The organism is Flavobacterium undicola (genome assembly GCF_009909155.2).
GTDB classification, from domain to species: Bacteria; Bacteroidota; Bacteroidia; order Flavobacteriales; family Flavobacteriaceae; genus Flavobacterium; species Flavobacterium undicola.
On the sequence record NZ_JAAAPM020000005.1, the window covers coordinates 115,344 to 170,518 of the forward strand.

Genomic DNA, 55,175 nt, shown 5'->3' on the forward strand with positions numbered 1-55,175 from the left:
GGCTTGACGAATGATGCTTAAACTCTCCCAAACTTCGGCATTACGAACACAAAAACGATCGTAAGTATCTCCTGATTTTCCTACTGGAATTTTGAAATCAAAATCTTCGTAAGAGCTGTAAGGTTGAGCCACACGTACATCATAATCAACACCGGCAGCACGTAAATTAGGGCCAGTAAAACCGTAAGACATTGCTTTTTCGGCAGTAATTGGACCTACATTAACCGTTCTGTCTATAAAAATTCTGTTTCTTTCGAATAAGTTTTCAAATTCTTTCCATGCCGGTGGAAATTCTTCAAGAAAAGTGTCTAATAATTCAAATGCTTTTGGAGTCCAGTCTCTTTCAAAACCACCAATTCTACCCATGTTTGTTGTCAAACGGGCACCACAAATTTCTTCGTAGATTTCGTATACTTTTTCTCTAAATTGGAAGACATAAAGGAAACCAGTATATGCGCCGGTATCAACTCCTAAAATGGAATTACAAATCAAGTGATCGGTAATTCTTGCCAATTCCATTACAATAACTCTCAAATATTGAGCTCTTTTAGGAACTTCAACACCTAGTAATTTTTCTAAAGTCATCCACCATCCCATGTTGTTGATAGGAGAGGAGCAATAGTTCATACGATCGGTAAGAGGAGTAATTTGGTAAAACGGACGATTTTCGGCAATTTTTTCAAAAGCACGATGGATATAACCAATAGTTGGTTCAGCATCTAAAATGCGTTCTCCATCCATCAACAGAATATTTTGGAAAATTCCGTGAGTAGCTGGGTGAGTAGGCCCTAAATTCAGGATAGAAAGCTCGTTTCCATCTTCATTTAGTTGCTCTTTTATTATTTTAGCATAGCGATGCTCTGGTGGTAATAATAGTTCTGACATTTATAGAATGTGAAAAATTATATATTGTTTTTTTAGCAATTGTCTATTGTTCTACCGAAGAAACGGTCGTCTTTATCGGTTCTTCCTCCGTCTTCCAATGGGAATTCTTTACGCATAGGAAAAGAAGTCATTTCATCCATATTCAAAATACGTTTCAACTGTGGGTGACCAATAAAATTAAAACCATAGAAGTCATAGGTTTCTCTTTCCATCCAATTAGACGATAAGAAAATATTTGATAGTGTTTTTATTTCTGGATTTTCTCCGTTAATAAAAGTTTTGATTTTAATACGTTTGTTTTCGTACCAATTGTGTAGAAGATATACAACCGCAAATTGTTTTTCTACCGGATTTTCAGGATAATGAATACCACATAAATCAGTTAAGAAATGAAAACGTAAATCGGGATCGTTTTTTAAGAATAAAATGATAGCGGTATTTTTGTGAGCATTTATTTCAAAGGAGAAAATATCTCTTTCCTGTTGGAAATTAAAAACATCTTCTGCAAAAGTTGCTACTAATTTTTCTTGAATAGCTGTGTTTTCTAATGCCATTTTATTTGATATTATAAGAAGCTAATAATTCTTGATACTCCGGCGAACTTCTTCTTCTTACAGATTCTGATTTTACTAGTTCCTGTAATTTCATCACGCCATCAACAATTTGTTCAGGTCTTGGAGGGCAACCCGGAACATAAACGTCAACAGGGATTACTTTGTCAATTCCCTGAAGAACAGAGTAAGTATCGAATATTCCACCTGAACAGGCGCAGGCGCCAACAGAGATTACCCATCTAGGTTCAGCCATTTGTTCGTAAACCTGACGTAAAATAGGAGCCATTTTTTTAGAAATAGTTCCCATAACCATCAACATGTCAGCCTGACGTGGAGAGAAACTCACACGTTCAGAACCAAAACGTGCCAAGTCATAATGAGATGCCATAGTGGCCATAAATTCAATACCGCAACAAGAAGTTGCAAAAGGCAATGGCCAAAGCGAATTGGCACGAGCCAAACCTACAACGTCATTTAGTTTTGTGGCAAAAAATCCTTCGCCTACAACACCTTCAGGAGGGGCAACCATTTTTATTTTTGAATCGCTCATTTTAATCTTAGATTGCTGATTTTAGATTTTAGATTTTGAAAAATTCTAAAAAGTAAAATCAATTTTTAAATCAATTTTTATAGTTTGAAGAGTTTATATTTTAATTCTAAACGAGGCTGGATGACAACCAAATCCTAAGTCTAAAATCACGAATCTAAAATCTACAATCTTTCTATTCCCATTGTAAAGCTTTCTTTTTGATGATATAGAAAAAACCAACTAAAAGCAAAGCCATGAACACCACCATTTTTATCATTCCTTCTATTCCAAGTTCTTTGAAGTTAATAGCCCATGGATAAAGGAAGATCACTTCAATGTCAAACAGCACAAATAAAATAGCAACAAGGAAGTATTTTACAGAGAAAGGAATACGTGCATTACCTACAGATTCAATTCCGCACTCAAAGTTTTTATCCTTAATTGCAGATTTTCTTTTAGGTCCTAATTTCCCAGAAATAATGATGGTAGCTACTACAAAACCTATGGCAAGTAAAGCTTGCATTAGTATTGGGAAGTAATTGAATTGTCCTGATTGCATAATAATAAATTTTGTGCTAAAATAAGTCACAAAGATATGCTTCAATGTTATAAAACACAAGCGGACTATGAAAATTAGTGCTTGATTTTAAGGAGTTTTTTTCTAATTTTTAACGATTATAAATAAGCTTTTTTTAGTTTTCTTAAAAAAAACTAAAAATTTAAGATTTAATTAAAAAAAAAACGTTCCGAAATAAATCGAAACGTTTTTTTTAGCATTCGTAACAAAAAAATATTTTGTTTAGATAACTGCAACTTTAGCAGCAACTTTTCCTTTTCTTCCTTCTTCTTCTTCGTAGCTAACTCTGTCACCTTCGCGTAATTCTTCCGCGTTGATTCCTGAAGCGTGAACAAAAATGTCTTTTCCTGTTTCTTCGTCTGTAATGAATCCGTAACCTTTAGACTCATTGAAAAATTTAACTGTACCTGTACGCATTGTAATAGTAATAATAATTTATAATGAAGCAAATGTAATGTTTAATATAATACGAAAATCATTAATATCAATTTTTTTCATAAAATAATTGATATTCAGTGTATTCAGGCCTTTTCGAAAGATATTTATTATAAATCTAATTGGATGTGTAATTCGTTTAATTGCGCGCTGTCAATGGCCGAAGGAGCATCAATCATCACGTCTCTTCCTGAGTTATTTTTAGGGAAAGCAATGAAGTCACGAATGGTTTCCTGACCACCTAAAATAGCTACTAATCGATCCAATCCAAAAGCCAAACCTCCATGTGGTGGCGCTCCAAATTGGAAGGCATCCATTAAGAATCCGAATTGTGCTTTTGCTTCTTCTTCAGAGAAGCCTAAATATTTAAACATCAATTGTTGGGTTGCTTTATCGTGAATACGGATAGAACCTCCTCCAATTTCATTTCCGTTTAAAACCATGTCGTAAGCATTAGCACGAACTTTTCCGGGTTCGGTTTCTAATAATTGCATGTCTTCTGGTTTTGGAGATGTAAATGGATGGTGCATCGCGTGGTAACGATCACTTTCTTCGTCTAATTCTAATAAAGGGAAATCAACTACCCAAAGAGGTGCAAAAACTGCTGGATTACGCAATCCTAAACGAGTTGCTACTTCCATTCTTAAAGCACTCAATTGTGCTCTGGTTTTATTAGCCGGACCTGAAAGCACAAAAATCATATCGCCTGCTTTAGCTCCGGTTGCTTTAGCCCAATTAGTTAAATCGTCCTGGTCGTAGAATTTATCTACCGACGATTTGAAAGTACCGTCTTCGTTGCATTTTGCATACACCATTCCTGATGCACCCACTTGTGGACGTTTTACCCAGTCAATTAAGGCATCAATTTCTTTACGGGTATAATTTCCAACGCCTGGAACAGCAATTCCCACTACTAATTCAGCAGCGTTGAATACCGGAAATTCTTTATGTTGAGCAAATTCGTTTAATTCTCCAAATTCCATCCCAAAACGAATGTCTGGTTTGTCATTTCCGTAGGTTTTTATCGCATGCTCATAAGTCATACGAGGAAATTTGTCTACTTCAATTCCTTTGATTTCTTTTAGCAAATGACGCGTTAAACCTTCAAATATGTTCAAAATATCTTCTTGTTCCACAAATGCCATTTCGCAATCGATTTGTGTGAATTCAGGTTGACGGTCGGCACGTAAATCTTCGTCACGGAAACATTTCACAATTTGGAAATATTTGTCCATTCCACCTACCATCAATAATTGTTTGAACGTTTGTGGTGATTGTGGCAAAGCATAAAATTGTCCTTCGTTCATACGGGAAGGAACAACAAAATCTCTTGCTCCTTCAGGAGTTGATTTGATTAAATAAGGAGTTTCTACTTCGCAAAAATCCAAATCAGACAAATATTTACGTACTTCCATTGCCACTTTGTGACGGAAAAGCAAACTGTTTTTTACCGGATTTCTTCTGATATCTAAATATCGGTATTTCATTCTGATATCTTCACCACCATCGGTTTCATCTTCAATCGTGAATGGAGGAGTCAGCGCTGCATTTAAAATGTTTAGTTCAGTAACTAAAATTTCGATTTCACCTGTTGGGATGTTTTTGTTTTTAGCTTCTCTTTCGATAACAGTTCCCTTAACTTGAATTACAAATTCTCTTCCAAGGGTTTTTGCTAATTCGAATACTGTTTTTTCTGTACGACTTTCGTCGAAAATTAATTGTGTTATTCCATAACGGTCTCTTAAATCGACCCAATTCATGAATCCTTTATCACGTGATTTTTGAACCCAACCCGCAAGTGTAACTTCGGTATTGATATGTGAGGCGTTCAACTCGCCACAGTTATGACTTCTATACATGGTATAAATTTTAGTTTTTTTGCTCTTTTTAGCGCGAGTGCAAATTTAGGACTAATTATGAATTTTAGATTGTGAAAGACGATTTTTTGCATTTTCCCTTTTTTAATTTTTCATTAAAAGTGATTCTTTGATTTAAAATGCTTCTAATTTGCTCTTTTTGGAGAGAATTTTCTTGTTTTTTAGTTTCCAATGTTAAGCTTTTGTCTATGTTATGAAATTGTTACCAAAATGTTTTTTTAATGTAAATTTTGTTTCTAATTTTGGTGAAAAGGATGTAAACAATTAATAATTAACGATATGAAAAAGTTTGTAATTTTAGTAGCAGTATTATTCTCAGGGGTTATTTTTGCTCAAGATGTGAAGCCAGTTTTAGAGCCATTTGGGAAAAAAGTAAAAGCCACTTATTTTCATGAAAATGGTCAAGTACTACAAGAAGGTTTCTTTGTTAAAGGAAAATTAGAAGGAACTTGGGTTTCTTATGATGAGAATGGAAACAAAACAGCATTGGGTGAATATAAAAATGGGAAAAAAGTAGGTAAATGGTTTTTCTGGTCTGAAATCAGCGAAAAAGGATTTACTAATTTAAATGAAGTGGATTATTCAAACAATAAAATAGCATCAGTTAAAAACTGGAAAAAAGAAGCTATTGCTAATGTGGATTAAATACAATTTGTTAATTAAAAAAAGGCTTTTCCAGATTTTTGGAAAAGCCTTTTTTGATGCAATTATTTTACCTTTTACAGTTTTTAGGCTGTGAATCAGTCTCGAATCTGCTAAATTTTTAGGATACGGATTCGTTTTTTAAATCAATTATTTCTGAAATAATTTAAAACCTATTCCAATTTCTAATCCTCGCAATTCAGCTAATCCTTTTAATCGTCCTATTATAGAATAACCAGGATATTTGTCCTTTCCGTCTTCCATTGAATGGAGAAATCCGTGGTCAGGTCGCATGGGTAAACTAACTTTTTTATTATTCATAAGAACTATTAATTTCTCCATAACAGCTTCCATAGGATTATCTCCATTAAGATGTTCTGATTCTCTGAAAATATTTTCATCCTCTCGAACCACATTTCGCAGATGTAAAAAATGGATTCTATCGCCAAATTCTTCAATTATTTGAACCAAATCATTTTTAGGATCAGCGCCTAGAGAACCAGTGCAGTAGCATAATCCATTGGCATTTAAAGGAACCGCATCAAATATTTTTCTAATATCGGCTTCGGTACAAACAATACGCGGTAATCCCATAACTGAGAAAGGAGGATCGTCAGGATGGATAGCTAGTTTCAAACCTAATTCTTCTGCTAAAGGAGCTACCTCAGACAGGAAATAAATAAGATTCTCTCTTAATTTGTTATCGTCAATATCTTTGTAATTGTCTAATAATGATAAAATTTGTTCAGCAGTAAAATGGATTTTGCTTCCGGGTAACCCTAAAAGTACATTTTTAAACAACAGCTCTTTTTCTTCGGTAGAAAGTGAAGCGCCAAAAGCAATTGCTTGTTCTTTTTGTTCAGCTGTATATTCATTTTCGGCATTGGGTCTTTTTAATAAATGAATGTCAAAATAAACAAAAGCAATGTGATTGTAAAGTAATGCTTTGCTGCCATCTGAATTAATAAAATTATGGTCTGTTCGAACCCAGTCCAGAATAGGCATAAAATTATAAGTAATGACCTTAATTCCGCACTGAGCAATGTTTCTTAGACTGGTTTTGTAATTCTCGATGTATTGTTTGAAATCGCCGCAAGCTCTTTTTATTTCTTCGTGAACAGGCAAACTTTCGATTACTGTCCAGTCCATTCCTGCTGCTTTAATTAAGTTTTGTCTTTCTTGAATGGCTTCAATAGTCCAAATTTCTCCAACAGGAATCTGATGTAAAGCGGTTACAATTCCAGTTGCGCCAGCTTGTTTAATATCTTCTAGATTTACAGCGTCTTGGGGGCCAAACCAACGCATGGTGTGTTGCATTTTTATCATTGGAGAAAAATTAAAATCCGATACTATTTCCACCATCTACTGGTAAAATTGTTCCTGTTACATATTTTGATTCGGCGGTAGCATAAAAATAAGCCGCATCAGCTATATCATCTGGTTCACCTAAATATCCCATTGGTGTTCTTCCTAAAACTTTGTTTTTTCTTTCAGGATCACTGTCTAAAGCTGTGGCTGACATTTTAGTTTTGATGAATCCCGGAGCAATACAGTTAACACGAATTCCAAAAGTTGCCAGTTCCACTGCCATAGCACGAGTCATGGCTTCAATAGCTCCTTTACTTGCCGAATAAGCAATTACTTTTGGGATTCCGTATTGAGAAGCCATAGAACTTACGTTAACAATACTTCCATTTTTGTGTTCTTTCATGTTTTTTACAACTTCTCGGCTTACAGCAAAAACACTTAAAAGGTTAGTATGAATGATAGATAGAAAATCTTCATCGGTAACATCGGTAAATTCTTTTTTTAAGTTAATCCCAGCATTATTAACTAAAATGTCAATTGGTGCATCTTTGGTAAGTTCAGCAATCATAGCCGGAATTCCATCTAAATTGCTCAAATCAAAAATTACGGGAATAGCATTGGTGCCAATTTCAGCACAAGCTTCTTCCGTTTTTTCTTTTGAACGTCCTATTATGTAGGTTTTAATGCCGTTGTCGCATAATTTTTTTGCTGTAGCAAAACCTAAACCGGAATTTCCTCCGGTAACAATTGCTGTTTTTGAATTCATTGTGCTTATTGTTTTCTTTTTATAATTAATTTCCGGCTGCAAAAGGGAATTTTAAATCTTCAAAATATTCCAGATATTTTGTTGGTTTCTCAACTGCTTTAGGAGTTTTTTTATTCGTACACAAATTTATACATTTTGTTTTATGTAGGTGTCCTGCATTGAAACCCCTCAACATCTTCGGGCTATTTTAAAGCCATTTCTTCCCAAAGTGAATGACCATTGTTTAATTTATATTCTTATGATATATAATTACCATAACAAATTTTTTCAGGACTAGACAGATTTAAAAAAGAGGAAGCTGTCTTTTCGGACAGCCTCTTATTTTGTCTTGAATGGATAAAATTACATACTGAGTTTTGGGTTAAAACCGTCTTTGCTTAGTTCTTTGTGTGTGTTTATTGTAATTTATAAGGGGCTAATAAGAACTCTTCATAATTTTCTGGAGAAACTATTTTTGATATTACATTGGTGTAGTTTACCGAAAAAGTGACTGGAATCTTATACTTGGTTTTAGCGTTCCATTTTATTTCGCAAGCTAAGATTGAGTTGTCGTTTTTTTCAATATAATCTATTTCCTGTTGCTGCGTGGTTCTCCAAAAATAAGAGTTGGCTTCGTCTTGTTGAATATTCAGTTGTTTTATGCGTTCGCTTATAATGTAGTTTTCCCAAAGACTGCCTGTATCAGTTCTTAGAGCTAACGGATTGAAATTAGCTGTAACCGCATTGATAATTCCATTGTCATAAAAATAGATTTTTTTACCTTTTTTTATTTCGTTTCTAACATTGTTCGATAAAGCGGGAAGTTTAAAAATTACAAATGCTTTTTCGAGCAGATCGATGTATTTTTCGACGGTTTTGTTGTCTATTTGAATGAGTTTGCCCAATTCGTTATAATTAACTTCGCTGCCCACTTGCAGTGCCAAAGCTTTCACAATTTTTTGGAGTAATACCGGCTTTGAGATTTGCTCCAGCAGGAACAAGTCTTTATATAAATAACTGTTGGCAATCAATTTTATATGTTCTTTGGCGTCTATAGGATTGGTAACTATTTCTGGATAGCTGCCATAGATAAGGCGTTGTTCTAAAGATCTTTTTTCTTCCAATAATCCACTATGGGTGACCATTTCTGAAAAGGCAATTGGGAACAAAAACATTTCATATTTTCTTCCTGTTAAGGGTTCGTTCAGTTTGTTGGCCAGTTCAAAACTCGAGGAACCTGTGGCGATAACCTGAACGGTTTTAATTTGATCTACAATAATTTTAAGTACAATCCCGATGTTTGTAATGCGTTGCGCTTCATCAATGACTAGAATTTCGTTGTCGCCAATGATATTTTTTAGTTTACTGACGTTTGGATTTTCGAATAAAACAAGTACATCCGATTCATCTCCATTCAGGAAAAGTGTTTTTTTGTTTAAGTCGGCAATTAAGTTTTGGACAAAAGTTGTTTTTCCCACTTGTCTTGGTCCAAAAACCAGCAGTGCTTTTCCTTTGAATAAGCGTGCTTTGGCGTAGGCTGTTTGTTCTCTTCTTATCATAAAGAATTGATTTTGAGAAAACAAAAGTACTTAATTTAGTTTTTATTCCAAAATAATTATGTTTTTTTTGGATTCAATTCCAAAATTATTATGTTTTTTTTGGATTCAATTCCAAAATTATTATGTTTTTTACTATTTGCTCGTGAATAGGGGGACCGTTTCCAAGTATCGTTTTAGATGGGAATAGGACGAAATCAGGAGGCATTTGCTTAGTATCCAGTTTTTTTAAGAAGATTTTTTAAAGCGGTTTTAGTTATCTCTTTATTTCGTTTAATATGTATTCCATTACTCGATTATTACCATTTAATAGGTCTTGAAAAGTATTGTGTATTTCAATATCAGGGACTAATGATTTTTCTTGATTTTTCGTTTTGTCCGGTCGTTCAATATAGACATATGAAATCGAGATAAATTTTTTTGTATTTGGTAATTTAAATGCCGAGCTTCCTGTTTGTGTTGTTGGTTTATTGCCTAATGGTTTACCAATGACTGTTGCCAAATGGTTATCTGCGATTGTTGTTGCTAGAACTTGCGCTGCACTAAAAGTTTGATTTCCAATAATTAAATAAACTTTTCCTTTGAATTTTGGTATTGTTTTGTCTAACAAAAAAGGACTGTTTTCTTTGGTTATATTTTCAAAATAAGGTTCGTTGAATAGTTTTTCGGTAATATTTACTTCTCCTTTGGGCAAATCTGTTTGATATTTTACTTTGTATAAGGCATTATACTTTCTATAATCTTTTTTAATTTGGGTTTTAAAATATTCAGAATTATTTATGTATTCTTTGAAACCATTGGGTTCTTTTTCTGTTAAATACCAAATAAGTTGCTTTCCAAGTCGTTCGTCTCCTCCTGTATTGTAGCTCAAATCAATTATGAGATTTTCAATTTTTTGTTCTTGTATTTTTTTAAAAAATGATTGAAGATATTTGCCGAAATTAGCTTCTCTAACTTCTTTTTTTATAAAAAAATGTGTCGCAATTGGTCTTGTTATAAAATTAGTGTAATTTCTTATTTCTGAGTTTATTGCGACATAATCTAAGCATTTGTTCATTTGTAAATAGGCAATATTTTCACTCTTGAAAATAGTGTCATAGAACCCATTATTTTGTTTAAATGTGAATCGATATTTTGGTTTTTTGGGCTTAACATTATATCCCTTTATTTTTGTTTTTTCTTTGTCTTTTAAAATAAAGCTGGAAATTCCTTCTGGATTTTCAACTACAAAGTTTAATTCTTTATTTTCAGGTTTATTAACTCCAATAGCTTCCCAATAGGAAGGAAAAGAATAATGAGAAAGAAATTGAAAGTATTTCCAATGTTCATTTTCACCACTTTCAAATTCAATTATTTTTTGTTCTATTTCTTTAATTGGAATATTGTTGATTGAAACTATTTTTTTTCCAATTATGGTACTGTCAACTTCCTTATCGATGTTTCCAATAACCCAATTTTCTTTTTCCTTATAAATCCCCAGACCATATCTGGTTTTGTCATATTTATTAAAATCTATAGAATAATTTGAATGTCCATCATTGAGGATAGAAATAAATTTTTTGAGTATTATATCAAATTTTTTTTCAGTTACTGTTTGAGACGCTTTTTCTATGAATTGATTCGATTTTTCATCAAAATTCGGTATTTTTTCATAAAGTCTGGGATACGTTTCTTTTATGATTTCTACAGTATAGATAGCGTCTTTATGAAAGTCTGAAAAAGATTTAAATCCAACTGAATTTTTATAATCAATTTTGGGAGTTTTAATTACCATTTTCATCAGACTTTGTTTGCTGCACGAATTCAACAAGATAGAAAGCAATGCTGAAACTAAAAGAAATTTTTTATTCATAATGGGGTTTTAATTGTACCTAATTTGTATTTATTTCCGCTAATATAATAAATCCATTCCTACAAAAAACAAGAAACCACCCAGAATCAAATTTTCGGATGGTTTCTTTAAAGTATATTAAATTAGGGGAATTACATAGTGTGTTTCGGGTTGAAACCGTCTTCACTTAATTCTTTGTGCACATAATCGGCAACCATTTCAGTTTCGTAATCCACTTTTTCTCCTTTAGAAAATTTAGCAATTATTTTTTCCATGATTTCATAAATCACCGGTACAATAATCAGGGTTAAGAATAGTGAGGAAATCAATCCACCAATAATTACCCATGCCAAACCGTTTTTCCATTCTGCTCCAGCTCCAGAAGCTAATGCAATTGGGAACATACCAAATACCATCGCAATAGTCGTCATCAAAATCGGACGCAAACGAGCGTGATTGGCTTGGATTAAAGCTGTTCTAATAGATTCGCCAGCTGCTCTTCGTTGATTGGTATAATCGACCAACATAATCGCATTTTTACATACTAATCCAATCAACATGATGATTCCTAAAATGGTAAAGATGTTTAATGAATTGTTAGTTAATGCTAAGGCTAACATGGCTCCAATGAATGAAAGCGGAATCGCAAACAATACCACAAAAGGGTGAACAAAGCTGTCGTAAAGTCCAACCATTACCAGATAAACTAAGATGATAGCTGCTAATAAAGAAATCCCTAAAGTACCAAAACCTTCACTTTGGTTCTCTTGATCACCACCCCAAATATAGGCTACACCTGTAGGTTTTTCTAATTTGTCCAGTTTTTCCTGCCATTGGGTTACAATTGTTCCAGCAGGAACTCCAATGTTTTGACCTTGTACAGTAACCGAAGCTGTTTTGTCTCTTCGTTCCAGTTTACTTGGTCCAGAACCTTCGGTGATGCTGGCAAATTGAGATAGTTTAATTTGTTGTCCTGCGTCATTAACAAAGATAAGGTTGCTTACGTCATTGATATTTTTTCTGTCAAAAGCATTGTATTTAATGTTAATGTCATATTCATATTCTCCGGCTCTAAACTTACCATCAGTGTTACCGCTATAAGCAGTTTGCATCGTCATACCTACAGTTTGTAAAGTCAATCCCAGTGCCGACATTTTATCGCGATCTACCTTAACATTAATCTCAGGATTTCCATCTTCAACTGTTAATTTAATCTCTGTAGTTCCAGGAATTGTTCTTAATTCAGTTTCAGCTAATTTGGCAAATTTCATGGCACTTTCTACGGTTGGTCCTGTTACAATTAATCCTAATGTAGCATCTTCAGCTGTACCAAGAATACCTACTGGAACGGTTTTTACTTTGGCACCAACCAATATTTTCTCTAATTGACGTTTCATTTTTGCAGCATAAACTGAAGCGTCATCAGTACGTTCTGATTGCTCAATCATTTTTACATCAATCTCCGCTTTGTAAGCGGTAGCTTGAGAAGCACCCAATCCTTCTGACGTTTGACCTACAGTAGTAATTTGGCTGTGGACATATTCTTGGGACTTCAAATAGGCTTCCGCTTTTTGAGTCATAAAGTTGGTTTGTTCTAATGAAGCATCTTTTGGTAATTCTATTTGAACTAAAAACTCCCCACTATCTGATGCAGCAAAGAACTCTCCACCAATGAAACCACCACCTAATAATCCGACAGTTGAAGAAAAGAACAATACTAATACCACTAAGATAGTTTTGATATAGTGATCTAAACACCATTCTAAAATTTCAGTTACCCAATTTGTAAAACGGCTTAATAATTTTTCGAAACCAAGAATGATTCTTCCAAAAAGATTTTTTCCTTCAATGTGTTCTAATTTTCCAAAACGAGAAGACAACCAAGGAATAATAGTAAACGATGCTAAAAGGGATAATAAAGTAGAGATCACTACAGTCATACAAAACTGTGTAATAATGTTAGATACTAATCCCGTACTCATAGCAATTGGCAAAAATACCACCACAATTACTAAGGTAATTGAAGTTACAGTTCCGCCAATTTCGGCTGTACCATCATAAGAGGCACGAATACGGCTTTTACCCATTTCCATGTGCCTATAAATATTTTCCAGTACCACAATTGCATCATCGACCAGAATACCTACCACAAGAGATAGACCTAATAAACTCATTAAGTTTAATGTATATCCTAACAGATAAATACCAATAAAAGTAGCAATTAACGATGCCGGAATAGAAATCATTACAATCAATGAGTTTCTAATACTGTGCAAGAAGAACAACATTACTAATGCTACCAAGATTACCGCAATTAATAAATCGTGTAATACAGAGTCAGCAGCCTCCAGTGTAAAAACGGTACTGTCTTTTGCTATGGCTAATTTTAGTTCGTTTACTTTGTAATCTTTTTCTAAAGCAGCAATTGTTTGTACTAATTGCTCACTTACCGCAACCGCATTAGCATCCGATTGTTTTACAATTTGTAATACGATGGCGCTTTTTTCGTCTACACGAGCTACTTTTTCAGCAATTTTTTGTGCATCCTGTACATCAGCAATGTCTTGTAAACGAATTTGGATTCCGTTTTTGGAAGAGACTACTAAGTTTCTTAATTCGTTAACATTTTTGTATTTACCAGCTAAACGAATTAATATTTTTTGTTCGCGAGTTTGGATATTTCCAGTAGGGAAATCCAGGTTTGAGCTTAAAATTATTTGTTGAACTTGTGGTACTGATAATCCATAACCTTGCATTTTTGTAGCATCAAGGTTCACCTGAATTTCACGTTCCTGACCACCAATAATATTTACTTGTGCTACCCCTTGAACACGGGATAAAACAGGGGCGATTTTTTTGTCAATTAAGTCATAAAAAGCCGCTTCGTCCATTTTCCCATTGGCAGCAATAGTCATAATTGGTAAATCACTCAAAGAGAATTTAGTCAATGAAGGCGGATCGGCATCATCTGGTAAATCACTCAAAACAGCATTAATTTTTCGTTGTGCGTCGTTCATTGAGTTGTCAACATTGGCGTTTGATGTCAATGTTATCGATACAATCGAAAGACTTTCGTAAGACTTAGAATCAATTTTTTTGATGTTTTCCAAAGAAGAAATCGCATCTTCAATTTTTTTAGTAACGGTATTTTCAATCTCACTTGGAGAAGCTCCAGGGTAAACTGTAGAAACCGTGATTACATTGGTTTCGAATTTTGGAATCAATTCATAGCCCAGCTGGCTGTAACTGAATAGTCCTCCAAGGGTTAGAATCGTAAAAAGAACGATAACTAACGAGGGACGTTTTATGGATATTTCGGCTAATTTCATACGTAGCTTATATTTGTTTTTTTAGTGGAATATGATACCGCCATTCTTCATTTATTTCTAATTTAGAATCATGGCGATTTCATATATTTTTATCTATTGCTTATTGCAGGCAAATTATTTTATAATTTCTATCGTATTACCGTCTTGCAAGTTAATTTGACCAGTTGTAATAACAGTTTCGCCATCTGATAAGCCGTTTAAGATCTCCACTTTATCACCTAAAATTCTTCCTGCAGTAACTGTTTTTAGTTTTGCAATTCCATTTTCAACTACAAAAACCTGATTGCTACTTACACTACCTACAAAAGCATTTCTAGGTATTACAGTTAAGGTTTGTTTTTGTTGTGCCGATTTAAATACAGCAGTTCCATACATACCCGCTTTTAGGTCATTGTTAGCATTGTTTGTGATTTCAATTTCAATTGGGAAACTCAAACTACTATCTGCTTTAGCAGCGATAAAAGTAATTCTGCCTGTGAATTCTTTGTCTGGATAAACACTGCTTTTAACAGTAATATTGTTGCCTGTTTTTAAGCTGGCTACCTGTGCTTCGTTTACTGTTACTTTTAATTTTAGAGTATTCACGTTTACAATTTCGAACATTTTAGTAGGAGGCATAGCGGCTAACATGGAACCTGGTTCGATGAATTTGTCATTAATGACTCCGTTTATAGGAGCTTTGATTCTAGTGTCACCAATATTAATCCTTGCTTGCTTGTAAGTCGCTTCGGCATTTGTCAAAGCTACTTTTGCCTGGTCTAATTGTTGTTTAGTAACCCCACCTGTTTTATAAGCGTTATCAAAACGGCTGTAGTCTGATTTTGCATTTTGGTAAGACGCTTCGGTAGCTTGTGCGTTAATGTTTATAGCATCTCCTCTCATGATGGCTAAGGTTTGTCCTATAGTTACACGATCTCCTTCTTTAACAAGTACACGAATTATTTTTCCAGATTTCTCTGCTTCTAAGCTTAGTTCTTGTTTTGGTTCGAAGTTTCCATTGGCAACAAAATCTAATGAAACTTCTTCTGTTTTTACAGTAGCCACTTTTACTGAAACACTGGCGTTTTTTTCAGCAACAATGGCAATTTTCTCCTCATTAGCTTTTTTGTTGTTTGCTAAAATAAATCCTATCAGTGCTAAAGCAGCAATAATGATAATTCCGGTAGTTATATTTTTTTTCATGTTAATTATTTATAAGAGTTTTTAGTTCGCCTTTTGATTTGATAAGTTTGATTTCTGCCAGCTTGTAATCTAAAATTGCTGCAGTATAGTTGTTCTGAGCTTCGGTAGAAGCGTTTTCAGCATCCAGTAAGTCTGTTAAAGAAGCTAAGCCTTGTAAATAATTGTTGTTGATGTTTTTCAAGATTTCATCGGCCAATCTCATATTTTCTTTCTGATTTTGAAGTGTTATAATGCTGTTTTCAATTTGAGTTTTGGCATTTTTATAATCCAAATCCAATGATAACTGAGCATCTTTGATGTCTTCTTGTACTGTTCTTAATTCTACATCAGCTTGATTTACTTTGGCTTTGGTTCCAAATCCTGTGAAAATAGGCACTTTTAAATTCAATCCTATAGAAGAGAAATCAGACCAATAAACACCATTAGAAGGTTTGGCAAACCAAGGTACTTCAGGTCCTTGACCAATGTAATTGTAGCTTGCAGAAAGTGAAAGTGTTGGGTAATAACCCGCAATTACTGATTTTTTTTGTAGCACTAATAGTTCTTCTTGTTTTTTAAGGAGTAAATATTCGCTTCTGTTAGCTACATTTGGAGTCTCTGAAAAAGCAGCCGGTGTTACTTCAAATTCCGATTGGGGAATATCAATTTGTGCATCAATAGGCATTCCTATGTAAAATTTCAAAGCGTTTTCTTGTAATTGTACCGAGTTGATAATCTGCTGCTTTTGAGTATTGATGTTAGAAAGATTTACCGTCATTCTGTCTAAGTCAATTTTTTTAGCTAATCCGTTATCAAATTGTCCTTTTACTATGTCACGAACTTTAGTGGTTGTTTTTAAATTGCTTTCTACTAATGCTAATTTTTGACGCAACACATAAACCTGGTAGTAATTGTTAGCCACTCTTTCAATTACTTGCTCTTCTGTTAGCTGATTGTTAATCTGGTAAAATTCACGTGTTGATTTTGCCGCTCTTAAGCCTGTAAAAACGGCCTGGTCAAATAAGGCCTGTGTTAAAGAAAGTCCGGCAGTAGAATTCCATTTTTGTCCAAAAGCCGCTTGAATGGTTGTTCCCGGCGCTCCAAATGCAGAGCCGTCAATAACTGTTGTTTGAAGTATCGGGTTGTAATTCAGGCTTCCATTTGCCGAGATTTGCGGCAAAGCTCTGGAACGAATTTCCTGAATTTGGTATTCGCCTTTTTCAATTTCCAATTTTGCTTTTTTAGCTTCGGCCTTGTTTTCAAGAGCATACTTAATCGCGTCTTTGAGTGATAGCGAAGTTTTTTCCTGTGCATTTGTAATGGATACAAATGATAGAATGGTTATTAAAAGTAATTGTTTCATTATTGAGATATATTTAGTAAATTTTTTTCGAGTTCGATAATTCCTTTTTCTGTTGCAATGGCTCGTGTATGATATTCTAATGCTTTTCCTTCCAGCTCGTATGCGTCACGTTCTAAAACGGTATTTTCATTTATTGAAAAAATCAATGTGTGGTAAAATCGCGTTGCAGCTTCAATATCTACATTTGGTCTGTAAAGTCCTTGTTCAATTCCTTTGATGACATTTTGAGTAAACATTTGACGGCAATCTTCCATTTCATTAGCCATCATTTTTTCATAAATTTCAGGATAGTGCTTTTTTAATTGGTAGGCTGGGGAATGATCAACGGATTGGAACATTTCTTTAAACATTTCACGCATTTCAAAATTTTCTTCGATGGCGTTATGGTTTTTAGAAATAACTTCATCCATTAGTTTATGAATGTTTTGGTGAATTACCTCGGTTCCTTCTTCGATGAGTTTTTCTTTGTTGCAAAAATATTTGTAAATGGTTTTTTTAGAGATACACATTTCTCCTGCAATATCATCCATAGTTACGCTTTTGAAACCCAGTTTCAAGAACATATCTGTTGCTTTTGATATAATTTTATCTTTCATTTTGTTTATCAGTTAGATGCTAAATTCAACATTAGCTACCAGTTTGATGTCTTGTCCAGTTGCTAATCCGTTATTCGAAAGAAAAGAATTTGATGCCAGTCCGAAATCTTGTCTGTTAATGTCGGCTGTGAGTTCAAATGCTACTGTTTTATTTCCGTCTAAAGAATCAGTTTCTATAAGTTCTACATCCAGTTCCACTCTTTTAGTGATGTCTTTGATTGTTAAATCTCCTTTAAGAAAATGAATATTTTTGTTTGCTTTTTGGAACGATGTCGATTTAAAACTGATGGTTGGGTATTTGTTTACATCAAAAAAATCATTTAGTTTTAAATAGTTGCTAAACTGCTCCAGTTTTGATTCTCTGTTTTTTACGTCCAATGAAAATGCTATTGTAGCGTCTTCAATTTCGTTGTCGTTAAAATCAGCGTGACCCTGAAAACTGTTGATTGGTCCTCCTAAATAGGCAATTATTGAATGTCTCATTCTTATTAAGACATCCGATTGGTTTGAATTAACGTTCCATTTTGTTTTCATGATTTTTTTATTTACAGCATTTAATCGTTTCTGTTATAGCCTTTTCAATTCTAATGGCTACGGAATTTGATTGTTAAATTCTTTGCAAATATAGAACGGAAACTTTAAAAACCAAAATAGTTTCCAATGTATTTGTGATAATTTAACATTTGATTTATAAACGAAGTTTGTAATCCAGCGTGAATACTGTAAATTAGCCCGAAAATTAAGTTTATGCATACCGTTAGTCAATATCAAGAATTTGTAATAGAATATCTTCAGTCGCAATTAGAAGTTAAAGAGCCTAAAAATCTATATGAGCCTATACATTATATATTAGGTCTTGGAGGAAAAAAGATTCGTCCTGTTTTGACAATTATGAGTGCTGAGATTTTTGATGTTTCCTACAAGAAAGCTTTGCCTGCTGCTTTAGCGGTAGAGATTTTTCATAATTTTTCTTTGGTACATGATGATATCATGGACGATGCTCCGTTGCGAAGAGGAAATACTACCGTGCATGAGAAATGGAATACCAATACAGCTATTTTGTCTGGAGATGCTATGTTGATTTTGGCATACCAATATTTTGAGTTTTATGAACCAAAGATTTTTAGAAAATTAGCGAAGTTATTTAGTAAGACGGCTTTGCGAGTTTGTGAAGGTCAGCAAATGGATGTTGATTTTGAGACGCGTCAGGATGTGACGATTTCAGAATATATGAAAATGATCGAATATAAGACTGCAGTTCTTGTGGCGGCAGCTATAAAAATGGGTGCTATTATTGCGGAAGCGGCTACTGAAAATGCTGATTTGATTTATGATTTCGGACTAAATTTAGGTTTAGCATTTCAATTGCAAGACGACTATTTAGATGCTTTTGGAAATCCGGAAACTTTTGGAAAACAATTAGGCGGCGATATTATTGAGAATAAAAAAACCTATTTGTATTTGAAAGCAATGGAATATGCTAATGAAGCAGACAAACAAAAATTAGCTGATTTATTTTCGACTCAACTGGAAGATAGCACAGTTAAAATTACTGAGGTTAAAGAAATATTTGTGAATTCAGGTGCTTCAGCAGCGACCAAAAAAGCAATCGAAGAATATACTTTTAAAGCTTTTGAGTTGCTAGATCAAATGAATATCAAAGACGATAAAAGACAAATTTTACGCGCTTTTGGTGAAAATTTAATGGGAAGAAAAGTATAAAAAATTGCAATGTCAAAATTCAATAACAATTTCAATTTTTAAAACTGACATTTTTTTTTATTGCTATTGAATTTTGTTATTGCCATTGCCATTGAGTTTTGCCATTATCATTGAGTTTTGAAATTGCTATTGGATTTTGTTATAAAAATTGAAAACTATGTATGTTACTCCGTTAAATACCGATTTGTTATTCGAAGAAGCTGAAAAGGAATCTTTGTATCTTAAATTGATAGAGCAATTAAATAAAGATTTTAATTTAGCGAATGAAGGAGTTGATTTTCCTATGAGTATTTCTCCAGAGGAATTGAAAATTCAGTTGCATGAAAAAATCTACCGATTGATTCAATATAAGTTTGCAGAATATTTAAATCTCCTCTATATTATTGATGTTGCGGAAGATCAAATAAAAAAACTCGATGGTTCTGATTTAGTTGTCTTGGCTGAGGATGTTGCTTTTTTGATTCTAAAAAGAGAATGGCAAAAAGTATGGTTTAGGAATAATTTTAAGTAAGGTTTTAAGGTTTAGAGGTTCTTAGATTTTGCTGTTTGGTCGAATAATGTTTTTTAATTTGTATAATTCTTCCCAAAGCCCAAATCCGCTCACATCAATTTTACTTCCTATAATCTGGAAACGACCACATTTAAAGCAAATCTTGGCTATTCCAACTGTTTTTTCTTTCTTTTTAAAAAGAAAAATATCCCGATATTCTGCAATACAGGCGTAGCTTATATTTTGTAATGAATCTTTTTCGCTAAAAATATTTTCAATCTCTTTTTCTTGTTTGATTGATAAGTTTGATTTTTTGTAGTTATGGCTTAATAGAATTTTTTCGAAATTTTCTTTCGGTATTCTATCTGGAAAATGCCCTGTAAATAAATTCGAGAATTCTACTTCTTTTTCAGTCCTATTATCTTTTCTAATAAGCTTTGTAAATTCATCCTCAGAGAAATTCAAATAATAATGATCAATTTTATCCGACTCAAAAAAAGGTCTTAATTCTTTTTTTACAACCTTTGAAGTGTTTTTGTTTTTGATTTCTTCTTTCTTTGGATGATTGCAACTAGAAATTACAATAACAATAAGTATAAAAATATATTTCTTCATTATCAGGGTTTTAAAATCTTAGAGTCTTAGCTACTTAGTATCTCAGCGCCTTTTCTAAAAATAAAACCGCACAAAAGGCATAAAAGCATCACTATATGCTCCTTTGTTTTCTTTGTATAAAACATTGTAGCGTGCGCCAATAGTTACATTTCCGCTGCGGTAACCAGCGCCTAAAAACAAGCCTGTATTCCAAAAATTATCGCTGAAATTATTGTTGCCAACTCCTTTTAGGTTTACTCTTAATTGTTCCAGTTCAGCCGAAAGTTGGATTTCAGGAATGGGGTTGAATAAGGTAATTAAACTGCCTCCGTATAGATTGGAATTGTATGAGTTTCTTACTTTTACATAAGTATATTGTGCGCCTAAACCTACTGCGAAATATTCGTTTACATTATAAATAGCACTTGGGGCAACCGAAATATCGGTATAACCGGAACCAATACTCAAGCCTAATCCGCCCCCAAATTGTACGTTTTGCCAAAAATCACTGTTTGATTTAAAGTCAGGATTCTGGTTTTGAGCCGATAATTGAATGGAAAAAAATGCGAATAAGGTAGCTAAAATTAAATTTGAAACGACTGGGTTATGTTTTTTTGCCATAAGTAGTAAGGTATTTAACATTTTAATAGTTAAAAGTGTTTTAATTTAAAGGTAAATTTAGTTGATTATTGTACTTTTGCCAAACTATTTTAACAAAAAGTATATTCACTAACATTATGGATAGGTTTTCATTTTTAAATGCAGCGCATACCGAATTTTTCGCTCAATTATACGATCAGTATTTAGTAAATCCAGATAGCGTAGAGCCTAGCTGGAGAAGTTTTTTTCAAGGTTTCGATTTCGGAATGGAAACGTATAATGAGGAAAATCCAATTCAATACAATAGAGAAACAGCTCCAGTATCTTCAGTGGCTTCAGCTCCAGTAGATAATAGTAAAATATCAGAGCAGCTTCACAAAGAATTCAACGTTGTGAAATTGATTGACGGATACCGTTCCAGAGGACATTTGTTTACTAAAACAAATCCTGTTAGAGAGCGTAGAACTTTTTCTCCAAATTTAGATTTAGAAAACTTTGGTCTTTCTTCAGCTGATTTAAATACTACATTTGATGCAGCAAAAATATTAGGTTTACAACCTTCTACTTTATCTCAAATTGTCAATCACTTAACTACTGTTTATTGTCAGCATATTGGTATCGAATACATGTATATTCGTAGACCGGAAGTTGTAGAATGGATTCAAGAGCGATTGAATGTTAATGAAAATCGTCCTACTTTTAATGCTGAGGAGAAAAAGGGGATTTTAAATAAATTAAATCAAGCGGTTTCTTTCGAGAACTTCTTGCATACTAAATATGTAGGTCAAAAACGTTTTTCTCTTGAAGGAGGGGAAACGGTTATTCCTGCTTTAGACGCTTTAATTGAAAGAGCTGCTGAAAAAGGAGTAGAACAATTCGTTATGGGAATGGCTCACCGTGGTCGTTTGAACGTTTTGGCTAATATCTTTGGTAAATCTACTCAGGATATTTTCTCTGAATTTGATGGTAAAGATTACGATCAGGAATATTTTGACGGTGACGTAAAATACCACTTAGGTCTTACAGCTGATAAAATCACAAAATCAGGTAAAAAAATCAATATCAATTTAGCTCCAAACCCTTCGCACTTAGAAACTGTAGGTGCTGTAATTGAAGGAATTACCAGAGCAAAACAAGATAAATATTTCCCAGATGATTTTTCTAAAGTGTTACCTATTGCTGTCCACGGTGATGCTGCTATTGCAGGACAAGGTATCCTTTATGAAATCATCCAAATGGCTCAATTAGATGGGTACAAAACCGGTGGTACAATCCATATTGTAATCAACAACCAAGTTGGTTTTACAACTAACTACTTAGATGCACGTTCTTCTACTTATTGTACTGACGTTGCTAAAGTAACTTTGTCACCAGTATTACACGTAAATGCTGATGACGCAGAATCTGTAGTACACGCGATGCAATTTGCATTGGATTTCAGAATGCAATTTGGACGTGACGTATTTATTGACTTATTAGGATATAGAAAATACGGTCATAACGAAGGTGATGAACCTCGTTTTACACAACCATTATTATATAAATTAATTGCTAAGCATCAAAATCCAAGAGATTTGTATGCTGAAAAATTATTGTCTGAAGGAATTATCGATGCTAATTTGGTAAAAACTTTAGAAAAAGAATACAAAGACGATTTAGATCATAATTTAGAAGCTTCTCGTAAAAAAGACTTGACTATCATCACTCCATTTATGCAAAATGAATGGAAAGGTTTTGAACAAGTTTCTAATGTTGGAATGTTGCAAAAAGTAAATACTAAGGTTGAAAAATCAACTTTAGATTCTATTATCAAAACAGTTTCAAGTTTACCGACAGATAAAAAATTCATTAACAAAATCACTAAGATTGTTACTGATAGAAAAACGGGTTACGACAACAATACTATCGATTGGGGAACTGCTGAAACATTAGCTTACGGTTCACTTTTGACTGAAGGATTTGATATTCGTATTTCAGGTCAGGACGTAGAGCGTGGAACTTTCTCGCACCGTCATGCTGTTGTAAAAGTAGAAGATTCAGAAGAAGAAGTTGTTTTGTTGAATAACATCGAAAACAAAAAAGGAAACTTCCGTATCTTCAACTCATTCTTATCAGAATACGGAGTATTAGGATTTGATTACGGTTATGCGTTAACTAATCCAAATGCTTTAACAATTTGGGAAGCACAATTTGGAGATTTCTCTAATGGTGCCCAAATTATGATTGACCAATATATCTCTTGTGGAGAGGACAAATGGAACAATCAAAACGGATTAGTAATGTTGTTGCCACACGGTTATGAAGGTCAAGGTGCTGAGCACTCTTCTGCACGTATGGAGCGTTACTTACAATTATGTGCACGTCACAATATGTATGTTGCCGATTGTACAACGCCAGCTAACTTCTTTCACTTGTTGAGAAGACAAATGAAAACTACTTTCCGTAAACCATTAGTGGTATTTTCTCCAAAAAGTTTGTTGCGTGATCCAAGATGCGTTTCAACAGTTGAAGAATTGGCAAGTGGAGAATTCCAGGAAACTATTGACGATACAACAGTAAACAAAGCTGACGTTAAAACTTTAGTTTTTGTTACTGGTAAATTCTATTATGATATTACTGCCGAAAGAGAAAACAACGGACGTAAAGATGTTGCGGTTGTTCGTATCGAGCAATTGTTCCCATTACCAGTTGAACAATTAAAAGCAATTATTGCTCAATATCCAAATGCAGATGATTATGTTTGGGCACAAGAAGAACCTAAAAACATGGGAGCTTACAGCTTTATGTTGATGAACTTCGATCTTGTAAAATGGAGATTAGCTTCTCTAAAAGCTTATTCAGCTCCTGCAGCGGGAAGTTACACAAGAGCAAAACGCCGTCATGCTGATGCAATCAGAATGGTATTTGATAAAAATTTATTTAGATAAAAATTTGAAGCTATTTCCTGCTGTCCGCTGTATCTTTTATCCTGAACTTGTTTCAGGATCCTGAAACAAGTTCAGGATAAAAGGATGCCGCTACCATCAGGGCTAGATTTAAATACAAGAATAACGATTCATAATTAAAAAATTAAAATTCATAATTTAAAATATTAGGACATGATTTTAGAAATGAAAGTTCCATCACCAGGGGAATCTATTAAAGAAGTTGAAATCGCCACTTGGTTAGTAAAAGACGGAGATTATGTTGAAAAAGATCAAGCAATTGCTGAAGTAGATTCAGACAAAGCTACATTAGAATTGCCAGCTGAAGCAAGTGGTATTATTACGCTAAAAGCAGAAGAAGGTGATGCAGTAGCAGTAGGAGCAGTAGTTTGTCATATTGACACTGCAGCAGCTAAACCATCAGGTTCAGCACCAGCAGCGGCAGCGCCTGCAGCAGCTCCAGTTGCTGAAGCTCCAAAAGCAGCACCTGCGCCAGCGGCTCCTGCAGCACCAGCAGCTACTTATGCAACTGGAACTCCATCTCCGGCAGCTAAAAAAATATTAGATGAAAAAAACATCGCTCCAGCTACTGTATCAGGAACTGGTAAAGGTGGAAGAATAACTAAAGATGATGCAGTAAATGCTGTTCCATCAATGGGAACTCCTACAGGTGGAAGCCGTGGAGTAGAGCGTACTAAATTGTCTATGTTGCGTCGTAAAGTAGCTGAAAGATTAGTAGCTGCTAAAAATGAAACAGCCATGTTAACTACTTTCAACGAAGTAAACATGACGCCAATCAATACTTTGCGTAATGAATACAAAGATGCATTCAAAGCAAAACACGGTGGTATTGGTTTAGGATACATGTCATTCTTTACAAAAGCGGTAACAAGAGCTTTAGAATTGTTCCCTGATGTAAACTCTATGATGGACGGTGATCACAAAATTGCTTTTGATTTTGCTGATATCTCTATTGCAGTTTCCGGACCAAAAGGATTAATGGTTCCTGTAGTTCGTAATGCTGAAAACTTAACTTTCCGTGGAATTGAAGCTGAAATTAAAAGATTAGCTATCAAAGCACGTGATGGTCAAATTACTGTTGATGATATGACAGGTGGTACTTTTACAATCACTAATGGTGGTGTATTTGGTTCTATGTTGTCTACACCAATCATCAACCCTCCTCAATCAGGAATCTTAGGAATGCACAACATTATTGAGCGTCCAATTGCTGTAAAAGGTAAGGTAGAAATTCATCCAATGATGTATGTGGCTTTATCTTATGATCACAGAATTATCGATGGTCGTGAGTCTGTTGGTTTCTTAGTTGCTGTAAAAGAAGCTTTAGAAAATCCAGTAGAATTGCTTTGCGGTGGAAACCCTAAAAAAGCATTTGAATTGTAATTCAAAAATGTCATTCTGAGCGAAAGCGAAGAATCTAATCCTGCAAGGTTTTAATAATCGTGTAGGCATAATTTAAAATCCCAAATCCCAAATTTTATGGAGTTTGGGATTTTATTTTTATATTCGAGAAATAGATTATGCGTAAATAACACCCCGCCCGCCGCGGCGGGCACCCCTCTTAAAAAGAGGGGAAGTGTAACGTTTATTCATAATGAGGTTTTTTTAAGAAGTATGGATTTCCCCTCCTTTGGAGGGGTGCCCGAAGGGCGGGGTGGTAACTATACATAAAACAAGAAATAAGTCAGATTATGAAACCTGAAATAGTTACTTATATTCATGAGAAACCTATTTATAGGAGAAGTATCAACTTATTGCCATACAATAAAGCATTATCTAATAGAGCCAAGGCTTTGCGAAAAGCGGGAGTTTTGTCGGAAGTTATTTTTTGGAGACAAGTACGAAATGATAGTTTTTGGTCTATTGATTTTGACAGGCAGAGAATTATAGGTAGTTTTATCGTTGATTTTTATGTGAAATCGCTTGGTTTGATTATAGAAATTGATGGCTCGAGTCATAATGGTAAAGAGGAATATGATATTATGAGAGAAGAGTTTTTTATTAATTTAGGACTACATGTTTACAGGATTTCTGATTTCAGAGTGAAACACGATTTAGATAATGTGATGAAAGAATTAGAGAATTATATTATTCAGGAATTCGGTTAATTATTATAATAATGAAATAAATAGAAAATTATGAAAATAAAATTATTGTTGCTTACAGTTGTTTTGGGCATAGGATCTGTTTTTGCTAATCCTCCGGCTAAAAAACGGATTTTAGTTTATACCAAAAACGGTAAAGGCTATGTACATAAAAATATTCCCTTCAGTGTTGAAGCTTGGAAAAAAATTGGTGAAGCAAACAACCTAATTGTTGATGTTTCAGATGATCCGGCAGTGATGAATACCGAAAATCTAGCCAAGTACAGCTGTCTGGTTTTTTCGAATACCTGTAACGATATTTTTGATACCGAACAGCAAAAGCAAGCATTGGTAGATTATATTCATGCTGGTGGTGCTTTTGTAGGGATTCATAGTGCGTCAGATTCCGAGAAATCCTGGCCTTGGTTTGCAACAATGGTAGGAGGGAAATTTAAAAGACATCCTGCTTTTCAATCTTTCGAAATAAAAGTGATTGATAAAAACCATCCTTCCACTTCGATGCTAGGGGAAACATGGAGAAAAGAAGATGAGTGTTACTATATGAATGAATTCAATCCTAATATTCAAGTACTTTTGGCCGCCGATATGCGAACGGTAAAAGACAGCGAAAAAGAAGTCTATCCAGGACGTACTTTTGGGGATTACTTACCATTGGCATGGTGTCATGAGTTTGAAGGTGCAAGGGTGTTTTATACCGCTTTAGGACATGATAGTAAAGATTATATCGATCCTGTATTTATTCAGCATCTTACAGGCGGACTTTTGTGGGCATTAGGTGAAAATCCAAAAGAGTCTCATTCGAAGAAAAAATCAAGGAAATAAATTGTTCTAAAAATGTTTTAACCACAAATTACCCAAATTAGCACTAATTGATTTACGCTAATTTGGGTAATTTGTGGTTAATTAATTTAAGTGTTGAGGCCTTGTAGACTTTTTAGTTAGCTAAACCAAATTTATAGATTTTAAATAATATTTTATTTGAATTCAACCCAATCAAATAAGGCATGATTCTGTGTGTACGGAATATGGTCCCCTATAAAACTTAGGTTTTCGACACTACAGAAAATCTTAAACTTAGTAGCTGTGCCATAAGTAAGCGTTTTTGTAGTTAGGATTTGATTGTCAATTTTCCAGTTAGCAACATATTTTTTCTTTGTATTTAATGATAAGTCGATGGTTAAGGTGTACCAATTATCTCTTTTGATTTTACTTTGAAAAGAATGACTTGGATTAGCCTGAGAGGTTGCATAGACTATAAGATCATCGGATGCGGCATTCAGTCCTTGGCGAACAGTTTCTTTGCCGTAGCCTATTTCAAAATCAAGTTCGTGGGTATCGTCAGCGTATAAAAATGCGCCAATACTTGCACAATCGCCAACTCCCATTGTAGGAATATAAACTCTCCAGGAATAACTTCCAGTAGCGTAGGTAGCAATTGATTTTATTTTTGTTCTGTCCCAAGTATTAGCATTGGTAAAAATATTAAGATTCCCATTTTCAATCCAGTAATTAGGGACGCCGACTTGGGTGGCATCTTGCCATTCATTCAAATCGTTGAAATCCCAAATTTTTAAAGTGGTAGCTCTTGAGGTTGTAGTTCTTGACATTTCGGGAGTACTTGAGTTGGATTCTGTTGTAGGGACTTGATCGTCTTCAATTATATCCTGAGTGGAACAAGAAAACAAAAGCATTGCAAGAGCAAAACTTGCTGCTTTATAATAATTTTTTATCATGTGATTTGTGGTTTAGGTTGGTTATAGTAAATACAAATAATAATTAGCATAGTCAATTATGGCTTTACCTTTCAATAGGACATCAGCGCCTATAATTCCGTCAACTGTTTTTGATTTGTATGCTTTTAAGGCTTCGTTGACATGTGACATATCAAAAATAACCAAATCAAAATCATGATTTTCCCAAGAACCCAGTTGTAATTTATTTTCGGTAGCCGTTTGTGTCAGCATTCCTGTTGCTCCTGCTCCCGAAGCTTTTGTTTTTGAATCTTCGGCGTTTAAATTAAATAATGCAATGTGTTCAAAATCGACACAGCTGTTAGAAGCTCCTGTATCTAAAATAAAATTGCCCTGAACGCCATTGATTTTGGCTTTTATCAACAGATGTTGGGTTTTGGTAATCTTAAATTTTACTTTTTTATAATGGTGTTTTTTTAGAATTTCGTGTAGGTTTTTCATTTTCGAAAGAGATTGAAAATCAAAAATAAACCAATTAAAATCAATATACCAAATATATAAAAAATATAACTATTTGATTCTTTAGTGGTTTGTAAATCACCATAATAAATAAAAGCACTCCAGTAATAAGGTGATTTTTTAGCATTCGAAATATTCGGGTTTTTTAAGAAATCACGTTTGGCATTGGCGTTGGCTTCCAAATAAGATTGACCGTTTTTGATGTTTTGGTAAAAGGAATCCATGAAAACCGAAGTCGTATAATCATTGACTTTCCATAAGGAGAACAACAAGTTTTGCGCTCCAGCCAATTGAAATCCGCGGGCAATACTCATGGCGCCTTCGGATTTATAGAGTTTACCAATACCTGTTTCGCAGGCACTCAAAACGACCAAATCAGGATTGATGTTTAAATGATACAATTCGGAATACATGATTTCCTGATCGTAAAATTTGATGCTAGCCGGAGTAACTACATCGCCAGCATCAGCATGAGTGGACAAATGTAAAATGCTATAATTAGCGGCATTTTCTTTGAAATTATGGAAAGTAGCATCAGCATTTTCTAAATATTTTCCTTTGAAATTTTTTTGAATCGAATGCAACTCGTCTTTTGAATAAGTCAGTGTGTAAGGCGTGTTTTCGAAAACTGGAAAAATCCCCAGAACAGTTTTTTCTTGTATTTTTTTACTTTGGCCAGAAGCCAAATAAAATTGTGCCGAATTTTGATAACCAATGTTGTAATCATTCAACAAATAGTGCATTTGAGCAAAATTAGTTGTGTTAGATTCTTGAGTGATTAAGGCTTCAAAAGGGAGGAAGTTTAATATTCCATCAGGTATGATGATGAGGTTTTGGTAAGTTGTCTTTGTTGGTAATTTCAACATTTTATAAAGTGAATTACCATAATGGTTATATCCATTTACATCATTGATGATCGAGTTAGGATTATTAAAATAATCAATAAACTGTGCTATTTTTGGAATTGCTGTATCAGTTATATTTATTTTGTTTAGACTTATTGTATTATTTCCAATAACAAAATAATATAGGTTTTCATTCCCCATAAAATACTCAATCATTATGGCTTTATCTTTTTCTAGTTTCGAGAACAAGGCCTTTATGTCGATAACTTCTTTTTCGGAAGCAGTGTTTTCAGAATGTATTTTTTTTAGCGAAAGCATCAATTCATTTTGTTTTTGGATGGCTTCGTTTATTTTTTCAATGTTGGCCAAATCACCTTTTTGTTGTTCTTTCAAGATGGTGTTACTCCAATTTTGCAGTTGTTCGATGTGGAGTTTTTCTTTACGGGAAATGTTTTTCTTTTGCAATAAATGATTTTTCAAAATACCCGATTTGCTTTGTTCTGCCAATTGAAAAGCCGCTTCAATATAAGTTTGTTTTTGCTCTTTTTGATATAATGCCTCATAGAGGACAATACATTTTTCGGTACGGTTACGAACATGATTTTGATTGATGATTTTGGAGTTTTCATAAATTATCATGTTAGCCAACAATTCTTCAATATGGAAAGCCAAGCGATAGGCTTCTAATGCTTTTTTAGGTTGGTTTTGTTTCGAATAAATTTCGGCTCGTAAATCCAATGCATCCAGTAAACTAGTTTCGGTATATAATGAATTTTGTTCTGGTAAGCTGTTTTTCTTGTTTGAATAATTCGGAATTAAAAGTTTGAAAATAGATTCAATGATAGCAGTTGATTCATTTAATTTTTGTTGTTGAAATAATAAAGAGGCTTCTTCGTATTTAAATTTGGCTATTTTTCGAGGTGAAAGATTTGGGGTTGCGTAGAAATAAGTTTTAGCTTTTTCGAAGTAAGAATTAGCGATATCAAAATGTTGCCATTGGGAATTTAGGGAAGATAAATTGCGGTAACAATTCGCTAATGTTTCCGTTTGGGTTTTATCCGATTTTAATAACTGTATAGCATTAAGATAAGAACCTTCAAGTTTTTCAAAAATATTTGGAATAATTTTTACAATTATATCTGTTTTATTGTAACTCAATAGATAGCTGTTGCCCAAATTATTCAACAAAATCCCTTTTTGGGTATTAGCTAATTTCTCGGTTTGGATGGTTTTTTCCAGCAAATCGATGGCTAATTCAATCTTACCTGAATTTTGATACACATTCGATAAATTAAGTATCGCGGCTATTTTTTCTCCCGAGGCTTCGGGATTGTTTTTTTCCTGGTTGGCAATATAATAATACTGTTTGATGGTGTTTTCGGCATTGTCGTAATCACCCAGTATGGTGTATAAATTCCCCAAAGGTTTCAGGCAATATTCTACAATATCGTAATTGTTGAGACGGTATTTTTGATAGATTTTCCAAGCTTTTTCATAACTGGAAACTGCCTCCTGGACTTTGTTGAGTTGGTTTTCGTAATAGGCTTTGTTGCAGTTTAAAATGACAATCGCGAGCAGTTCGTTTTTAGTTTTGGGCGTTGGGTTTTTCCAGAATGCTCTTTCTACGTTATTGAGAGTGTGTGTTTTTTCTGCTGAAGGATTTGCAACAAAAGCATCAACGGCATTGTAGATTTTGTCTTCTTGGGTAAGTGTTTTTTGCCCGAAAAAGGATAACGATAATAAAAGAGTTAGTGTAATGACAATATTTTTGATAGAATTTGTTATTCCGACGAAGGAGGAATCACACTTGATGAGATTCCTCCTTCGTCGGAATGACAAAAATGACTTATGTGGTTTAAAAAAAATTAAAACTTCCATATCCCATATACTTGAAAATAATTAAAATTCTCTTTGAAATTCATCACATAACGTGCTCCTAAACTAGGGCCGATGCGGGCGAAACCCAGCGTTAAATCAAACAATAATCCCGATTTGAAATTGCTGAAAGTTTTACTGCTAGAGCTGCTGCTTTCTTCGGTTTTGATAATTGGTGTGTCGGGCTTGTCCGATTCGAAATAATCAATTCTGCTGTATTGTTCCTGTTTTTCAGAAGCATTAATGTTAGCCTGTACTCCAGCTCCAATTCCGATGAAATTATTGATATTGTAACGAAGAAGTAAAGGGACTTCATTATTTAAATTAGAATAACTTGTAGTTTTGCTAGTTCGTGTTGCTTGTCGGACTCCGTTGGCTGTGGTTGTGAAACCATTGGTTATTGTGGTAGCAGAATTGAAATCATGAACACTATTGATTAATTCGGCTTGCCAATAGAAACGATAAGATTTATACGGTGAAATGGTGGCGCCCACAAAGTAGCTTTTGGATTTGTCTAAACCAGGGTAATAGTTATAACCGGCTTTAATGCCAATAGAAATTCCGGGTAGGAATCGGGTAGTAGCGTAATTGGTTATTATGGGTTCGTTTTTGTCGAAAATAATAGCAGTTCTGCTTCGGGTGTTTACTTTATGAAAGTCTTTGTTGAATTTCAAAGAATATTTTACAAAACCTTTGGTGCTGTCTTTTTCTTTTACATTTTTCTGTTCGCTTCCCGGCAGATAAATGTTTTTGAAGGTAAAGAAGATTTGGTTTTGCTTAATTATGGTATCCAGACAGCTGGTAGTTGGGATTTCGTCTTTTGGACAAATAGGGCATTTAGGATACATGTCTTCGATTTGAAATGTTTTCTTGTCGAACATATTCGGAATATCGGTTTCCAGACGAATCATTCTTGCCGGACCTTCGCCGTTGTTTTGAAAACGGGTTTTGAAATTCACTCTTTTAAAACGAACGAATCTGTAATTCATAAAACTTCCGTTAGATCCCATTTTGTTTGGGTCATGGGAAGTTACAATTTCCATTTCCAGATTTTTTACTTTGTGGTTTTTATAGCTGCGATTTGGAACGTAAATACCTCGCATGGTGATGGTGGCGCTGGTATCTTTTAGCATTTCGGGAGTCGTTTTGAAAGTGTAAAAAACATTGCGTGTTTCCTGTGGATTTACATCGTCAAATTCTAAGATGGAAACGTTTTTGAACGTTTTATGCGCTTCGGCCAGAGTGGCGTCTAAATCTTCTTCGGTGGTGGTGTTTTCGTATTTTTTTATTGGGAAATAAGTATTGGTTGAAGCCAAATACAAATTGGATTGGTCAATGTCGTTGATAGCAGCAAAAGTGTTTTCTGTGACTGTTCTTTCTCCTGCATAGGTTCGAAAATCGGATAAGGTAAAGTTGTTGTCTTTAAATTGCGTTTCGTTATAAAAAAGATACAATTTACCATTAGCAACATAGCTTTCTAAGTTTTGATAACTTAAGATTATTTCCATTTCCTGATCGGGAATGGGGTCGCAGTTTTTTTGCAGAGCAAAACCATTTTGGTCTGCAACAGCTGCGATTTCGTCAAAAGTTTTATCTGATACTTCGTTGATAACTACTTTTTTTGGTCGGGTAGCGGGTGGTTTTCCGTTGTCGTAATTATTGGTTACTGCTAATCTGGCGGTGTAAGTTCCTTTGTTTTTGTAGGTATGCTTGGGTTCGGCAGCTTTGCTGTAGCTTCCATCTCCAAATTCCCATAGATAAGAAAAACTTGGTTTTGGCGCACCTGCAATAGGAATTAATGGTGGCGTTTCGGGTTTGTATGAAACCGAATTCGCATTTTGACTGTAGTTTATTGCGGCTCTTCGGGTAACGGTATCTTTGACTTTTTTTTGTGAGAACAAGAAGAAAGAAGAAAGAAGAAAGAGAAAAGATAGATAGTATTTCATAATCAAATCTGGTTTTAGCCCTGACCTGTCTGCCGACAGGCAGGTGGTAGCGGCATCCTTTTTATTTTGTACTTCTTTATTTTGTACTTCGACAGGCTCAGTATGACAAAATAAAAAAATATAGCGGACAGCAGGAATAAGCTACTAATTCTTATTTGGATAACGATTAAAAATCTTTTAAAAATAGAAAAAAGTGATGAGCAAATCACCACTTTTTTCAGAAATTAAATTTGGGAGTCTTTATTGGATCGCATTGATTGCGGCAACTAATTGGGCTTCGGTTCCTACGGTGGTTTCAGCCATTGTGAAAGTGTAAACATCATTAGCCTGAACGGTTACTCCTTTGATCGCATATCTCCAGTTTCCGTTGTCTTCGGTTGCAAAAATGATGTGACAAGCTAGACCCACCGGAATTTGACCGTAGTGTTCGCTAAATAATCCTTGGGCAGTGTAAGTATCCAGTTTAGCAAGTGCATTTGTTCCTTCGCCATCATAAGATAAATAAACGGCACTGTTAGTGTTGTCATATCCTTCTGGAGCATCCACAAGAATGGTAGTTTTAGGTCTTGGGTCGCTGTAGAATTTATCCACATTTGTCCATCCAAAGTTTCCAAAACTTACATAATAGCTGTTTTGTCCTGCTTCTACGCCGCCTTTTCCACCATTAGTTCCATCGGCTTTTCGCGCATCCTGCCAGGCTAAGTTTCCTTCGTCATCGATGATTCCTTTCCATAAAGTCATGGCAGTGTCAACACCGTCGGTAAGGCTGGTAGGAACTTGTAATGTAATGTTGCAAGTGGTTGCTAATTCTTTGCCGTTTTGGGTTGCTTTGATAAAGAATTCTCCTCCGGAGATGAGCAAATTTCGGTTTCCATCGGGCATGATTCCCATAGTTGGTTTGTTAGTTACTAACATGTTTCCTTTGTCAAAAAGTTCAGCATATTCAATTTTTACTTCGCCTGTTACCGGGTTTCCGTCTTTAGTTAAGCAATTTCCGTTGATGGTAATTTTTACGCCTTTTTCAGAAGTAAATGTTTTTACTCCGTTTTCGGCAGTAAAGGTAAATTCCTGAGTTATTTTGTCTAAAGCAGCTTCTCTAACATTTGCAAATTCTGCTGCTGTTGCTGGCGTTTTGTCGTTTTCGTCGTTGATACAGCTTACTAATGAAATTGCCGCTAAAAATAAAAGTCCGATGGTTTTAAAATTTGTTCTCATGATTTCTTGATTTTAATTATTGTTAAAATGATTTTACTTGTTTTATACTGTTATATCAATTGGGTTTTAAAATTGTTACCCCAGTATTTTAATTTTTTTTAAAATTGTTTCTGATTCTGTTGTTATATCAATTCCTGTTTTAATTTGTTACCCTGTTTTTTAAAACATTTTTATTATTTCTGTTTTCTATTGTTATATTCATGTGGGTTTAGAATTGTTACCCTTTAATCTGAATTTATTTCAGATTCTTTTTTTTTAGATAAGGCTACTTTGGATGCTAAAGAACGATTACAGTCTTATATCAACATGATTTTAAAATTGTTACCCCATTTTTTACTATTTTCGAAAAAAGTTTTTTTATGATTAATAATAAGGTTCATTCCGACCAATATTTTATCGAAGGATTGGCGAATAACAATTCGGCGATAATCCAGTCTATTTATAAGAAGTTTGTTCCAAAAGTGGTTTCTTATATAAGGAATAATTCAGGCGATGAAGATCAGGCTCAGGATGTGGTTCAGGATATTATGATTTTGTTGTTCAATCAGGCTAAAGCCAAACAGCTGCAATTGACTTGTCCTTTTGATGCTTACTTTTTTTTGTTATGCAAAAGAAAATGGCTCAACGAATTAAAAAAAGCGTCGAATAAAGGGGTAACAATTCAGGATGATTTGACATCTACTAATGAACCCACGGAAGAGATGGTGGCACAAACAGAAATATTTGAAGAGAAACAACAGCTTTTTGATATGATGTTTCAAAGATTAGGTGAAAAATGTCAGGAAGTTTTAAAGTGGAGTTTTACTTTGAAATCAATGGAAGAAGTAGCCGAGAAACTCAATGTAACCTATGGTTATGTTCGAAAGAAAAAATCCTTGTGTACGGGTCAGCTTACCCAATGGATTCATGAACACAGTAGTTTTAAATCATTAAAAATTTAAGGAGCCATGAACGAAGATAAATACATATTATTCGATCAATACCTTCAAGGCGAATTGTCTGATGAAGCCCGATTGGATTTTGAAAAACAGCTTTCAGAAAACCACGAACTAGCATCTGAATTTGAAACTTTCAAAGAAGTACAAATACAGTTAGAAACAAAATTTGATTTCGCAGCCGATAGAAAAGCTTTTGAAGAAAATCTAAAAGCGATTTCGAAAGAACATTTTAAAGCAGATAAATCTAAGGTGATTTCTATTAAACCCTGGGCTTATTTGGTTGCTGCTTCAGTGGCGCTTTTGTTTGGATTGTTTCTGTTAAATCCTAGTCCGAAACCTAGTTTTGGAGAATACAACCAATACGAAAACGCCTATTTAACTGAAAGAAGTGAAGGAATTGACAATTTAAAACAAGCTGAAACCGCTTTTAATGCTAAGAATTACAAAGCAGCCATTCCGCTTTTTGAAGCTATTTTGAAAGAAAATAAAACGGCAGAGATTCAGTATTTTTATGGCGTTTCTTTGTTGGAAAACAACCAAATCAAACAAGCTGAAACCGCGTTTAACGAAATAAAATCAGGAAATTCTATTTATAAAAATAAGGCCATTTGGAGTTTGGCTTTAGCCAAATTAAAACAAAAAGACTATAAAGGGTGTAAAGAGATTCTTTTGACAATTCCATCCGATTATGAGAATTATGATAAGGTTCAGGAATTGTTGGATAAATTAGATTAAGGGTTATATCACAGAGATTCATAAAGATTTTCGCAGAGCCACACAAAGATTTATTGATTTTTGTGTGGCTTTTTTGTTTTTTTCTTAATTTAATCTGTGGAGATCTTTTAAAATCTGTTTAACCTGCCTGTCGGAAGACAGGTCTGTGTTCCATTTCATTAGCATAAGGTTTTGTGAATCTTTGTGTAATAGCTTAATTTTGCATTTTAAAGAAAACCACTTGGAAACAAAACCCATAATTACCGATACCCACACGCATTTATACAGCGAAGAATTTAATGAGGATAGAGACGAAATGATGCAACGCGCTTTAGCGGCTGGTGTAACTCGTTTTTTTATTCCAGCCATCGATTCAGCTTATACTGAAGCCATGTATGATTTGGAACAAAAATATCCAGAGAATGTCTTTTTAATGACAGGCGTGCATCCTACGCATGTGAAAGAGGATTATTTGGACGAATTGCAATTTGTTAAAGAAGAATTAAAGAAAAGAAAATTCTATGCTATTGGCGAAATTGGAGTCGATTTATATTGGGATAAAACCCATTTAAAAGAGCAACAATTGGCTTTTAAAAAGCAAATCCAATTGGCAAAAGAATATCAATTGCCTATTGTTATCCATTGTCGTGAAGCCTTTGATGAAGTTTTTGCCGTTTTAGAAGAAGAAAAATCAGCTGATTTATTTGGAATTTTTCATTGTTTTTCGGGGACTTACGAGCAGGCTTTGCAGGCTTTGTCTTATAATATGAAATTAGGAATTGGTGGTGTGGTGACTTTCAAAAATGGAAAAATCGATCAGTTTTTGGATAAAATCGATGTAAAACACATCGTTTTAGAAACTGATGCACCTTATCTTGCTCCCGTTCCTTTTAGAGGAAAAAGAAATGAAAGTAGTTATCTTGTAAATGTAATTGATAAGCTATCACAGATTTACGGGATTTCAACAGATGAAGTAGCGAGAATAACAACTGAAAATTCGAAAGCAATTTTTGGGATTTAAAGCAGAATTCGCTAAAATTTAATATTTTTTTTGTTCATTTGTTTTTCTAATAGTACCAAAATGCAAAAGTTTGACGAGATTCGGCCTTATTATGATTCCGAAATAAATAAAGCAATTAAAAAAGTGATTAATCATCCAATGTTGAAGTCATTGATGAACTTTTCTTTTCCTGATGTTGCTGATGAAGTTTGGAAAGAACAATTAATGAAAACGCATTCTATTCGTGATTTCCAATGTAATTTTATTTACCAATCGGTTCAAAAAGTATTAGAGAAAAGTTCTGAAGGATTGATGACTGCGGGCTTTGAACATTTAGAACCCAATACCCCTTATTTGTTTATCTCTAATCATCGTGATATCCTTTTGGATACTACTTTGTTAAATGCCACTTTATTTGAGCATGATTTAGTGATGACAGCTTCGGCTATTGGAGATAATTTGGTTAAACAACCTTTTTTGAATGTTTTGGCTAAGTTGAATCGAAATTTCCTGGTTCAGCGTGGTTTAACTCCAAGAGAGATGTTGCAAAGTTCTAAAACATTATCAGAATACATTAGTCAATTGTTGCAACATGAAAACCGTTCGGTTTGGATTGCGCAACGTGAAGGAAGAACTAAAGATGGTAATGATGCGACTAATCCAGGAGTATTGAAAATGCTCGGAATGGCTTCAGATGAAGCTACTTTGATGGATTACTTCAAAAAAATCAAAATTGTTCCTGTTTCCATTTCGTATGAATATGATCCTACTGATGCTTTGAAAATGCCTCAATTATTGGCGGAAGCTAATAATGAAGTGTATGTAAAAGAGGAAAATGAGGATTTTATGACCATTTTGAGTGGTGCTTTAGGGCCTAAAAAACGCATTTTTATCCACATCGGAAAAGTTTTAGATACTGAAATTGATGCTATCGTGGCTGAAAATGATAATGTAAATAAACAGATTCAAGCCTTGGCGCAAGCCATAGACGATTCAATATTGACTAGCTATAAATTGTGGCCTACTAATTATATTGCTTACGATATTTTACATAAGACCGATAAGTATTCGCATTTGTACACTGAAAACGAAAAAGCAGTTTTTCAACGTAGATTAGAAAAGCGAATTGACGCAGAAAATCCTATTGCACTACAAGGAATATTGGCTATGTATGCTAATCCGGTAGTCAATAAATTAAAATATATCCATGAACTCAAGGACTAAAATTCTTTTAATTTACACCGGAGGAACTATTGGAATGCGCAAGGATTTCAATACCGGAGTATTAAAAGCGTTCAATTTTAGTAAATTATTACAAAGAATTCCTGAGTTGAAGCAATTGGATTGTGAGATAGAAACTATTTCGTTTCAGAATCCAATTGATTCTTCAAATATGAACCCTTCTCATTGGGCAGAAATTGCTGCTATGATTCAATCAAATTATGCTGAATTTGATGGTTTTGTGGTGCTTCATGGTTCAGATACGATGTCGTATACGGCTTCGGCTTTGAGTTTTATGCTCGAAAATATATCCAAACCGGTTATTTTAACGGGTTCTCAATTGCCTATTGGTGATTTACGTACAGATGCCAAGGAAAATTTGATTACTGCTATCCAAATAGCCTCTTTGCAAGAAAACAACAAACCCGTTATTACTGAAGTTTGCCTTTATTTCGAAAACAAATTGTATCGCGGTAATCGAACAACTAAGATAAATGCAGAACATTTTAATGCTTTTGCTTCGCCAAATTATCCTGCATTGGTCGAATCGGGAGTGTATTTGAATCTTAGGTCAGAGTTGTTTTTAGGACAAGAAGCTAATAAAGAATTAATTGTTCATCCATCATTAGATACTAATGTAATTATCATAAAAATGTTTCCCGGAATGTGCGAAAGCATTTTTACGGCAATTCTTGAAATCCCAAGTTTAAAAGGAATTGTATTAGAAACCTATGGTTCAGGAAATGCCATTACCGAAGATTGGTTTATAAACGCATTAACTAAAGCTGTAAAAAAAGGATTGCATATTGTCAATGTAACCCAATGTACGAGTGGAAGCGTTAATATGGGACAATATGAAACGAGTTCGGCATTGAAGCAAATAGGAGTGATTTCGGGAAAAGACATTACTACCGAAGCGGCAATTACCAAATTGATGTTCTTGTTGAGTCAAAATATTCCGTCTAAAGATTTTCAAACTGTATTTGAAACGTCATTAAGAGGAGAAATGATATAATTAATTGCAATTTGGCTTTTCTAAGTCAGATTTTTTAGTGTTATTTGCAAACCAAAATAGAGAGGTGTCCGAGTGGTTGAAGGAGCTAGCCTGGAAAGCTAGTATGTGGGTAACTGCATCGAGGGTTCGAATCCCTTTCTCTCTGCAATATCTCTTGATTTTCAATTGGTTATGATTTTAGCACCCAATTTTACACCCAAAAATGTAAAATTGGGTGTTTTGTTTTATAGGATACTTAGAACCATATACTTTGTTAAAATCCATAATCACTGTGATAGCATCTTTAGTATTTTGCTAATTCTTTTTTTGATTTTAATCTTTGCGTGGAGCAAGTAAACAAAGAAAGTATGATAGTTTATATTTTATTGAAATTTTCATTAAACCGCAAGGTTACAAAGTAAATTGATACTAAAAGAGGTGAAATCTTCCTGTCCAAATAATCTTTTGGGCGTTACTTGTCTCCGAGGGTTGGGCTATTCGTTTCAATATTTTCGTTTTTTAAAGAAAAACAAAAGGATTTTCATTTCACCCCTAACGCAAAACTCAAACTAGTAACGCCTTTTTTCTTTAACTACAAATTAGTAAACTACAAACTAAATCAAAATAAACATTCGATAGTCGTATTTCAAAACTATATTTCTTATTCTTTCATTAAGAAACAAAAAATCATTTAACTTGATTTGTTTTAAGTTAACATTCTTTCTTAACATACTCTTCTTTGCTTTTTTTTTGAATTTGTGTACCCAAAAAGAAGACTCACCACAACTTTAATTTGTCTATTTAATAACCTTAATTTAAATAAAGAGTCAGTAAAGACGCATATTTTTGGATTCATTTTGAATGAATATTTTTATAAATAGATCTTAAACTTTATTAAAATGAATAAAACTGCTACTTTTCTACTGTTATTATGCGGTTATATATGTCAAGCACAGATAGCTGACCGTATTACTTTTTCTTATGATGATGCAGGCAATCAAATACAACGATTATTATGCATTAACTGCTCAACATCAAAATTGGCTAATGAGAATGCTAAAGAAATAACTGCATTAGTTGATGGAGATTTACAAAAATTTTCTGAACAAGATGCAATCTCTTATTATCCAAATCCTGTAAAAGAAGAATTGTATCTTAAATGGGAACTAGTAAACAATAATCTAGTTTCTTCAATATATGTATATGGTGTAAGCGGACAACAATTAGCTTCTTATACTGGATTTGGTAAAAAGAACACACAAAACATTTCTTTTCAAGAATATCCCACAGGAGTTTATGGAGTTATATTATTCTACACAAATGGAGAACAAAAATCTATTAAAATCATTAAAAAATAAGATATGAAGCAACTTTACTATAGTTTACTTTTACTTGGGTTCTCATTTTTAGTTTCAGCACAAAATTCAGAAGGAACGCCAGTTGAAGGATTAATTCCAATTACAAGAACAGATAGTCCTGAACAAAAAACATTAAATGTTACTAGCGAATTTAATGTAATGTCTGAGATGCAGTCAGTAGCAACAACAGCACCTACGGGAAATTCTACTGAAGTAGGAATCACTGAAGGAGAATTGGCTGTTTCTCTTTCTGGAGGTGCTACTTACAACGTTCCTATTAAAGTCCCTAAAGGAATTAACGGAATTGTTCCTCAAATTAGTTTAGCTTATAACAGTCAAGGAGGTAACGGATTAGCGGGGTATGGTTGGAATATTGCAGGGATTTCTAAAATTACCCGAATACCATCAACAAAATTTCATGATGGGATAATAGATGGAGTAGATTTTGATTATCTGGATCGTTTTGCCCTTGATGGACAGCGTTTAATTGTAAAAAATGGAACAGGAGCTACTTATGGTGCAAATGGGACAATTTATGAAACAGAAAATCATTCAAATGTAAAAATCACTTCTTATGGAGTACATCCAAATGGAGCTACTTATGGTCCTGCTTATTTTTTAGTTGAATACCCTGATGGATCTAAGGCAGAATACGGTAACACTACAAATAGGTATGGTAGTTTTTCGGAATCAAGAACTTTGACAACTTGGGCAATTACCTATTGGGAAAATCCACAAGGTGTTAGGATCAGTTATCTATACGGAATTAACAATAATAATTTAAGGATAATAAATATATCCTATGGTAATATAGGAAATCCTCTTGACGAAACATACAACGAAATACAGTTTGTTTATAAAACAAGACAAAGACCAGAACAGACTTATGTAGGAGGTCAGAGTATTATTGATGATAAAATTTTAGATAAAATATTGGTTAATAGTTTTGGAGTTGGCTACAGAAGATACGAATTAACATACGAAGCAAATTCTCTTAGTTACGAACGCTTAAAAACCATCACCGAAAAAAGTGGAGATAATACCAAAAGTTATAATCCTACTGTTTTTAGTTATGATAATACCGTTAATTCTATTTCATATGCTGATATTACTACCAGTTTAGGCGTTGGTAACATAACTTCTTTAAATGCAGATACTGTTTCGGGAGATTTTGATGGTGATGAAAAAATGGAATTTTTGATCTATCCTACTACAGGTACAGACAGCAAAAAAAAGTATTGGTTTTTTTCAAATATTGACTCGGGGAATTATATGAATATAGGTGCTGAGCATAATGTTGGTGCCTTTGAAACTATTTTTCCAACCTCTTGGTTGAGTTGGAATAATCACTTAATGCCTAAACAAGGATGGACAGTTGTTAAAAAAACAGATGCTAATTATACATTTACCGTTTATAGTGCTGGAACCGTATCTCCAATTTATTATCAATATGAACGAGTAGTAAATTTCCCAATTGAACCATATGGAAGTAGCTGTTATTCTGCTAAAATTATTCTGAAAAAGATTATTTCAGGTGATTTTAATGGTGACGGACTTACTGATGTGATTGCTATTGATAATGCATGTTTCTCCAAAAAAGTTTATTTTGTCGATTTAAAAAGAGACAACACCTCTAATTTCCTAACGTATTCAGGAGAATTGTTAGCTTATATGTCTACAAGTTCAAAAGTTGAAGTAGCTGATGTGAACGGAGATGGGAAATCGGATTTTATGGTTTTCGAAAATGGAAAAGTAACCAGTTACACTCTTAATAATAATAATCAATTGGTTTTATTGTGGGATTATTCAGATGCAAATATCTCTGTTGACACTAGTAAAACTATTCTATTGGGAGATTACAACGGAGATGGTAAAACCGATTTTATTATTCCTAGTGGATACGGTTCTACGACATGGTATAAATATAGTTCTACAGGAACTAGTTTTATAAAAGTAGTGGAAACATATTCTGGAATTCAATTTAGACAAAATACTACTTCATATTCTTATATTTATTTAGCTTCTGATTATGATAAAGATGGAAAATCAGATTTAATTGAAACAGTAGGATATAAAAGTTCAACAAATTCAAATGGTCAAATAACGGTTTTGTGCTATTTTAATAGAAATGGAACTTTTTGGGTTGGTGATAGATCCCAAGCTAGTAGCTCATATAGTACAGACATCAATTTATATCCTCTCCCTATTTACTTAGCCTCAGGAAAAGGAGCTCCAACTAAAGATAAGCCCTATAAACCCACATTGGAAATAGCTTTCGCGAATAATAATAAAATATTCTACTTTAATTCCAATAAAAACAATGTTCAAGACCAATTACTAAAGTCTATTACTACTGGCAACGGAGTACAAGAATCGATTACTTATAAACCTTTGAATACTGATTATGATGAAAATTATAACACTATCTATAACAGCTCTTATTCAGAAAATTATCCTAATTCAAATATTGAGTCGGCTTCAAGTATGCAAGTTGTTTCTATGTTAGAAAAACAAAGTGCCACTGATTATAAGAAGCAATTATTTTCTTATTATGATGCTATTTCTAACATGGAAGGACTTGGTTTTTTAGGGTTTAAATCTACTGCTAAAACCAATTGGTTTGATGACAACAATCCTATTATCACAACGGTATCTAAATTTGATACTAACTTACGTGGAGCTAATACCGAAAACTATACCGTTCTTGGACAGTACAACGCCAGCGATTACGCTGCACCAAGCAATTTTATTAGTAAAACAACATCAAACTATAACAGTTCTTTGGAAGCAAATAAAGTTTTTAACCTCAAGGTCACTGCCTCTCAACAGTACAATGGTTTAGACAATACCAGTACGGAGACTACTGATATTGTTTATGATACTAATAACAACCCCTTAACCTCTACAACGTATCTAAAAAACGGAAGTACTACTGAACAAACCACAATAAGTAATATAACTTATGCTACACCTACAAGTTCACCTTATGTAGTGGGCAGACTTATAAATAAAACCCAAAGTGTAGCAATTTCGGGAGACACAATGACCTCTGAAGAGCAATATGTATACAATACAGGCGGTTTATTAACCCAAGTAAAGAAAAAAGGACATAATACCAATTTTATTACCGAAGACAATATTTATGATGAGTTTGGTAACATCACTAAAAAAACTATTTCGGCGCCTGGATTGATCGCCAGAGAAACAAATTATGAATATGATCCAGCTTATGGGGGAATATTCTTAACAAAAAGTACCGATATAGAAGGATTGTCGACAACATTCGTTTACAATGGCTATAATGGATTGCTCCTTTCAGAGACCAATCCTTATGGTTTAAGCACCAGTTATACTTATGATTCCTGGTTTAAAAAAACAAAAACTACCGACTATTTAGGAAAAAGTATTAATATGATCTATACTCGCAATGGAGCAAACGCCACTATTACAACAACTGGAGATGACGGCAGTTATAGCGAAGAACTTTATGATGATTTAGGACGAAAAATAACCGCAAGCGTAAAAGATATCAACGGGAATACCTCCAGTGTTTCATATCTATACGATATTTATGATAGAAATTATAAGATAAGCGAACCTTATTCAGGTGGTAGTCCTTCACAGTGGAATGAAATCCAATATGATGAATATGGAAGAACGACTCAAAATATAAGTTTTACTGGTAAAACTACCAGTATCAGTTATTCAGGTTTAACCACTACAGTGAATGATGGTACTAAAACCAAAATTGCTGCCAAAAATGCCATAGGCAATATGGTTACTATGACCGATAGTCCTGGAGGAACAATTAATTATACCTATTTTGCTAACGGTAATCTCAAATCGTCGGATTATGGAGGTGTAGTTACAAGCATTGAGCAAGATGGTTGGGGTAGAAAAACCAAACTGACTGACCCATCGGCAGGAATATATACCTATACTTATAATGATTTAGGAGAAGCTTTAACGCAAACTACACCCAATGGCACAACAACTTATACCTTAAATAGCGTAGGGAAGCCAACTCAAAAAACGATTGTAGGAACCAATACAAACAGTACGACGACCTATGCGTATGACAGTACCACCAAATTACTAACGTCCAGCACTTTTGTAGATGCCTTAGGAAATAATGCTACAACCACAACAATGTATACTTATGATGGCAATAAGAGACTGACTAGTTCTATTGAAACAACACCTTACGCTACGTTTACGAAACAATTGACTTATGATGCATTTGGTAGATTGAATACCGAAACTTCAATAGCCAGTGCAGCCGGAAAATCAAGTTCTAAAACGGTTCAACATACTTATAAAAATGGAAAACCATGGCAAATTATAGACGCTGCTAATTCTCAGGTATTATGGCAAACTAATACGGTCAATGCAAGAGGGCAACTTACTGAAGCAACAATGGCTAATGCTAATATTACTGTTAGTAATGCCTACGATTCTTATGGTTTAATGACCCAAACCAAACAGGACAGGTTGATTATTTCCCCTGGAAATATTATGACACTTAATACAGTTTTTGACCCGCAGAAAGGAAATTTAACTAGTAGAACGAATAGTTTATTTAATTGGAGTGAAGACTTTACCAATTCATACGATTCTTTAGACCGACTTACTTCTTTTAAAAATATAGCAGGAGTAACTGAAACACAAAGCTATGATGATCGTGGAAGGATAACACAAAATGCTGTGGGAACTTATAATTATACCAATACCTCTAAAGTTTATCGAAATACATCAGTAACGGTTACGCCTGACGCTTTAACGCATTATCAAACGAACCACGAACAAAATATTAGCTATAATGCTTTTAAAAGTCCTTATCAAATTGAGGAAGCAGGGAAAGATAAAATAAGTTTTACTTACAACGATGCGAACAATCGTAGTTCGATGTTTTATGGTAGTTTAGATAATGATAAATTACTAAGACCGTTGCGCAAATACTACTCAGCCGATGGCAGTATGGAGATTAAACACAATATTGCGACAGGAGCAATAGAATTTGTCACCTACATTGGAGGTGATGGCTACACTGCTCCTATAGTGTTAAAAAGTGATGGGACTACTCAAAATTATTTATATTTACAACGGGATTATCAAGGCAGTATTGTTGCTATTAGTGATACTACTGGGCAAGTGCTAGAAAAACGATTGTTTGATGCCTGGGGAAATGTATTGGTACAAGACGGAGCAGGTAATGTGTTAAATGGTCTTACTTTATTAGATAGAGGTTATACCGGGCATGAGCATTTGCAAAGTGTAGGACTCATACACATGAACGGGCGTTTGTATGATGCTAAACTGCATCGTTTCTTGCAACCTGATAATAATGTACAAGATCCTAACAATACGCAGAATTATAACCGCTATAGTTATGTTCTTAATAACCCCTTAAAATATACCGATTGGACAGGTGAGAAATGGAAAATTGGTTGGAAAGATGTATTTGCAGGACTTGAAATAATTGGTGGAACTGCATTAACAATATTTTCAGGAGGGACATTAGCTGTAGTTGGAGCAGGATTAATTAGTGCAGGTGTTACCCATTTTGCTGCTGCTTATAATGAATATAAACAAACTGGCGATTGGGCTTCTGCTTCTAATAATGCGGGAATATTTTTTAATGTTTCGTTTAATACAGATTTTGGGTATAATAATAACAAAGACAAACAAAATGGAGTTAATCAAAATACTCCTGTTGTAACGCCCAAAAGTGATACGAATGGAGGAGGTAATGGTGGTGGGAAGGATAAAGGATACGATTCATGGTTTTATGAAAATCAATATTTTGGTAATGAAGGTGGTTTAAGAGTTGGAACATATCTAGATTTTTCTCCAATTAAAAAACTTTTGGGTATAACTATAGGAGAATATAGAGAATCAGGTTATAATGCAGATTATTATCATTATGAGGGTAATACAACTAAAAATTATATGAATCATTATTTTGTAGCTGGTTTTGCCGTGGGTGGCGGAATTAATTATAAATACAACCTAGGAGAAGATAGATTTGAATCATTTTCGCTTAGTTTATTTGGTTTTTCTGCAGAGTATTCAAAACAATCTAGTTACCAACGTCAATTTTATATTGGATTAGATACTGGATTTAGTTTAGGTATTGGTGTTGGTGGATCTGAAAACATAAAAGGGGGTTGGAGATGGAATTGGTAATTAAAATATAAATAGTAACAAATATGAACACAAATTATTTTTTAAAACAAAGTGCAAAAAAAAATATTTTTTTGATTTTGATAATCCCTATTATAATTCAATTGGTACTGATAAATTTAGTTCAATCAGTTTCGGATGTAAGCTTATACTATGTAACATTTGTATTTTTTGGGGTTTTATATTTACCCTATTTTTATTGGTTAAATATTGCTGTAAATTTCTTGTATGCTCATTCAAATTATTTTAAATTAAAATTAAATAATTTCAAAGTTAGCTTAGTAATAAACGTTATTATGGTGTTTAATTTTGTTTTTTTTATAGGATATATGTTTAGTTTTGTTTTTAAGGGAGGCGAACCTAATGATGTCATGTTTCTTTGTTTTGGTTTAATTCAGTTTGTTGGCATTATCTCTTTTTCTTATACTAGTTATTTTGTTTCTAAACTTATCGCAACTATTGAATTAAAAAGGAATGTCTATTTTAGTGATATCGTTGGCAATTTAGTTGCTTTTTCATTTCCTCCACTAGCAATGTGGATTATTCAGAATAAAGTTAAAAAAATACAATTGAGTGAAAATAACCAGTTGGAGCTGGATTAAACACAGCACAGATGTTGCCCACTTTGTTGCAGCCTATATGAAAAGGACAAAAAGGGGACTAGACTTCTGCTTCTAACAATGCGGGGGTGTTTTTCAATGTTTCGTTTAAGACAGATTTTGGATACAATAACAACGACAAACAAAATGGTATTAAACAAAATACTCCTGTTGTAACTCCTAAAACAGTGGATGATGTTAAAAAAGACAAAGGAGATATATGGGGTAATTCAAGCACTATTTTAGATATTGGTGCGGGTATTTATGGAGCATTAGAAACTACTGCAACACCAGGTGATCAATGGCTTGGTAAAAATGGGAAGTACTATAATAACTCCTGGGGAGGAAATCAATATACAGGTAGTCGTGTAGGTGCTTTTGAAGCAGCAAGTAATTATAAATGGGCAGGAAGAGTTGCATTAGGTGCTGGTATTATAATTAGTGGTGTAAAAACATATAATGCTTATCAATTGGATGGAAGGCATTTTGGGTATAATACACAATATACAGCTATAAGTGCTACTGGAGGAATAGTAGGAGGTTGGGCAGGTGCAGAAGCAGGTGCGGCAACAGGTGCGGCAATTGGTGTTTGGTTTTGGGGTGCTGGAGCAGTCCCTGGAGCTATTATTGGAGGATTTATAGGTGGTTTTTCTGGAGGGTATATAGGTAGTTCTGTAGGTGAAAATTCGGTTAACTATTATCACAACAAATAATTATGAAAACAATAGAATTTTATTTCAACATCGTTCATTTTTGCTACTATAGAACCCATTATAAATTACATTTATTTACAAATAAAATAAATCCTTTTAATCTTATTCATAAGTTACCTTTTCAGAAAAGAAGATATGAAAAGCTAGGAATAAATATTCAAAAAGAAATAGATACAGCTTTCGGAGACAAAAAAAAAGGTTTGAGCATAACTGTTGCAGGAGGTTTTTTATTTGTGTTATTATTTTTCTTTTTCTTTGGTGTGTTTGGTTTAATTTATAAGCTTTTTACAACAGAATATTTAGAGACGATTCATTTTATAATTTTTGGAGCGTTATCAGCTTTAATATGTTATACTTTTGTTTTTAAGAATGATAAATACATAAAGTATTTTGATAAGTTTGAAAAATGGAATAGAGAAGAAAAAAGAAAATATAGTTGGATTACATTTATTGTTAGCATTGCTGTTTTTTACCTCTGGCTTTTGAGTTTTTAGGAGGAACAGATCTCCAGCTAAAATTAGGAATTGTAACAACCCGTACTTATTATATATGGGATTGGATCTTTTGCATATTGTGTTTACATTATAAAAATTAAAAAATGCTAAGAATTTATTATAAAATATGTGTTGACGCAATTGTAAAATCCAAAGTTGCTAATTACAGTAACAGTATCTTTATACTGGTTAAATAGATTGATGAAACATAAAATTTTTATTCTATTTTTACTTTACACTACAGTCGTTTTTTCACAGCAGGAAGCGAGTGTTTGGTATTTTGGACAAAATGCAGGTATGAAATTTAATCCTGATGGAAGTGTTACTCCATTGGGAGATGGTAAACTGAAAACCAATGAAGGCTGTGCATCAATTGCCAATAGTAATGGGGATTTATTGTTTTATACTGATGGACGTACTGTTTGGGATAGAAATCATGTTGTTATGCCAAATGGGGATTATTTTAATGGAACTGGACTTTTAGGAGACTTTTCCAGTACACAATCAGCTATAATTGTCCCTAAACCCGGAAATTCAAATCTATATTACATTTTCACATTAGACGAGCCACATCATGAAAATGCAGCTAAATATCCAAATGCTTTTTCTGGAAATTATGCTGATATTGATAGTGGAAAAACACCTGATACTGATGATGGATTGAATAATGGGTTGAATTATTCGATAGTAGATATTAGCACAATAGGGAGTAATGGAAGTATTGGGGATGTTGTAAGCAGGAATAATCATCTTATTACTTATGATACAAATCCTTTAGGAGAGGAAATAAAATACAAATGTTCTGAAAAATTAACTGCTGTAAAAGATGCTTCAGGAAGTGGTTATTGGGTTATCACTCAATTTACTGATAACTTCTATGCCTTTAAAGTAACAACATCCGGAGTAAATACTACTCCTGTTAAATCAGCAATTTCTCCGATTGTACCTGTTTTTGGGTATCGAAGAAATGCAATAGGATACCTTAAAGCATCCCCAAATGGAAAAAAATTAGCAGCAGCATATGATCAAATTGATACTCCCTCTAGCCCATTTAGTCTTTACAAAGGATGTGTGTATCTATTCGATTTTGATGCATCCACAGGCTCGGTTTTTAATTCTAAATTAATTCTCTCTGATGTCCGCGCTTATGGAATTGAATTTTCTAGTAATTCCAACGTGCTTTATACTAGTTTTTCAGCCACTGTAACAAATCAAACATTAGCTCAATTTAATTTACTAAACAATGATATACCCAATTCAAAAGTTCTTCTTTCCGCGAGCTATTACGGTGCTGGTGCCTTGCAACTCGCACTAAATAAAAAGATTTATTTTTGTACTTATGAGTTAAATTCCTTAGGAGTAATAAATAATCCTGATGTTTTAGGCTTAGGATGTAATTTTGATAAATCAGGTCAACCACTTGCAACCAATACAAGCCGAGTACTTGGTTTACCCCCATTTATAACATCTTTTTTTGATGCTTTTTTTAATGCTGAAAATTTATGTCAAGGAGAATCAACAATGTTTAAGTTGACTTCCAGTGAAACTATAACTTCAGCTACTTGGAATTTTGGAGACGGAACTACTTCTACAGACATTAATTCTACCCATATATATGCCAGTCCTGGGACTTATAGTGTCTCCGTTACAGCTACAAGCGCAGTTGGTACAGTTACAAAAACAAAAGACATTGTTATTTCAGCAATACCAACGGCTACTAAGCCACAAAATATCTTAATTTGTGATAGCAATAATGATGGTTTTAATACTTTTGATTTGACTTCTCAAAATGCAGCAATACTCAATGGACAAGATCCTAATTTATATGCCATAAATTATTTTGTAAATAATGTAGCCATTGTTAATCCTAACACTTATAACAATACAGTTCCTTATCAGCAGGAAAACATTACAGCGGAGGTATACAATAAATTAAATAATAATTGTAAAAGCACTACCAGTTTTACTATTGATGTATTTGATACTCCAAAACCAAGCACATTAGTAAGCAAAATAAATCTTTGCGACAATACTAGCGTAGGAACAGATACTGATGGTAAAGTCATTTTTGATTTAACCCAAAGAGCAACGGCTATTTTAAATGGCCAATCAACCACACAATTTATACTTTCCTATTATAAAGATGTTACTTTAACTCAAAGTATTAGTAATCCAACAACTTACCAAAATACGAATGTAACCGAAACTGTTTATGTAAAAGTGGCTAATAAAGACAATCTTAATTGTACTGCTGTAACTTCTTTTCCAATTGAGGTTTTGGCTTTGCCAACAATTAACAGTGTGGTTGATTTGAAACAATGCGATGATAATACAGATGGATTCAGTGTGTTTAATCTGGAAGAAGCAATTGCTAAAATAACCTCCAATGCAGCAGCTGAAACTATTTCTTTTCATAAAACAATAGCAGATGCTCAAAATAATGTGAATCTTATTGTAAACAGAACCGCTTATACCAATCAGACTGTGAGTGCCGATAAAGTGTTTGTGAGGATTGCCAATAGCAACGGATGTTATCGAATAGCACAATTAAACTTAATCATTTCTACAACTCAAATTCCTGCGACTTTCTCAAGAAGTTTTACACAATGTGATGATGTTGCATCAGGTTCTAATACGGATGGGATTGCTGTTTTTGATTTTAGTAGTGTAGACAATGAAGTTCGGGCAATATTTCCGTCGGGGCAATTATTAGACATTACATATTATAAAAATATAGCCGACGCACTTGCTGAAAAAAATGCTATTGCAGATATTGCCCATTACAGCAACATTGGTTATCCAAACATTCAAAGCATCTATATCCGTGTCGATAGCCGATTGAATAATGATTGTTTGGGATTAGGAAGTTATATCACACTTAAGGTAGAAACTATTCCTATTGTCGCTCCAATAGCTCCTTTTGTACATTGTGATGATAATCAGGATGGTTATTATGCTTTTGATATTACTGGTTTGGATAGTCAAATTAAAAATGGACGAAATGTTATTGTGACTTATTTTGATGCGAATAATAATCCATTGCCAAGTCCGTTGCCCAATCTTTTCGTAACCGCTTCACAAACGATAAAAGCAATCATTACCAATAATTCAACAATAGCTGCTTGTTCGTATAATGTCAGTATTTCTTTTGTGGTAGATGATTTGCCGGAAGCTTTTCCGGTTTCAACATCATTAACGACAGCTTGTGATGATGAAACTGATCCAGGTCAACAAGACGGGAAATTTGCTTTTGATACTTCTGCTTTTCACAATATTATTTTAGGTAATCAAACAGGAATGATAGTGAAGTATTTTGATGGAAGTGATAATGCGCTTTCAAGTCCGTTGCCAAATCCATTTGTTACTGACACACAAAATGTCCGAGTGGAAGTGGTGAACTCTGGAAATACTAATTGTATAGCCACAACAACAATTCCTTTTGTAGTAAACTCAATCCCAAATATTTCATTAGAGGGAGACGAATTAGTGTGTAGTAATTTACCAACTTTTACAAAAGTAATCGATGCGGGAATTCAAGATGCTTCTCCGATAACGGATTACAGTTATGCATGGTCTTTTAATGATGAACCAATAACAGGAGAAAATAATTATACGCTTACAGTAAACACAGAAGGTATTTATACAGTAAAAGTGACAAATAATCAGGGCTGTTCCAGATTAAGAACTATTACTGTTTCCGCTTCGGATATAGCTGTTATCAATAATGTAGATATTGTAGAGTTATCCGATTCTAATAGTATAACAGTTTCGGTAAGCGGCAGTGGAGATTATGTATTCGCCTTGGATGATGAATTTGGAGTATACCAAACAGAAAACAATTTCACGAATGTAAGTGCCGGAATTCATACTGTTTTTGTAAAAGATTTAAACGGTTGTGGTATAGTACCAAAAGAAGTAGCAATCTTAGGTATTCCTAATTTTTTCACACCGAATCAGGATGGACATAATGATACATGGAATATAAAAGGAGTCAATGCTTCTTTTAATGCAAAAACATTGATTCATATTTTTGATCGTTATGGGAAATTAATAAAACAAATAAGTCCAACAGGAGCTGGATGGGACGGTACTTTTAACGGAAATCCAATGCCGGCATCAGATTATTGGTATTCCGTTCAATTAGAAAACGGCAGATTTATGAAAGGTCATTTTGCTTTGAAACGATAGTGTAATCCCTATCACTTTTTTTTATCACATAGGTTACAATGCCCCAAATGATGAGTTCGTTTTCTTCGGTTACTTTTATTAGGAGTGTAATTGCTGTTTTCGGGCATCACATCAGGTAGAGACAGTCTTTTTCTAGTTTAATGCGTTTTATGGTAAATTCTCCGTCGATAAAACAAATAAATTTTGTTGTCTTGCGGTTCAATACTCCGGTCTACAATCAATGCCAGGAACTGCCGCGCTGATCCTTTCTTCTGGCTCGTGTAAATAGAACTAAATTTTCGATATTTACTCTATGTAAGAAAGATAGAAATGAGTAGAAATTATAAATTTCATAATCCAGAGGGTTTGTATTTTGTTAGTTTTGCTATTGTGGGTTAGACCCGGATGTATTTACTAGAAAAGAATAATAAAGATTTGTTTTTTAGGATGTAGATGTTTAACAGAACGTGCCACGAAAAGATTCGTGCGGCAGCGTGAGGGTTTTGTTTATATGTTTGTTTTTTCAGTTTTGTTTAACATGACTATTATAACGTGTTAACTTTTTTCTGTTTTGTTAACATGACAATACAAATATATTTTAGTACAATTGAATTAATTAAGGTAAATTATTCATAAACCAATCACTATTTATCCCATTCTTTGTAAGATCCATTTTTAATAATTGTTCTTCCTTTTCGGAGTCTTTCAAGAGCTGTTTGTACATCATCATAATTGTCGAATAATCCCCGTAATTCAAGTATGGTTTTAATTTTTTCGGACAATTCATCTCCTGACTGTACATCTCTATTGTTAACTCTTTCAATAATTTGTTGGTATTCCCTTTCATAGTCGCTTCTAATTCTTTCCTCAACTGCGAATTTTGTGAATTCTCCAGTTGCTCCTTCATCCGATAAAAACTTTTTTCTAAGTCTATCAAATTCTTCTTGTTCATGTCTTTCAAGTTCTGCAAATTTCTGTTCAAGCTCTCTTTCTTCGTTCTCAAGTTTAAGTCTTTCTCCCTCAAAATTTTCCTCAAATCCTGATTCTGACTGGATAGATTCCTCGATATATCTCTCTTCTCTTTTAGTGCTATTAAGCTCGTCGACAATTCTTGTTTCTTCAGATTCAAATTCTCTTCTAATGTCTTCTTCAGTTCTCCCAGCACGGTATCTAAACTTAATTTCCCTGTTAACAATAGCTTGCTCTTTGTTAATTGACTCAATTTTTGCAAGGTATCTTCCTTCCAAATTAGCGTATCGTTGTTCAATTTCTGTTTGTTCTCTGTTATACTCTTCGTATAGCTGTTTTTGAGCATCGTAAAATGAATGTTCGAATTCACTTTCCTCTCTTTCAAGGATGTCGTACGATTCTCTATATCTTGACTCAACTGATTCTCTATGTTTGATTCGTAGCTGTTCCAATCGCTCTCGATTTCGTTCTGAATTTTCCTTAACTCTTGATAACTCTGATTCAAGTTTTCGTTCAGTGTTTCTGTAGTATTGCGATTCCACACATTTTCTAAGTCCGCGTATAAGATTTCTAATTTGGTTCTCTCGGCAGACGAAAGATTCTCTAAAAAATCCCATTTCGATTGGGTCAAGTGGTAATATTCTTTCTGAAGTTCTATTGGAAAGCTGAAAGTAGTTGGTGTTCTGTTCGACATGATTAAATACCCATTTTGTGTTTTTAGTAATTTGAAAATTTTTTGCAATATTTTCAGGAGAATCTTTTGGTATTGTTATTTGAATTGTATTAATTCCTAGTCTTTTAATTTTTGCTTTTTTATCATCATCCAACTTATGGGAGACCACAATTTCGATAAGTAAAATTGGTTTTCCATGAACATCAAAGAATGTTACATCGGGTCGTATCAATAAGTTTTTGTTATCTATCTCCGGATTCTTGCCCCAGTGTACCCCTGCTTCATCATTTTCATAAAATGTAAGTTCAGCTCTAACTGAGTGTGCTTCTATAAATTTGGTTTCTTCAAGTAATATCGCTTGGGAATCATCAGGAGCATACTTATAGAGATTAGGAACTTTGATTCTCTTTGTACGTTGCAATATATCTATTGCCAGCCTATGACGGTAATCCTGATTACTAAACGTACATTTCCTTTCAATTTCTACATCTTTTGCACAATGTCTAAAATAGGATTTATGGTGGATGTTTTTAATTTTGCGTACCGCTTCCATTTCCTCGCCACAACCCATACACCAATAGCCTTTACGACCACTTTCGGCTTCAAGGATATAAATAGGTTCTTCTTTTACGTTTTTGGCGTATTCATTTTGTTCTTTTGAGGGGGATTGTTTCATTTTATTTAAATTTCGCCTAATCCAGACAACATAGCTAAATCCTTTGCTTTTCTAGATACATTCTGCAGTCCTCTTGCTTTTCCTAATTCATATGGAATAGTAATTCCTCTACTAGTATATTGATCGGAAGTTATATCTAATATATGACCACTTGTTTTGTTTTGTAAAAAATAATGAGTCCCATGATTCCAGTCTCTAGGATCATTAATACTTTTTATAAACCAATTATCTTTCCCTCCAGTTAATCTATATATCACTTCGGATGCTGTAAAGCAAAAACCCGTCGTATGTATTCCATTTTGTATGTTTTGTTCTAGCCAATAACTATCTAAAACTTGTTGTTTCACTTCAGTATTTAGAAAAGCATCTTCTAATTTTAATATAATTTTCTCCAAATCCATAATAATAAAATTTATTGAGTTATACACTTAATATCTGTTTTATGTTTTTTTGATAAATCGGTTTTGCATTCACCATTCTTTCTATGGATTTATGAAAAATACTTGTTTTAAATTGAGAACGGTTTATCCTAAAACAAAAT

General features: G+C 33.8%; 42 protein-coding genes, 1 tRNA gene and 2 pseudogenes (1 of these 45 only partly in view). 19 read left to right on the forward strand and 26 right to left on the reverse strand.

All coding sequences use genetic code 11. From position 1 onward, the window contains the following. The 6 genes from GTZ96_RS04740 to aspS all read right to left on the reverse strand — a co-directional run. On the reverse strand, positions 1–885 hold the 5' portion of the coding sequence (locus GTZ96_RS04740) for an NADH-quinone oxidoreductase subunit D (protein ID WP_161641439.1). The gene continues 354 nt to the left of window position 1, outside the view; the window shows 885 of its 1,239 coding nt (coding positions 1–885); it begins with the start codon at positions 883–885; its stop codon lies beyond the left edge, outside the window. A 32-nt stretch (positions 886–917) separates the two neighbouring features. Beyond that, on the reverse strand, positions 918–1,439 hold the full coding sequence (locus GTZ96_RS04745; protein ID WP_161641440.1) for an NADH-quinone oxidoreductase subunit C: 522 nt from the start codon (positions 1,437–1,439) through the stop codon (positions 918–920). A 1-nt stretch (position 1,440) separates the two neighbouring features. Continuing rightward, entirely contained in the window at positions 1,441–1,989 is a 549-nt protein-coding gene (locus GTZ96_RS04750) for an NADH-quinone oxidoreductase subunit B (RefSeq protein WP_161641441.1), read from the reverse strand. A 172-nt stretch (positions 1,990–2,161) separates the two neighbouring features. Further along, entirely contained in the window at positions 2,162–2,527 is a 366-nt protein-coding gene (locus GTZ96_RS04755) for an NADH-quinone oxidoreductase subunit A (RefSeq protein WP_161641442.1), read from the reverse strand. A gap of 240 nt (positions 2,528–2,767) precedes the next feature. After that, entirely contained in the window at positions 2,768–2,962 is a 195-nt protein-coding gene (locus tag GTZ96_RS04760; RefSeq protein ID WP_007137066.1) for a cold-shock protein, read from the reverse strand. A 128-nt stretch (positions 2,963–3,090) separates the two neighbouring features. After that, positions 3,091–4,839, reverse strand: coding sequence for an aspartate--tRNA ligase (gene aspS / locus GTZ96_RS04765; protein ID WP_161641443.1), 1,749 nt, complete (start codon positions 4,837–4,839; stop codon positions 3,091–3,093). A 297-nt stretch (positions 4,840–5,136) separates the two neighbouring features. Between aspS and GTZ96_RS04770 the strand changes: the two genes are divergently transcribed. Next, complete coding sequence (locus GTZ96_RS04770) at positions 5,137–5,502, forward strand: toxin-antitoxin system YwqK family antitoxin (protein WP_161641444.1); 366 nt, start codon at positions 5,137–5,139, stop codon at positions 5,500–5,502. Positions 5,503–5,649: 147 nt separating this feature from the next. On the opposite strand, the gene uxuA is transcribed toward GTZ96_RS04770, so the two are convergent. The 9 genes from uxuA to GTZ96_RS04815 form a co-directional block, all read right to left on the reverse strand. Continuing rightward, positions 5,650–6,825 (reverse strand): mannonate dehydratase, encoded by a 1,176-nt coding sequence (gene uxuA / locus GTZ96_RS04775; protein WP_161641479.1) that lies wholly within the window; start codon positions 6,823–6,825, stop codon positions 5,650–5,652. A 10-nt stretch (positions 6,826–6,835) separates the two neighbouring features. After that, complete coding sequence (locus GTZ96_RS04780) at positions 6,836–7,573, reverse strand: SDR family NAD(P)-dependent oxidoreductase (protein WP_161641478.1); 738 nt, start codon at positions 7,571–7,573, stop codon at positions 6,836–6,838. 395 nt (positions 7,574–7,968) lie between these two features. After that, positions 7,969–9,111, reverse strand: a complete 1,143-nt coding sequence (locus GTZ96_RS04785; RefSeq protein WP_161641445.1) for an ATP-binding protein — start codon at positions 9,109–9,111, stop codon at positions 7,969–7,971. 253 nt (positions 9,112–9,364) lie between these two features. Then, complete coding sequence (locus GTZ96_RS04790) at positions 9,365–10,960, reverse strand: S41 family peptidase (protein WP_181033142.1); 1,596 nt, start codon at positions 10,958–10,960, stop codon at positions 9,365–9,367. 131 nt (positions 10,961–11,091) lie between these two features. After that, the gene (locus tag GTZ96_RS04795) at positions 11,092–14,268 is read right to left on the reverse strand and encodes an efflux RND transporter permease subunit (RefSeq protein WP_161641447.1); all 3,177 of its coding nucleotides are present in this window, start codon (positions 14,266–14,268) and stop codon (positions 11,092–11,094) included. A gap of 114 nt (positions 14,269–14,382) precedes the next feature. After that, on the reverse strand, positions 14,383–15,450 hold the full coding sequence (locus GTZ96_RS04800; protein WP_161641448.1) for an efflux RND transporter periplasmic adaptor subunit: 1,068 nt from the start codon (positions 15,448–15,450) through the stop codon (positions 14,383–14,385). Position 15,451: 1 nt separating this feature from the next. Then, positions 15,452–16,792 (reverse strand): TolC family protein, encoded by a 1,341-nt coding sequence (locus GTZ96_RS04805; RefSeq protein ID WP_161641449.1) that lies wholly within the window; start codon positions 16,790–16,792, stop codon positions 15,452–15,454. Then, positions 16,792–17,388, reverse strand: a complete 597-nt coding sequence (locus GTZ96_RS04810) for a TetR/AcrR family transcriptional regulator (RefSeq protein WP_161641450.1) — start codon at positions 17,386–17,388, stop codon at positions 16,792–16,794. Before GTZ96_RS04810 ends, GTZ96_RS04805 begins: the two co-directional genes overlap by 1 nt. Positions 17,389–17,400: 12 nt before the next feature. Next, positions 17,401–17,922, reverse strand: coding sequence for a YceI family protein (locus tag GTZ96_RS04815; protein ID WP_161641451.1), 522 nt, complete (start codon positions 17,920–17,922; stop codon positions 17,401–17,403). A gap of 213 nt (positions 17,923–18,135) precedes the next feature. Between GTZ96_RS04815 and GTZ96_RS04820 the strand changes: the two genes are divergently transcribed. Next, complete coding sequence (locus GTZ96_RS04820; RefSeq protein ID WP_161641452.1) at positions 18,136–19,110, forward strand: polyprenyl synthetase family protein; 975 nt, start codon at positions 18,136–18,138, stop codon at positions 19,108–19,110. 157 nt (positions 19,111–19,267) lie between these two features. Further along, entirely contained in the window at positions 19,268–19,621 is a 354-nt protein-coding gene (locus GTZ96_RS04825) for a hypothetical protein (RefSeq protein WP_161641480.1), read from the forward strand. A 21-nt stretch (positions 19,622–19,642) separates the two neighbouring features. Here the strand turns inward: GTZ96_RS04825 and GTZ96_RS04830 are convergent, their stop codons facing one another. Continuing rightward, the gene (locus GTZ96_RS04830) at positions 19,643–20,215 is read right to left on the reverse strand and encodes a hypothetical protein (protein ID WP_161641453.1); all 573 of its coding nucleotides are present in this window, start codon (positions 20,213–20,215) and stop codon (positions 19,643–19,645) included. Positions 20,216–20,269: 54 nt separating this feature from the next. Beyond that, positions 20,270–20,815, reverse strand: coding sequence for a hypothetical protein (locus GTZ96_RS04835; protein ID WP_161641481.1), 546 nt, complete (start codon positions 20,813–20,815; stop codon positions 20,270–20,272). 116 nt (positions 20,816–20,931) lie between these two features. On the opposite strand from GTZ96_RS04835, the gene GTZ96_RS04840 reads away from it, so the two are divergent. The 4 genes from GTZ96_RS04840 (at position 20,932) to GTZ96_RS04855 (ending at position 26,666) form a co-directional block, all read left to right on the forward strand. Beyond that, a complete protein-coding gene (locus tag GTZ96_RS04840; protein WP_161641454.1) occupies positions 20,932–23,721 on the forward strand; it encodes a 2-oxoglutarate dehydrogenase E1 component in 2,790 nt (929 codons plus the stop codon). 171 nt (positions 23,722–23,892) lie between these two features. Beyond that, entirely contained in the window at positions 23,893–25,122 is a 1,230-nt protein-coding gene (gene odhB / locus GTZ96_RS04845) for a 2-oxoglutarate dehydrogenase complex dihydrolipoyllysine-residue succinyltransferase (RefSeq protein WP_161641455.1), read from the forward strand. A gap of 308 nt (positions 25,123–25,430) precedes the next feature. Next, the gene (locus tag GTZ96_RS04850) at positions 25,431–25,847 is read left to right on the forward strand and encodes an endonuclease domain-containing protein (RefSeq protein WP_161641456.1); all 417 of its coding nucleotides are present in this window, start codon (positions 25,431–25,433) and stop codon (positions 25,845–25,847) included. 30 nt (positions 25,848–25,877) lie between these two features. Next, positions 25,878–26,666, forward strand: coding sequence for a ThuA domain-containing protein (locus GTZ96_RS04855; protein ID WP_161641457.1), 789 nt, complete (start codon positions 25,878–25,880; stop codon positions 26,664–26,666). Positions 26,667–26,818: 152 nt separating this feature from the next. Here the strand turns inward: GTZ96_RS04855 and GTZ96_RS04860 are convergent, their stop codons facing one another. From GTZ96_RS04860 to GTZ96_RS04880, 5 genes are all read right to left on the reverse strand, one after another. After that, entirely contained in the window at positions 26,819–27,577 is a 759-nt protein-coding gene (locus GTZ96_RS04860) for a hypothetical protein (protein WP_235972857.1), read from the reverse strand. A 21-nt stretch (positions 27,578–27,598) separates the two neighbouring features. Next, a complete protein-coding gene (locus GTZ96_RS04865) occupies positions 27,599–28,036 on the reverse strand; it encodes a retropepsin-like aspartic protease (RefSeq protein WP_161641458.1) in 438 nt (145 codons plus the stop codon). Continuing rightward, a complete protein-coding gene (locus GTZ96_RS04870) occupies positions 28,033–30,777 on the reverse strand; it encodes a CHAT domain-containing protein (RefSeq protein WP_161641459.1) in 2,745 nt (914 codons plus the stop codon). Before GTZ96_RS04870 ends, GTZ96_RS04865 begins: the two co-directional genes overlap by 4 nt. Then, positions 30,765–32,720, reverse strand: coding sequence for a PKD domain-containing protein (locus GTZ96_RS04875; RefSeq protein WP_161641460.1), 1,956 nt, complete (start codon positions 32,718–32,720; stop codon positions 30,765–30,767). Before GTZ96_RS04875 ends, GTZ96_RS04870 begins: the two co-directional genes overlap by 13 nt. A 240-nt stretch (positions 32,721–32,960) precedes the next feature. Next, complete coding sequence (locus GTZ96_RS04880; protein WP_161641461.1) at positions 32,961–33,935, reverse strand: hypothetical protein; 975 nt, start codon at positions 33,933–33,935, stop codon at positions 32,961–32,963. Positions 33,936–34,294: 359 nt separating this feature from the next. Between GTZ96_RS04880 and GTZ96_RS04885 the strand changes: the two genes are divergently transcribed. The 12 genes from GTZ96_RS04885 (at position 34,295) to GTZ96_RS04940 (ending at position 52,337) form a co-directional block, all read left to right on the forward strand. After that, positions 34,295–34,876, forward strand: a complete 582-nt coding sequence (locus GTZ96_RS04885) for an RNA polymerase sigma factor (RefSeq protein ID WP_161641462.1) — start codon at positions 34,295–34,297, stop codon at positions 34,874–34,876. A 6-nt stretch (positions 34,877–34,882) separates the two neighbouring features. After that, positions 34,883–35,608, forward strand: a complete 726-nt coding sequence (locus GTZ96_RS04890; protein ID WP_161641463.1) for a tetratricopeptide repeat protein — start codon at positions 34,883–34,885, stop codon at positions 35,606–35,608. 220 nt (positions 35,609–35,828) lie between these two features. Further along, positions 35,829–36,608, forward strand: a complete 780-nt coding sequence (locus tag GTZ96_RS04895; RefSeq protein WP_161641464.1) for a TatD family hydrolase — start codon at positions 35,829–35,831, stop codon at positions 36,606–36,608. Between the two features lie 60 nt (positions 36,609–36,668). Continuing rightward, positions 36,669–37,811, forward strand: a complete 1,143-nt coding sequence (locus GTZ96_RS04900; RefSeq protein WP_161641465.1) for a 1-acyl-sn-glycerol-3-phosphate acyltransferase — start codon at positions 36,669–36,671, stop codon at positions 37,809–37,811. Beyond that, positions 37,795–38,823, forward strand: coding sequence for an asparaginase (locus GTZ96_RS04905; protein WP_161641466.1), 1,029 nt, complete (start codon positions 37,795–37,797; stop codon positions 38,821–38,823). Before GTZ96_RS04900 ends, GTZ96_RS04905 begins: the two co-directional genes overlap by 17 nt. 58 nt (positions 38,824–38,881) lie before the next feature. Then, positions 38,882–38,968: transfer RNA gene (locus tag GTZ96_RS04910), tRNA-Ser, on the forward strand. Positions 38,969–39,701: 733 nt separating this feature from the next. Continuing rightward, a complete protein-coding gene (locus GTZ96_RS04915; RefSeq protein WP_235972859.1) occupies positions 39,702–40,160 on the forward strand; it encodes a T9SS type A sorting domain-containing protein in 459 nt (152 codons plus the stop codon). A 3-nt stretch (positions 40,161–40,163) separates the two neighbouring features. After that, positions 40,164–46,346 (forward strand): FG-GAP-like repeat-containing protein, encoded by a 6,183-nt coding sequence (locus GTZ96_RS04920; RefSeq protein ID WP_161641467.1) that lies wholly within the window; start codon positions 40,164–40,166, stop codon positions 46,344–46,346. Between the two features lie 23 nt (positions 46,347–46,369). Further along, positions 46,370–46,945 carry a hypothetical protein gene (locus tag GTZ96_RS04925; RefSeq protein WP_161641468.1) on the forward strand — a complete coding sequence of 192 codons (576 nt, stop codon included), beginning with the start codon at positions 46,370–46,372 and terminating at the stop codon, positions 46,943–46,945. An 86-nt stretch (positions 46,946–47,031) separates the two neighbouring features. Beyond that, positions 47,032–47,655: a hypothetical protein gene (locus GTZ96_RS04930; protein WP_161641469.1), complete on the forward strand. Its 624-nt coding sequence runs from the start codon at positions 47,032–47,034 to the stop codon at positions 47,653–47,655. Positions 47,656–47,657: 2 nt separating this feature from the next. Beyond that, a complete protein-coding gene (locus GTZ96_RS04935; RefSeq protein ID WP_181033143.1) occupies positions 47,658–48,149 on the forward strand; it encodes a hypothetical protein in 492 nt (163 codons plus the stop codon). Positions 48,150–48,350: 201 nt separating this feature from the next. After that, the gene (locus GTZ96_RS04940) at positions 48,351–52,337 is read left to right on the forward strand and encodes a T9SS type B sorting domain-containing protein (RefSeq protein ID WP_161641470.1); all 3,987 of its coding nucleotides are present in this window, start codon (positions 48,351–48,353) and stop codon (positions 52,335–52,337) included. On the opposite strand, the pseudogene GTZ96_RS18465 reads toward GTZ96_RS04940, so the two are convergent. From GTZ96_RS18465 to GTZ96_RS04955, 4 genes and pseudogenes are all read right to left on the reverse strand, one after another. After that, positions 52,306–52,558, reverse strand: a pseudogene (locus tag GTZ96_RS18465) (LexA family protein); the annotation flags it as partial. The gene GTZ96_RS04940 and the pseudogene GTZ96_RS18465 overlap by 32 nt on opposite strands. A 402-nt stretch (positions 52,559–52,960) precedes the next feature. Beyond that, on the reverse strand, positions 52,961–54,634 hold the full coding sequence (locus tag GTZ96_RS04945; protein ID WP_161641471.1) for a coiled-coil domain-containing protein: 1,674 nt from the start codon (positions 54,632–54,634) through the stop codon (positions 52,961–52,963). Between the two features lie 5 nt (positions 54,635–54,639). Next, positions 54,640–55,035 carry a hypothetical protein gene (locus GTZ96_RS04950; RefSeq protein WP_161641472.1) on the reverse strand — a complete coding sequence of 132 codons (396 nt, stop codon included), beginning with the start codon at positions 55,033–55,035 and terminating at the stop codon, positions 54,640–54,642. Positions 55,036–55,054: 19 nt separating this feature from the next. Continuing rightward, positions 55,055–55,175: pseudogene (locus GTZ96_RS04955) on the reverse strand (IS1595 family transposase); the annotation flags it as partial.

Coding starts and splice junctions, on each gene's coding strand:
- GTZ96_RS04745 (WP_161641440.1), bottom strand. CDS start 1,439: ATGGCATTAGAAAACACAGCTATTCAAGAAAAATTAGTAGCAACTTTT.
- GTZ96_RS04750 (WP_161641441.1), bottom strand. CDS start 1,989: ATGAGCGATTCAAAAATAAAAATGGTTGCCCCTCCTGAAGGTGTTGTA.
- GTZ96_RS04755 (WP_161641442.1), bottom strand. CDS start 2,527: ATGCAATCAGGACAATTCAATTACTTCCCAATACTAATGCAAGCTTTA.
- GTZ96_RS04760 (WP_007137066.1), bottom strand. CDS start 2,962: ATGCGTACAGGTACAGTTAAATTTTTCAATGAGTCTAAAGGTTACGGA.
- aspS (WP_161641443.1), bottom strand. CDS start 4,839: ATGTATAGAAGTCATAACTGTGGCGAGTTGAACGCCTCACATATCAAT.
- GTZ96_RS04770 (WP_161641444.1), top strand. CDS start 5,137: ATGAAAAAGTTTGTAATTTTAGTAGCAGTATTATTCTCAGGGGTTATT.
- uxuA (WP_161641479.1), bottom strand. CDS start 6,825: ATGATAAAAATGCAACACACCATGCGTTGGTTTGGCCCCCAAGACGCT.
- GTZ96_RS04780 (WP_161641478.1), bottom strand. CDS start 7,573: ATGAATTCAAAAACAGCAATTGTTACCGGAGGAAATTCCGGTTTAGGT.
- GTZ96_RS04785 (WP_161641445.1), bottom strand. CDS start 9,111: ATGATAAGAAGAGAACAAACAGCCTACGCCAAAGCACGCTTATTCAAA.
- GTZ96_RS04790 (WP_181033142.1), bottom strand. CDS start 10,960: ATGAATAAAAAATTTCTTTTAGTTTCAGCATTGCTTTCTATCTTGTTG.
- GTZ96_RS04795 (WP_161641447.1), bottom strand. CDS start 14,268: ATGAAATTAGCCGAAATATCCATAAAACGTCCCTCGTTAGTTATCGTT.
- GTZ96_RS04800 (WP_161641448.1), bottom strand. CDS start 15,450: ATGAAAAAAAATATAACTACCGGAATTATCATTATTGCTGCTTTAGCA.
- GTZ96_RS04805 (WP_161641449.1), bottom strand. CDS start 16,792: ATGAAACAATTACTTTTAATAACCATTCTATCATTTGTATCCATTACA.
- GTZ96_RS04810 (WP_161641450.1), bottom strand. CDS start 17,388: ATGAAAGATAAAATTATATCAAAAGCAACAGATATGTTCTTGAAACTG.
- GTZ96_RS04815 (WP_161641451.1), bottom strand. CDS start 17,922: ATGAAAACAAAATGGAACGTTAATTCAAACCAATCGGATGTCTTAATA.
- GTZ96_RS04820 (WP_161641452.1), top strand. CDS start 18,136: ATGCATACCGTTAGTCAATATCAAGAATTTGTAATAGAATATCTTCAG.
- GTZ96_RS04825 (WP_161641480.1), top strand. CDS start 19,268: ATGTATGTTACTCCGTTAAATACCGATTTGTTATTCGAAGAAGCTGAA.
- GTZ96_RS04830 (WP_161641453.1), bottom strand. CDS start 20,215: ATGAAGAAATATATTTTTATACTTATTGTTATTGTAATTTCTAGTTGC.
- GTZ96_RS04835 (WP_161641481.1), bottom strand. CDS start 20,815: ATGGCAAAAAAACATAACCCAGTCGTTTCAAATTTAATTTTAGCTACC.
- GTZ96_RS04840 (WP_161641454.1), top strand. CDS start 20,932: ATGGATAGGTTTTCATTTTTAAATGCAGCGCATACCGAATTTTTCGCT.
- odhB (WP_161641455.1), top strand. CDS start 23,893: ATGATTTTAGAAATGAAAGTTCCATCACCAGGGGAATCTATTAAAGAA.
- GTZ96_RS04850 (WP_161641456.1), top strand. CDS start 25,431: ATGAAACCTGAAATAGTTACTTATATTCATGAGAAACCTATTTATAGG.
- GTZ96_RS04855 (WP_161641457.1), top strand. CDS start 25,878: ATGAAAATAAAATTATTGTTGCTTACAGTTGTTTTGGGCATAGGATCT.
- GTZ96_RS04860 (WP_235972857.1), bottom strand. CDS start 27,577: ATGATAAAAAATTATTATAAAGCAGCAAGTTTTGCTCTTGCAATGCTT.
- GTZ96_RS04865 (WP_161641458.1), bottom strand. CDS start 28,036: ATGAAAAACCTACACGAAATTCTAAAAAAACACCATTATAAAAAAGTA.
- GTZ96_RS04870 (WP_161641459.1), bottom strand. CDS start 30,777: ATGGAAGTTTTAATTTTTTTTAAACCACATAAGTCATTTTTGTCATTC.
- GTZ96_RS04875 (WP_161641460.1), bottom strand. CDS start 32,720: ATGAAATACTATCTATCTTTTCTCTTTCTTCTTTCTTCTTTCTTCTTG.
- GTZ96_RS04880 (WP_161641461.1), bottom strand. CDS start 33,935: ATGAGAACAAATTTTAAAACCATCGGACTTTTATTTTTAGCGGCAATT.
- GTZ96_RS04885 (WP_161641462.1), top strand. CDS start 34,295: ATGATTAATAATAAGGTTCATTCCGACCAATATTTTATCGAAGGATTG.
- GTZ96_RS04890 (WP_161641463.1), top strand. CDS start 34,883: ATGAACGAAGATAAATACATATTATTCGATCAATACCTTCAAGGCGAA.
- GTZ96_RS04900 (WP_161641465.1), top strand. CDS start 36,669: ATGCAAAAGTTTGACGAGATTCGGCCTTATTATGATTCCGAAATAAAT.
- GTZ96_RS04905 (WP_161641466.1), top strand. CDS start 37,795: ATGAACTCAAGGACTAAAATTCTTTTAATTTACACCGGAGGAACTATT.
- GTZ96_RS04915 (WP_235972859.1), top strand. CDS start 39,702: ATGAATAAAACTGCTACTTTTCTACTGTTATTATGCGGTTATATATGT.
- GTZ96_RS04920 (WP_161641467.1), top strand. CDS start 40,164: ATGAAGCAACTTTACTATAGTTTACTTTTACTTGGGTTCTCATTTTTA.
- GTZ96_RS04925 (WP_161641468.1), top strand. CDS start 46,370: ATGAACACAAATTATTTTTTAAAACAAAGTGCAAAAAAAAATATTTTT.
- GTZ96_RS04935 (WP_181033143.1), top strand. CDS start 47,658: ATGAAAACAATAGAATTTTATTTCAACATCGTTCATTTTTGCTACTAT.
- GTZ96_RS04940 (WP_161641470.1), top strand. CDS start 48,351: ATGAAACATAAAATTTTTATTCTATTTTTACTTTACACTACAGTCGTT.
- GTZ96_RS04945 (WP_161641471.1), bottom strand. CDS start 54,634: ATGAAACAATCCCCCTCAAAAGAACAAAATGAATACGCCAAAAACGTA.
- GTZ96_RS04950 (WP_161641472.1), bottom strand. CDS start 55,035: ATGGATTTGGAGAAAATTATATTAAAATTAGAAGATGCTTTTCTAAAT.